This window comes from Luteimonas sp. RIT-PG2_3 (assembly GCF_054902115.1).
Genome location: NZ_JBUBPF010000007.1, coordinates 57465 through 115135 on the forward strand (window position 1 = coordinate 57465; position 57671 = coordinate 115135).

48 protein-coding genes (2 of these 48 cut by a window edge) are annotated in these 57671 nt (G+C 68.2%); 16 read left to right on the top strand and 32 right to left on the bottom strand.

Annotation, left to right across the window (positions count from 1 at the left end):
• The 16 genes from ACYX7E_RS12480 to ACYX7E_RS12555 form a co-directional block, all read right to left on the bottom strand.
• Positions 1–2878: the 5' portion of an amidohydrolase family protein gene (locus ACYX7E_RS12480; protein ID WP_462080909.1), read on the bottom strand. Its footprint begins 473 nt before the window's first position; the window shows 2878 of its 3351 coding nt (coding positions 1–2878); its start codon is at positions 2876–2878; its stop codon lies beyond the left edge, outside the window.
• 11 nt (positions 2879–2889) lie between these two features.
• Positions 2890–4617, bottom strand: coding sequence for a serine hydrolase domain-containing protein (locus tag ACYX7E_RS12485; RefSeq protein ID WP_462080910.1), 1728 nt, complete (start codon positions 4615–4617; stop codon positions 2890–2892).
• A 109-nt stretch (positions 4618–4726) separates the two neighbouring features.
• Positions 4727–7249: a TonB-dependent siderophore receptor gene (locus ACYX7E_RS12490; RefSeq protein ID WP_462080911.1), complete on the bottom strand. Its 2523-nt coding sequence runs from the start codon at positions 7247–7249 to the stop codon at positions 4727–4729.
• A gap of 183 nt (positions 7250–7432) precedes the next feature.
• Positions 7433–8515 carry a FecR family protein gene (locus tag ACYX7E_RS12495; protein WP_462080912.1) on the bottom strand — a complete coding sequence of 361 codons (1083 nt, stop codon included), beginning with the start codon at positions 8513–8515 and terminating at the stop codon, positions 7433–7435.
• Positions 8512–9150, bottom strand: coding sequence for an RNA polymerase sigma factor (locus ACYX7E_RS12500; protein WP_462080913.1), 639 nt, complete (start codon positions 9148–9150; stop codon positions 8512–8514). Before ACYX7E_RS12500 ends, ACYX7E_RS12495 begins: the two co-directional genes overlap by 4 nt.
• 236 nt (positions 9151–9386) lie before the next feature.
• Entirely contained in the window at positions 9387–10682 is a 1296-nt protein-coding gene (locus tag ACYX7E_RS12505; protein WP_462080914.1) for a glutamate-5-semialdehyde dehydrogenase, read from the bottom strand.
• 53 nt (positions 10683–10735) lie between these two features.
• Positions 10736–11881, bottom strand: a complete 1146-nt coding sequence (gene proB / locus ACYX7E_RS12510; RefSeq protein ID WP_462080915.1) for a glutamate 5-kinase — start codon at positions 11879–11881, stop codon at positions 10736–10738.
• A 4-nt stretch (positions 11882–11885) separates the two neighbouring features.
• Entirely contained in the window at positions 11886–12176 is a 291-nt protein-coding gene (locus ACYX7E_RS12515; RefSeq protein WP_462080916.1) for a YciI family protein, read from the bottom strand.
• Positions 12173–13501: an argininosuccinate lyase gene (locus ACYX7E_RS12520; protein ID WP_462080917.1), complete on the bottom strand. Its 1329-nt coding sequence runs from the start codon at positions 13499–13501 to the stop codon at positions 12173–12175. The genes ACYX7E_RS12515 and ACYX7E_RS12520 overlap by 4 nt, the downstream gene beginning before the upstream one ends.
• A 121-nt stretch (positions 13502–13622) precedes the next feature.
• On the bottom strand, positions 13623–14579 hold the full coding sequence (argC, locus tag ACYX7E_RS12525) for an N-acetyl-gamma-glutamyl-phosphate reductase (protein WP_462080918.1): 957 nt from the start codon (positions 14577–14579) through the stop codon (positions 13623–13625).
• Positions 14576–15187 (bottom strand): GNAT family N-acetyltransferase, encoded by a 612-nt coding sequence (locus tag ACYX7E_RS12530; RefSeq protein WP_462080919.1) that lies wholly within the window; start codon positions 15185–15187, stop codon positions 14576–14578. The genes argC and ACYX7E_RS12530 overlap by 4 nt, the downstream gene beginning before the upstream one ends.
• 3 nt (positions 15188–15190) lie before the next feature.
• A complete protein-coding gene (locus ACYX7E_RS12535; protein WP_462080920.1) occupies positions 15191–16522 on the bottom strand; it encodes an acetylglutamate kinase in 1332 nt (443 codons plus the stop codon).
• A gap of 109 nt (positions 16523–16631) precedes the next feature.
• Complete coding sequence (locus ACYX7E_RS12540; protein ID WP_462080921.1) at positions 16632–17726, bottom strand: acetylornithine deacetylase; 1095 nt, start codon at positions 17724–17726, stop codon at positions 16632–16634.
• 102 nt (positions 17727–17828) lie between these two features.
• Positions 17829–19028, bottom strand: a complete 1200-nt coding sequence (locus ACYX7E_RS12545; RefSeq protein ID WP_462080922.1) for an argininosuccinate synthase — start codon at positions 19026–19028, stop codon at positions 17829–17831.
• Positions 19029–19097: 69 nt separating this feature from the next.
• A complete protein-coding gene (locus ACYX7E_RS12550) occupies positions 19098–20105 on the bottom strand; it encodes an N-acetylornithine carbamoyltransferase (protein WP_462080923.1) in 1008 nt (335 codons plus the stop codon).
• 609 nt (positions 20106–20714) lie between these two features.
• The gene (locus ACYX7E_RS12555; RefSeq protein ID WP_462080924.1) at positions 20715–21194 is read right to left on the bottom strand and encodes a hypothetical protein; all 480 of its coding nucleotides are present in this window, start codon (positions 21192–21194) and stop codon (positions 20715–20717) included.
• 211 nt (positions 21195–21405) lie between these two features.
• Between ACYX7E_RS12555 and cysS the strand changes: the two genes are divergently transcribed.
• The 3 genes from cysS to ACYX7E_RS12570 all read left to right on the top strand — a co-directional run bounded on the left by cysS (position 21406) and on the right by ACYX7E_RS12570 (position 24703).
• Positions 21406–22773 carry a cysteine--tRNA ligase gene (gene cysS, locus ACYX7E_RS12560; RefSeq protein ID WP_462080925.1) on the top strand — a complete coding sequence of 456 codons (1368 nt, stop codon included), beginning with the start codon at positions 21406–21408 and terminating at the stop codon, positions 22771–22773.
• 224 nt (positions 22774–22997) lie between these two features.
• Positions 22998–23438, top strand: coding sequence for a SufE family protein (locus tag ACYX7E_RS12565; RefSeq protein WP_462080926.1), 441 nt, complete (start codon positions 22998–23000; stop codon positions 23436–23438).
• 14 nt (positions 23439–23452) lie between these two features.
• The gene (locus ACYX7E_RS12570) at positions 23453–24703 is read left to right on the top strand and encodes an MFS transporter (protein WP_462081020.1); all 1251 of its coding nucleotides are present in this window, start codon (positions 23453–23455) and stop codon (positions 24701–24703) included.
• 102 nt (positions 24704–24805) lie between these two features.
• Here the strand turns inward: ACYX7E_RS12570 and dksA are convergent, their stop codons facing one another.
• Positions 24806–25843: an RNA polymerase-binding protein DksA gene (dksA, locus tag ACYX7E_RS12575; protein ID WP_462080927.1), complete on the bottom strand. Its 1038-nt coding sequence runs from the start codon at positions 25841–25843 to the stop codon at positions 24806–24808.
• Between the two features lie 104 nt (positions 25844–25947).
• On the opposite strand from dksA, the gene yidD reads away from it, so the two are divergent.
• From yidD to ACYX7E_RS12590, 3 genes are read left to right on the top strand one after another with little or no spacing between them, the layout of a single operon-like run.
• Positions 25948–26169 carry a membrane protein insertion efficiency factor YidD gene (gene yidD / locus ACYX7E_RS12580; protein WP_462080928.1) on the top strand — a complete coding sequence of 74 codons (222 nt, stop codon included), beginning with the start codon at positions 25948–25950 and terminating at the stop codon, positions 26167–26169.
• An 11-nt stretch (positions 26170–26180) separates the two neighbouring features.
• Positions 26181–27527 (top strand): dihydroorotase, encoded by a 1347-nt coding sequence (locus tag ACYX7E_RS12585; RefSeq protein WP_462080929.1) that lies wholly within the window; start codon positions 26181–26183, stop codon positions 27525–27527.
• Between the two features lie 14 nt (positions 27528–27541).
• A complete protein-coding gene (locus ACYX7E_RS12590) occupies positions 27542–28372 on the top strand; it encodes a M23 family metallopeptidase (RefSeq protein ID WP_462081021.1) in 831 nt (276 codons plus the stop codon).
• A gap of 241 nt (positions 28373–28613) precedes the next feature.
• Here ACYX7E_RS12590 and folE2 read toward each other — a convergent pair whose 3' ends face one another.
• From folE2 to efp, 7 genes are all read right to left on the bottom strand, one after another.
• The gene (gene folE2, locus ACYX7E_RS12595) at positions 28614–29534 is read right to left on the bottom strand and encodes a GTP cyclohydrolase FolE2 (protein WP_462080930.1); all 921 of its coding nucleotides are present in this window, start codon (positions 29532–29534) and stop codon (positions 28614–28616) included.
• Positions 29535–29669: 135 nt separating this feature from the next.
• Positions 29670–30377, bottom strand: a complete 708-nt coding sequence (locus tag ACYX7E_RS12600) for a phytoene/squalene synthase family protein (RefSeq protein ID WP_462080931.1) — start codon at positions 30375–30377, stop codon at positions 29670–29672.
• Positions 30374–31114 (bottom strand): phosphoglycolate phosphatase, encoded by a 741-nt coding sequence (locus ACYX7E_RS12605; RefSeq protein ID WP_462080932.1) that lies wholly within the window; start codon positions 31112–31114, stop codon positions 30374–30376. The genes ACYX7E_RS12600 and ACYX7E_RS12605 overlap by 4 nt, the downstream gene beginning before the upstream one ends.
• A complete protein-coding gene (ubiG, locus tag ACYX7E_RS12610; protein WP_462080933.1) occupies positions 31111–31824 on the bottom strand; it encodes a bifunctional 2-polyprenyl-6-hydroxyphenol methylase/3-demethylubiquinol 3-O-methyltransferase UbiG in 714 nt (237 codons plus the stop codon). Before ubiG ends, ACYX7E_RS12605 begins: the two co-directional genes overlap by 4 nt.
• Positions 31825–31850: 26 nt before the next feature.
• A complete protein-coding gene (locus ACYX7E_RS12615) occupies positions 31851–33194 on the bottom strand; it encodes a TRZ/ATZ family hydrolase (RefSeq protein ID WP_462080934.1) in 1344 nt (447 codons plus the stop codon).
• A gap of 187 nt (positions 33195–33381) precedes the next feature.
• Positions 33382–34347, bottom strand: a complete 966-nt coding sequence (locus tag ACYX7E_RS12620; RefSeq protein ID WP_462080935.1) for a PA3715 family protein — start codon at positions 34345–34347, stop codon at positions 33382–33384.
• Positions 34348–34529: 182 nt separating this feature from the next.
• Entirely contained in the window at positions 34530–35096 is a 567-nt protein-coding gene (gene efp / locus ACYX7E_RS12625) for an elongation factor P (RefSeq protein ID WP_462080936.1), read from the bottom strand.
• A 134-nt stretch (positions 35097–35230) separates the two neighbouring features.
• Between efp and epmB the strand changes: the two genes are divergently transcribed.
• Together epmB and ACYX7E_RS12635 are read left to right on the top strand one after the other, a co-directional pair.
• The gene (gene epmB / locus ACYX7E_RS12630; RefSeq protein WP_462080937.1) at positions 35231–36313 is read left to right on the top strand and encodes an EF-P beta-lysylation protein EpmB; all 1083 of its coding nucleotides are present in this window, start codon (positions 35231–35233) and stop codon (positions 36311–36313) included.
• Positions 36314–36389: 76 nt separating this feature from the next.
• On the top strand, positions 36390–38471 hold the full coding sequence (locus ACYX7E_RS12635; RefSeq protein WP_462080938.1) for a GGDEF/EAL domain-containing response regulator: 2082 nt from the start codon (positions 36390–36392) through the stop codon (positions 38469–38471).
• 54 nt (positions 38472–38525) lie between these two features.
• Here the strand turns inward: ACYX7E_RS12635 and ACYX7E_RS12640 are convergent, their stop codons facing one another.
• From ACYX7E_RS12640 to ACYX7E_RS12670, 7 genes are all read right to left on the bottom strand, one after another.
• Positions 38526–39644, bottom strand: coding sequence for an acyltransferase family protein (locus tag ACYX7E_RS12640; RefSeq protein ID WP_462080939.1), 1119 nt, complete (start codon positions 39642–39644; stop codon positions 38526–38528).
• Between the two features lie 30 nt (positions 39645–39674).
• Entirely contained in the window at positions 39675–41525 is a 1851-nt protein-coding gene (locus tag ACYX7E_RS12645) for a serine aminopeptidase domain-containing protein (protein WP_462080940.1), read from the bottom strand.
• A 5-nt stretch (positions 41526–41530) separates the two neighbouring features.
• The gene (locus ACYX7E_RS12650; RefSeq protein WP_462080941.1) at positions 41531–44029 is read right to left on the bottom strand and encodes a glycosyl hydrolase 2 galactose-binding domain-containing protein; all 2499 of its coding nucleotides are present in this window, start codon (positions 44027–44029) and stop codon (positions 41531–41533) included.
• Positions 44029–44277: an acyl carrier protein gene (locus ACYX7E_RS12655; protein WP_462080942.1), complete on the bottom strand. Its 249-nt coding sequence runs from the start codon at positions 44275–44277 to the stop codon at positions 44029–44031. The genes ACYX7E_RS12650 and ACYX7E_RS12655 overlap by 1 nt, the downstream gene beginning before the upstream one ends.
• Before the next feature lie 64 nt (positions 44278–44341).
• Positions 44342–45409, bottom strand: a complete 1068-nt coding sequence (locus tag ACYX7E_RS12660; protein ID WP_462080943.1) for a DUF1839 family protein — start codon at positions 45407–45409, stop codon at positions 44342–44344.
• Positions 45370–46287 carry an amino acid--[acyl-carrier-protein] ligase gene (locus tag ACYX7E_RS12665; protein WP_462080944.1) on the bottom strand — a complete coding sequence of 306 codons (918 nt, stop codon included), beginning with the start codon at positions 46285–46287 and terminating at the stop codon, positions 45370–45372. The genes ACYX7E_RS12660 and ACYX7E_RS12665 overlap by 40 nt, the downstream gene beginning before the upstream one ends.
• A gap of 2 nt (positions 46288–46289) precedes the next feature.
• A complete protein-coding gene (locus ACYX7E_RS12670) occupies positions 46290–47477 on the bottom strand; it encodes an acyl-CoA dehydrogenase family protein (RefSeq protein WP_462080945.1) in 1188 nt (395 codons plus the stop codon).
• 421 nt (positions 47478–47898) lie between these two features.
• Here ACYX7E_RS12670 and ACYX7E_RS12675 point away from each other — a divergent pair, with 421 nt between their 5' ends.
• On the top strand, positions 47899–48453 hold the full coding sequence (locus ACYX7E_RS12675) for a flavin reductase family protein (protein ID WP_462080946.1): 555 nt from the start codon (positions 47899–47901) through the stop codon (positions 48451–48453).
• Positions 48454–48582: 129 nt separating this feature from the next.
• Here ACYX7E_RS12675 and htpX read toward each other — a convergent pair whose 3' ends face one another.
• Entirely contained in the window at positions 48583–49464 is an 882-nt protein-coding gene (gene htpX / locus ACYX7E_RS12680; protein ID WP_462080947.1) for a protease HtpX, read from the bottom strand.
• Positions 49465–49736: 272 nt separating this feature from the next.
• On the opposite strand from htpX, the gene gluQRS reads away from it, so the two are divergent.
• The 7 genes from gluQRS to ACYX7E_RS12715 form a co-directional block, all read left to right on the top strand.
• Positions 49737–50636: a tRNA glutamyl-Q(34) synthetase GluQRS gene (gluQRS, locus tag ACYX7E_RS12685; protein WP_462080948.1), complete on the top strand. Its 900-nt coding sequence runs from the start codon at positions 49737–49739 to the stop codon at positions 50634–50636.
• Positions 50637–50679: 43 nt separating this feature from the next.
• Positions 50680–51420, top strand: coding sequence for an acetoacetyl-CoA reductase (phbB, locus tag ACYX7E_RS12690; protein ID WP_462080949.1), 741 nt, complete (start codon positions 50680–50682; stop codon positions 51418–51420).
• Between the two features lie 239 nt (positions 51421–51659).
• The gene (phaR, locus tag ACYX7E_RS12695) at positions 51660–52166 is read left to right on the top strand and encodes a polyhydroxyalkanoate synthesis repressor PhaR (RefSeq protein WP_462080950.1); all 507 of its coding nucleotides are present in this window, start codon (positions 51660–51662) and stop codon (positions 52164–52166) included.
• Between the two features lie 157 nt (positions 52167–52323).
• A complete protein-coding gene (locus tag ACYX7E_RS12700) occupies positions 52324–52842 on the top strand; it encodes a CopL family metal-binding regulatory protein (protein ID WP_462080951.1) in 519 nt (172 codons plus the stop codon).
• A gap of 92 nt (positions 52843–52934) precedes the next feature.
• A complete protein-coding gene (locus tag ACYX7E_RS12705; RefSeq protein ID WP_462080952.1) occupies positions 52935–55631 on the top strand; it encodes a TonB-dependent receptor plug domain-containing protein in 2697 nt (898 codons plus the stop codon).
• Positions 55632–55707: 76 nt separating this feature from the next.
• Positions 55708–56391, top strand: a complete 684-nt coding sequence (locus ACYX7E_RS12710) for a PepSY domain-containing protein (protein ID WP_462080953.1) — start codon at positions 55708–55710, stop codon at positions 56389–56391.
• Positions 56388–57671: the 5' portion of a PepSY domain-containing protein gene (locus ACYX7E_RS12715; RefSeq protein WP_462080954.1), read on the top strand. The gene runs 543 nt beyond the window's last position; only the first 1284 of its 1827 coding nucleotides appear in the window; it begins with the start codon at positions 56388–56390; its stop codon lies beyond the right edge, outside the window. Before ACYX7E_RS12710 ends, ACYX7E_RS12715 begins: the two co-directional genes overlap by 4 nt.

The window sequence follows — 57671 nt, forward strand, 5'->3', positions numbered from 1 at the left end:
CCGCCATGCCGGCCGCGCCACCGATCAGCGTGGTCGGCGAGTAACCCGTGCCCAGCTGTGCGTACAGGGTCGCGACGTCCTCGTGGTAATCGAGCGCATCGGAGGCGTGCTCGTTGGTCGCAAAGCCGTCGATCGCCTGGGTCAGGGCATAGCGCGGCGAGCCCCAGTTCTCGGCCACCAGCAGCATGTCGAGCGAACGTGCGGCACGCGTCATGTGCTGTCGGTGCGCGCGGTCGCCGACCATGTAGGACTTCACGATGCCGGTCCGGTAGTGGTCGCGATAGCGGCGCAGGATGCAGGCGGCCTTGCGGTCGTCGCTCGCACCGGCGGTATCGAAGATGCCCGGCCCGGTGGTGTAGGCGCGCGGGCCTTCCATGACGCCGGCGTCGATCAGGTCCTGGTAGACGAACATATCGGCCGTGAACGACTGCGGATCCAGCGACGCGGTGATCCCGTGCGCCAGCGCCACGCGGTGTTCCCAGATGCCGTAGTCGACGATGCCGCGTCCGATGCCCCAGTAGTGCGCGTGGGTATCGACGAAGCCGGGGGTGATGGTCTTGCCCGAGACGTCGCGGATCTCAGCGCCGGCGGGAATGTCGACCGTGCCGCGCTTGCCGACGGCCGCGATCCGCGTGCCGTCGATGACGATGTCCGCGTTCTCGATGATCTCATCGCCACGCATGGTCGCCACGCGCGCGCCGCGCAACACCAGCGCATGCGTCCGGGTGGGCGCGGCACGCGGCAGCGTTGCCACGACCTGGTAAGGCGTCAGCGCGTCCTCGCGACACATCAGGCCGACGTCGGACAGCGGCGGCGTCGACGATGCCTGTGACAGCGCCTCGCGCAGCGGCTGACGATAAAAGCTCGAACCGACCGACCAGAAGATGTCGCGACCGTCGCTGGACCAGCCGACATGATCGGCTCCGATTTCGGTCAGACGTCGCAGCGAGGCGATCGGCTTCGAGCCGGCAAGCTCCAGCGTCACGCCCTCGCCCGAGCGCCCGGCCGCAGGCATTTCCATCAGGTACAGCTGGTGGTTGTGCAGCACCAGCAGATGGCGACCGTCCGGACTCGGGAACAGCTCATCGACCGTCGTACCTTCGCCGTCGTTGTCCTGCGCGCTCAGCGTGACCAGCGTCCGCGTGGTGCTGCCGTCCAACGCGATTTCCTGCAGGCCGTCGCGGGTATGGATCCAGACCAGCGGCCGGCTCGGATGGAAGACCGGGCGACCATGGTCGATCGCACCGGTGAAGCCGGGCAGTTGTGTGACCAGGATGCCGTCGCTGCCGGCATGGCCGTCCGCCAGCGGAATCCGCACCAGGTCCTGCAGGAACGGGCGCTGCGGGTCGTAGCCGCGCGGCACGATCAGTTGCAGCTGTTCGTGCATCCACGAGCGCAGCACCAGCAGCGACGCACCATCGGGCGCGTAGACCGGCTTGCGGTAATAGCCCGCGGTGCGGGTGATCTGCACTGGCGCCGCACTGCCATCGCTGCGGATGCGCCAGACCTGGCCGCCGTCGCGACGCGACCAGCTCGTATAGGCGATCCATTGCCCATCCGGCGACCATGCCGGCTGGTTCTCGGTCGCGGCATCCGCGGTCAGCGGCGTCTCGGTCAGGCGTTTGGCCACGCCGTCGGACAACGTCATCTGGTAGAGCTTGCCGAAGGCCGAGAATGCGATCCGGCTGCCATCGGGCGACAAGGCGGGCGCCTGGATCAGGCGTGCGCGTACCGCCCCCCCCTCATCGGTCAACCCTGGCCGAGGGCTGCGGTGCGCCTGCAGCGCCACGTTGGCGTGGAACGGAATCGTCTGCTGCTCCGCGTTGCGCAGATCCACGCGTCGCAGCTTTCCGCCGTGGGCGATGACGATCGACGTGGAGTCCGGTGTGAAGGCATAACGCGGCAACAGCCCCTGGAACGGGATCGGCTCCGCCGCAAGCGTGGGTTCGATCGGATAGGCGATCCGGCGGTCGCTGCCGTCGACCAGGCTGCGCAACCGCAATTCGGTGCTGCCTTCCCAGCCCGTCGCATAGGCGATATAGCGACCATCCGGCGATGGCACCGGCTGGAAGAAGCCCGACCCCTCGCGTGGGCCGTGGATCACGGTCAGCACCTGGCCGGTGCGCAGGTCGCGCCGGCGGACCTCGTAGTTGCCGTCGCCGCCGCCCGCGAAATACAGATGGCGACCATCCGCGCTCGCGCTGGCACCGATGCCGCGCAGGCCACGGTCGACGTCGGCCTTGTCCTGCCCGGCGGTCGACGAGGCGCCGGCATTGCCCGTCGTCGCCTTGGCGGGGATCTGCATGCCCGCACCGCCCGTGCGCGGATACGCCCACAGCGTGCCGGGGATCTCGCCGACCAGGCGATTGCGCTGTTCGAACCGGGTGACGACGACCTGACGGCCATCCGCCGACCAGGCCGGGCCGACCAGCACGCCATTGTCGCCACGGCTCAGGGCGCGCGCAGCGGTACCGTCGGCGGCGGCAACCCACAGGTTCTCGCTGCCATCGCGGTCGCTGATGAAGGCGATCTCGCGGCCATCGGGCGAGAACACCGGCTGGGTGTCGAACGACTCACCGCTGACCAAGGCCACCGCGGCGCCGCCATCGATGCCGACGCTGTACAGGTCTCCCAGCAGGTCGAAGACGATGCGCTTGCCGTCGGGTGCGACATCCAGCGACATCCACGTGCCCTCCTCGGCCTTGAAGGCAACCTGCACGGCGGAAGGATCCTGCGTGGCCTGCAAGGCAGGCGCGATCGCGAGGGCCAGCAGCAGCCACGCCGCATGGCCACGCCGCGTCAGCCTCTCGCGGGGGCTGCGCATCTGCGCGCTGTCGACGGTGACGGTGGTCGTGGTTGCCGGATGGACATGACGCATGCGCAGATACCTCATTTGACGCGTTCGAAACGGATGTCGCGGTCGACGAAATTGCTGACCAGCAACGCGGCCACGCGGCCCTGCGCATCGCGTTCGACGCGGAGATGGTCGAAGTAGCGCGCCCCTTGCAGGACATCGGCATACGCAGGCTTCAACGTGATCGGCGACAGCGACCACATCGACGTCAGCCTGGCAACCCCGTTGTCCAGCGACACAGTGTAGGTGATGTCGAGTTCCGGGCTGCGGTAATCGCCCAGCAACTCCTGCCATCCGCCCGGCGCCATCGCCGTTGAGGCGACACGCCGGTACTCGAACGCGCGGCCGTTGTCGCCGGCGATGCCGTCCCGGATCGAGACGACGCGACCGGCGGCATCGCGTTGCAGTCGATAGTAGCCACCCGCGGCACGCGCCTCGTCGCCCAGGTCCACGCTGCCATCCTGGCGCAGGGTGATCGCGCTGGGCGTGCCGTCGACGCGCTTCTTCAGGCCGATGCCGCCGCTCGGCATGCGTTCGAACATCAGCATCGCCGAACCCGGTCCCTGGTAGATGCCTTCCAGCGCGGCCAGCGCAGCGGCATCGCGACTGCTCGCACGACGCGGGACGACCGCCTTGCCGCCGTCGCCGGGCTGCGTCCTGCGCGGCGCGTCGGCGAGGAAGATCCGCGCGACCGCCTCGGCATCGGCGATGGTGTTGGTGTAGTGGTTCGCCAGCACCGACACGCCGAAGTCGTCATCGGGGAACAGCATCATGACGGTGTTGAAGCCGGCGTCCTGTCCGGTATGCAGGATGACGTTGCGACCATCGGCCTTGCCCTTCAACAGGCCGAAGCCGTAGTTGATCGGTGTGCCGTCGTCGAGCGCTCCCATCGCGAGGTATCTGTCGATCAGCGCGCGGTCTTTGTCGCCAGGGCGCGCCAGATAGCCGATCCAGCGCACCTGGTCCTCGACCGTGCTCATCAGGTTGGTGGCGCCGACGATCTCGGAGGCGTTCGGGTCCAGGAACCATGTCCCGCGATCATCCTTGCAGTAGGACAGGTCCCGGCAGTAGGAATTCGCGCGCCCGGGCACGATCTCGTTGAGGTCGTCGTGGAAGAAGGTCCTTGCCATGCCCAATGGCGCGAAGATGCGCTGCTGGGTGAAGCTGCGCAGGCTCATGCCGCTGACCTGCTTCACCACCTCGGCCAGCAGCGTGTAGCCGGAGTTGTTGTAGACATGCTCGCTTCCGGGTGCGAAGTTCAAGGCGCGCTGGCGTGAGAGCAGGCTGATGACTTCGCTCTGCCGACTGCCGTCCTTGCCGGCCAGCCAGAACAGCGACCACTGGTCGCGCAGGCCGCTGGTGTGGTGGATCAGCTGGCGCAGGGTGATGACCTGTCCGAAGTCGGGCACCCAGGGCAGATGGCGACGGACATCGTCGTCCAGGTCCAGCTTGCCGTCGCGTTCGAGCAGCAGGATCGAATAGGCCGTGAACTGCTTGGACAGGCTGGCGACCGCGAACTGCGTCGTGGGCGTGATCGGCGCGCCATGTTCCAGGTCGGCCAGGCCGTAGCCCTGCGCATAGGCGAGCGCGCCGTTGCGATAGACGCCCATCGCAAGCCCTGCGCCCTGCGCATCGTAGCGACTGGAGAACAGCGTATCGACCTGGGCTTGCGGGTCCTTGCGCGACTGCGCCAGTACCGGTGCACAGACAATGGCGACAACGAGGAGCAGGCAGGCAAGGCCCGCCAGGATGCGTGTGTTCATGGATGGAGGGTTCCTGCTTTCGACATGGGGTCGACGCGCCGCACCGGGCGGCATCGACCTGGCCCGCGCAGGCGGAAGGACCATTGCGGTCCTCCCGCCACCACAGGGATCAGAACTTTGCGCGCACCGACGCGGTGAAGCTGCGCGGCGCCCCATACCAGTTGGACCAGACGCTGGTGCCGAGGGTCTGGTAGTAGGTCTTGTCCAGCAGGTTGTTGATGTTCAGACCCACCGACCACGTCTTCGACAGCGGGTACTCGGCTCGCGCGCTCAGCACCGTATAGCCCCCCTGTGTAAAACGGTACGGGACCGGGTCTCCTACCGCATTGCCGTCAGGATCGAAGATGACCACGGTCCCGCTGACATAGGAGTCACTCTGCACGGTCGCACCACCGCCGATCTTCAGCCCTTCCAGCGCGCCATCAAATCCGTAGGTCGTCCACAGCTTGAACAGGTGCCGCGGTGTCTGCGGCATGTAGGCACTGCCATTCTCTTCATAGCCACCGCCGTACTCGTTCTGGTTGAACGTGTAACCGGCGAACAGCGACCAGCGATCGGTCAGCTTGCCGTTGATCTCGGCATCCAGTCCGCGGCTCTCGACAGTCCCCTGCCCCAGGTAACAACAACTCATGCCGCCGGTATTCTGCGGCGGGAAACTCGGGTCGAGGATCGCTTCGTTCTGACGCTGTATCCGGTAGATCGCCAACTGGGTCGCGGCCCGTCCGCTCATCAGTTCGCCCTTGATGCCGAACTCGAGGTTCTCGCCGGTCTTGGGCTCGACCGATTCACCCGGGAAGGGCCCCTTGCGATAGCTGGCCTGCGACTGGAAGGCTTCGCTGTAGCTGCCGTAGGCGATCCAGTTGCGCGGAAGCTCGTAGGTAAAGCCGGCATACGGGGTCAGGATGTCACGGTCTTCATAGCTCTGGTAGTAGCCACCTGTCACCGCGCCGGTGGTGGTATCGAAGTTGTCGTAGCCGTACTCGTACTGGTAGTTGCTGTAGCGTGCGCCGACCAGGATCTTCATCGGATCGCTGACCTGGAAGCTGCTGCTGACGTAGATGCCGTTCTGCTTCTGGCCCCAGGTGATCATCGAATTGGGAATCCGCGTGCGCGCCGGCTGCGGATAGGCCCAGGGATCGAAATTGAACGGATCGATGTTGGAATAGTACGTACCGGCCCAGTTGGGACCGCCGCTCTGGATGTCCTGCCAGTCGGCGCCGATCGCCAGATTATGGGTACGGCCGAACAGGTCGAAGCTTCCGCGCAGGGTCAGGTCGACCAGGCGTTGGATCGGCGTGAACTGCTCATCCGATCCGTACATGTCTTCAATATTGTCGCGCCCGAGCGCTTCATTGAAGCTCACGCTGCCATAGGTGTACTGCTTGAGGTTGCGCATTTCCTGGCGACTGCGCATGGCATTGAGGCGCAGGTTCCAGCGGTCGCCGATGTTCTGGTCGACGCTGGCGAAGATCTCGCTGGTCTTGGTGTCGAAGCCGGCCCAGATCGCCGACAGCACCGTCGAGCGCGGCAGGCCAAGATCGCGGCCATCGGCGTAGCGCGGCAGGCCGAAGCCGCCATGCGGTGCCTTGCGCTTGTCGAAGCTGCCACCGAGGCTGACGCGGGTGGTGGGCGTCACGTCGACCTCGAGCACGCCGTAGACCAGGTCACGTGAGGATTTGGCGACGTTCTGGAAACTGCCGGCGTCTTCGGTCAGGTAGACCATGCGCCCGCGCAGGCGACCGTCGAAGCCCAGCGGCGCGGAGGCGTCGAGCTCGTTGCGGACGTTGTCCCAGCTACCATACGACGCGCGCAACTCAACCTGCTTGTTGGCGGTCGGACGCTTGCGGACCAGCTGTATGGTGCCGCCAGGCTCGCCATTGCCGGAAAACAACGCATCCGCGCCGCGCAGCACCTCGACCTGCTCGTAGATCGCCAGGTCAGGGAGCTGGTTGTAGCCGAAGTTGTTGAACACGAATGGCGCGCCACCATCAACCTGGACGCTGCTGATCGCAAATCCGCGCGAATAGAACTCCTGTGTCGTAAAGCTGACATTGGCGACGGTGATGCCGGTCGTCTGCTCGAGCGCCGAGGCCACGCTGTTGAGGTTCTGCTCGTCCAGTCGCTCGCGGGTCACGATGCTGACCGACTGCGGCCGTTCGCGCAAACTGTCGCCGATGCGCGAGCTCAGGATCGGATCGTCGATGCGGACGCCGACGACCTCGACCGTGCCCAGGGTCCTGTCGGGCGACTGCGAGGATGTGCCGCCCTGCGCCTGCCGGCGCACGACGATGGTATTGGCGCCAGACACGCTGTATTCGAGCTCGGTCCCGGCCAGCAGGGCGTCCAGCGCCTGTTCCAGCGTGTACTCGCCGACGATCTCGTTGGTCTCCCGTCCCACCAGGTTGACGCCCGAGGACATGATCTGCACGCCGCCCTGCTTGGCCAGCGCATTCAACGCGGTCGCAAGACTCTGCGCCGGGATCTCGAAACGGTGCGCCGACTTCAGGTCGGCGGCATCGACCGCACCCGCAACGCCGGCACCCAGGGCAATCGCCAACAACAACGGCAGCGCGGCGATCGAGGGACGACGGGATCTGTTTCGCTTTGCAGGTGACGCGCTTGCAGTGGACATGTGGATGCTTTCCCCAGACGGTGGATGACGCAGGCAGGTGATGGTGGATCTCGACGTCATGCAGGCGACCTCGATATCCACAAGACGGACCACAGGGAAAAATCGGCCCATCGACACAGGACGGTCATGCCACTGTGGTAGTGGCCGATGCCATCGCCTGCCGTGCTGCCGTCATGCCTGGCGTCACTGCCGGCCGGGCGTGCGGCCCGACACCAGGGTCACGCTGCCGTCGTCGAGCTTCACTGCGCGGATGCCGTAGACATGCGGCAGCGATGCGATCCACTCGTCGATATGCACGCGCTCGACCGTGCCCGAATAGGTCAGGCCCTCCAGGCGCGGGTCGTCGATCGCGATGCGCACCGGGGCATGGCGATTGACCAGCGACAACACCTCGCGCAACGGCGTGTTGACGAACTCGATCCGACCGCTGCGCCATTCCGGCAACGTCGCGGCATTGCTGCCGATCGGCGGGTCGATGCGCGGCGCCAACGCGAGCTCCTTGCGATGCCCCGCTGCAAGCCGCAGCCGCATCGGGACGACCGAGCCGTTGATGCGCTGCTCCTGCTCGACCTCGACGACACCCTCGGTCACGGTGACGACCACGCGGTCGGCCAGCCGCGAGACATTGAACGCCGTGCCGATCGCGGTCACCTTGACGCCGGCCGCGCGCACGACGAAAGGCCGGTGCGCATCGTGCTGGACTTCAAAGTAGGCACCCCCGCGATGCACGTCGAGCACCCGGCGCTTCTCGTCGAAGGCCACCGCGACGGCAGCGTCCGTCCCCAGCACCAGCGACGAGCCGTCCTGCAACGCCACCGTGCGGAATTCCCCAGCTGGCACTGCATAGACCGTTTCCGTGCTACCCGCAGGTCCCTGGCCGAGGTTGGCATGCATCAGCGCAACAACGCACAGGCACGCGGCGATCGCCACGGCCTTGTACCAGCGTGCCCCGCCCGCCCGCGGACGCGACGACAGCGCAGGCACCCTGGCCTGCAGCGCGCGCTTGAAATCCTGCGGCATGCCGCGCAGGCGCTGGCGCAGGCGACTGGCTTCGTCGAAGGCCTGCGCATTGCGTTCCGAAGACGCCAGCCAGGCCAGCCACTGCTGCATCTCCTCCTCGTCCAGCGCCGGCTGATCGAGCCGCTGCAGCCAGTCGGCCGCGACGGCAAAGCGTGCCTCGTCGATCGACGCGATGCCTGCGCTGGCGTGCATGTCGGTTTCCTTGCCCATTCCCTCGCCCACTCCGTTGCCCATTCCGTTGTTCATTCGCCGTCTCCCCTGCCCGCATCCATTCCAGCGTCCACGCCGAGCACCTGCCTGCACTGCACCAGCGCATGGGTCACGTATTTGCGCACGGTCCGTTCGTCGATCCGCATCTCGCGGGAGACTTCCATCGTGCTGTACCCCTCGACGACATGGCGCACGAAGGCCTGCCGGTGTCGCTGCGGCAGGCCGTCCAGCACGCGCGCGATGCGGTCGAACTCCTCGCGCCCCATCGCCTCGCGTTCGGGCGCGTCGACCGGTGCGAATTCCTCGAACAGCTCCAGCGCGGCTTTTTCCTGCACCTTGCGATGGCGCAGGCGATCGACGGACAGATTGGCGGCGATCCGGAACAGGTAGCCCCGCAGGAAGCCGATCGCACCGGGTCGGTCCAGCTGCAGCAGCTTGACGTAGGCCTCCTGGGCGACGTCGCGCGCTTCCTGCTCCGACGACAGCCGCGACATCAGGAAATTGACCAGCGAGCGATTGTGCTGACGGAACAGCTGGTTGACCACCGCATGGTGGTCGGCGACCGGCGGAGGGTCGGACGCAGCAGGCGCCGCCGGCTCCGGCGGCACGTCGAGCCCGCGCAACCAGCCCGCCAGCCCCTTCGGCGTCGACTCGACCCCCTTTATTTTCATGGACTTATCCCTGCGCGCACGGATCCCTACCTGCTATGACGTGCGAGGGCGAGAAATCGGCCCGCCCTTGGGCACGGCAGGACGCGGGCAGACCAGGCATGACGGTCCGGGCCGGAAGGACGCCGGCTCAGGGATAGCAGGCTCGGGGACAGCAGGGGCACGGACAGGCTCACGGACGCGAGTCTGGCAGACCCGGTGGTCCCGGTGCCGGCCGGCAGCGCTCAGGCGGGTCCCCGTCAGGCCGGCGGGTGCCGGACCTGCCCATCCCCGCGCACGACGTAGCGTTCGACCGTCAGCGACTCCAGGCCCATCGGGCCATAGGCGTGCAGGCGCGTCGTCGAGATGCCGATCTCGGCGCCAAGGCCGAGCTCGCCGCCATCGCTGAAACGCGACGAGGCGTTGACCATCACCACGGCCGAGCGCAGCGACGCGATGAAGCGGTCGGCATGGGCGGCATCGCGGGTGGCGATGACCTCGGTATGGTCCGAACCGTGCCGGCGGATGTGGACGATGGCCTCGTCGATAGAATCGACGACGCGCACGGCTAGGATCAGGTCGAGGAACTCGGCGGCGTAGTCATCCTCGGTCACGGCCAGCGCATCGGGCAACAGGGCGCGCGTGCGCGCATCGCCGCGCAGTTCGACATTGCGCGCCTGCAGGGCCTTGCCGGCCGCCGGCAGGAACGCCCCGGCGACGTCGGCATGCACCAGCAGCGTCTCCAGCGCGTTGCAGACGCCCGGCCGCGTGGTCTTGCCGTCCACCAGCAGGCGCAGTGCCAGCTCAAGGTCGGCGCTGGCATCGACGAACAGATGGCACACGCCTTTGTAGTGCTTGATGACCGGTACACGCGCATGCTCGGCGACGAAACGGATCAGGCCCTCGCCGCCGCGCGGGATCGCCAGGTCGATGATGTCGGTCAGCTGCAGCAGCGCCAGCATGGTCTCGCGGCGCAGGTCCTCGACCAGGGTCAGCACGGCGTCATCGAGTCCGGCATCGCGCAGCGCCCGCTTCAGCGAGGCGGCGATCGCGGTATTGGAATGGATGGCTTCGCTGCCGCCACGCAGGATCACGCCATTGCCGGCCTTCAGGCACAACGCGGCGGCATCGGCGGTGACGTTGGGACGGGCTTCGTAGATCATCGTGATCACGCCCAGCGGCACGCGGACCTTGTCGACGCGGATGCCATTGGGACGCACGTCCTGGCGGGTGACCTGCCCGACCGGGTCCGGCAGGCCGGCGACCTGGCGCAAGGCAGCGGCGACCGCGGACACGCGCGGCGCGTCCAGCAGCAGGCGATCGAGCATCGCACCGGCGATGCCCTTGGCACGCGCGGCGTCGAGGTCGCGTGCATTGGCTGCCAGGATAACGGCGGTGTCGGCATCGAGGTTGTCGGCCATCTGCCGCAGCAGCGCATCCTTGGCCCGGCTGTCGAGCACGGCCAGTGCCTGCGCGGCGTCGCGACAACGCAGGGCGAGCTGCTTGATGTCGCTGCTGTTGCCGGTGTCGCTGCGGGTGTCTTCGATGTCGGTCATGCGGATGCTCCTTGGGCGGGCGTGGGCAAGCGTCGCGTCACGCCCTGCCGGCGTCAGGCCAGCGACATGTCGTCGCGGTGGATGATGGTTTCGCCATAGCTGTAGCCCAGTACGGCCTCGATGTCGCGCGAATGCCGGCGGGTGATGCGGCGGATATCGGCAGCGGAGTACTGGCAGACCCCGCGCGCGATGCGCTGCACGCCGCCGTCCTCGTGCAGGAACACCTCGACCATGTCGCCACGGTGGAAATCGCCGTCGACGCCGACCACGCCGCCCGGCAGCAGCGAGGCCCCCTTCTCGACCAGCGCATGCGCAGCGCCCTGGTCGACCCGGATGCCGCCGGCATGCGCGGGCGCGTTCTGCAGCCAGTGCTTGCGCACGGCGATGCGGGTCCGCAGCGCGTGCACGCGGGTGCCGAGCAGGCGGTCGCGTGCCAGCAGTTCCAGCACGTCGGCGCGACGGCCGTTGAACAGCACTGTCGCGATGCCGGCCGCCGCAGCACGTTGCGCTGCCTCCAGCTTGGTGCGCATGCCGCCGGTGCCGACGCTGCTGCCCGATCCGCCCGCACTGGCCAGCAATTCGACGCTGAACTGCGCGACCACCGGCACAGGCTGTGCATTGGGATGGTGGCGCGGGTCGGCATCGTAGAGGCCGTCGATGTCGGTGGCGATGAACAGCACGTCGGCATCGACCAGCGCGGCGACGATCGCGGCCAGGTTGTCGTTGTCGCCGAGCTTGAGTTCATCGACCGACACGGTGTCGTTCTCGTTGACGATCGGCAGCGCACGGTGCTGCAGCAGCGCGGTCAGAGTCGCGCGTGCATTGAGATAGCGGCGGCGATTGCGCAGGTCGTCGTGGGTCAGCAGCACCTGCGCCACCGGGCGCTCGAAGAAGCCCTGCCAGAAGCCGGTCAGGCGCGCCTGACCCAGTGCCGCCAGCGCCTGCCGTTCGGCCATGGGCGCACCGGGTGCCGGCTGCTCCTGCAGGATCGCGCGACCGGCCGCGACCGCGCCCGAGGACACGATGACGACCTCGCGCCCCAGTGCGTGCGCGGCGATGACAAAGCCGGCCAGTGCCTGCGCGTAACGTGGCGACAGGCCGCCGCCATCGGCCGCCAGCAGGCTGCTGCCGACCTTGAGCACCGCGCGTCGCCATGGCGTCAGGGATTGTTCGCTGAAGCTCGCGGGCTGGATCGTCATAGGGTCATTGCCCGCTGTTCGCGGCAGCACGCGTGTCGCGCGTGTTCCACTCGTGCACGACCAGGTCGGAGGCGCCCTGCAATGCCAGCGGATCCTGCGCGACGATCGCCTGGGCCTCGGCCAGGCTGGCAACATTCACCAGCAAGTAGGCGCCGCCGCTGCCATCGCTGAAGCCGCCGGTCATCTCCAGTTGCCCGTTGTCGCGCAACACATCGAGGAAGGCCAGGTGCGGCGCGACCACCGAGGCGTCGAAGCCCGGGCGCCGCATCGCCAGCACCAGATAGCATGTGGTCATGCGCCTGCACCTTCCGCGTCGGTATCGACGACCTGCAGCGCATCCCAGCGCGCCTGCAACTGCTCGAACTGCAGGTCGGCCGCACCACCCGGCGACACCCGCGCCTGCAGGCTGCCTTCCGGCGTACGGCCTTCGCCGGCCGAATCGGCGCCGGCGGCAGCCGCCTTGTAGGCCTCGCGGAACGGCACGCCGGCCAGCGCCGCCTCGACCGCGACATCGGTCGCATACATGCCCGAATCGACGGCGGCACGCAGGCGGTCCTCGCGCCAGTCCAGGTTCGACAGCAGCGCCGGCAACAGTTCCAGCGCGACCAGGCCGCGGCCGAAGCCGTGCACGATCGCGCCCTTGCTGGACTGCAGGTCGCGGTGGTACCCAGACGGCAGCGACAGCAGCTGTTCGATCTCGGTGCGCGCGGCGGCCACGCTGGCATGGGTCGCGCGCATCAGCTCGATGACATCGGGGTTGCGCTTGTTGGGCATGATCGAGCTGCCCGTGGTGTATTGCGCCGGCAGCGCGACGAAGCCGTATTCGGCGCTGGTGAACAGCGACAGGTCCCAGGCCAGGCGGCGCAGGTCCAGCGTCGCGCCCCCCAGCGCTTCCAGCGCGGCCAGCTCGAACTTGCCGCGCGACAGCTGCGCGTAGACCGGGCTGACCTGCATCCGCGCGAAGCCGAGCGCCGCGGTGGTGTGCACGCGGTCGAGCTTCAGGTTGACGCCGTAGCCGGCCGCGGTGCCCAGCGGGTTGGCATCGACGATGGCGCGGGTATCGTGGGCGCGGATCGCGTTGTCGATGAACGCTTCGGCCCAGCCCGACCACCACATGCCGCCCGAGGACACGACGGCGCGCTGGATGTGCGTGTAGCCCGGAATCGGCAGGTCGCGTTCGGCGCGGGCGCGCTGCAGCGCGACGCCGGCGATCTCGCGCGACAGCGTCGCGACCCGGGCCAGCTTCTGCTTCAGCCACAAGCGCGTCGCGACCAGGATCTGGTCGTTTCGGCTGCGTCCGGTATGGATCTTGCGGCCGGCATCGCCCAGCCGCTCGGTCAGCCGCGCCTCGATCGCGGAATGGCAGTCCTCGTAGCGCTCGTCGAGCACGAAGGCGCCGCTGCGGAAGTCGTCCGCCAGCACGCCGAGCTCGCGCGTCAGGCCATCGAGCTCGTCCTGCGACAGGATGCCGATGCGCTGCAGCCCCTGCGCATGCACGCGGCTGGCATCGATGTCGTGCAGGAAGAACTCGCGGTCCAGGATGACATCGTCACCGGCCAGGAACGCCTGGATCTTCGCATCGACCGCCACGCCGGGCTTGGCCCACAACAACTCCGCCATCATCCGTCTCCACAGTGGCGCAGGCGCTGGCCTGCGTCCGTTCGTCTGGCCGTTGCACGACGGTCCTGCCGGCGTGCGCGGGTGCTTGTCGCCGGGCGGGACGCGGCCCGCCGGCGTCGGTTCATTGCAACGCGATCGCGGTCTTCTCGTCGAAGCCGAACGCGAGATTGAGATTCTGCAGCGCCTGCGTGGCCGCGCCCTTCAGCAGGTTGTCGAGCGTGGACACCACCACCAGCCGGCGACCGTCCGCGCTCAGCGTGAAGCCGCCGATCTCGACGCCATGGCGGCCGGCAATGCGGCTGACCCACGGCGCATCGTCCTGCACCTGCACCAGCGGCTCGCCCGCATAGCGCTCGCGATAGCGTGCGCGCACCGCATCCAGCGTGACCGACTCGCGCAGGTGCAGGTTGGAGGTCACGGTCAGGCCGCGGAAATGCGGCGCGACATGCGGCATGAACTCGACCGCGTGGTCCAGTTGCCGGGTGACTTCGCGCTCGTGCATGTGCCCGGTCAGCGAATACGGCATCAGATTGTCGCGCAGCAGCTCGACGTTGTTCTTGTCCGACGGCGTGGTGCCGGCGCCGGAGTAGCCGGACACGCCAAAGCACTGCACCGGGCCTTCGACCAGGTCCAGCACCGGCGCGATCGCCAGTTGCATCGCACTGGCATAGCAGCCGGGGTTGCTGATCCGGCGTTGGCCCTGGTACCGCCCGCGCGTCAGCTCCGGCAGGCCGTAGTACCAGCGGTCGTCGAAGCGGTAGTCGGCCGACAGGTCGACGACCACCGGCGACTGCCCGCTCGCATCCAGCGCGGCGACATAGTCGATCGCCTTGCCGTTCGGCAGGGCCAGTACGATCGCATCGGCCGCCTTGGCCGCCATCGCGGCAGGGTCCAGGTTCTCGTACTGCAGCGCGCCGGCATAGGCCGGGTTGTGCGCGGCCACCGGCTGGCCGGCCAGCTCGCGCGACGACACGAAGGCCAGCCGGAACGCCGGATGGTCGGACAGCAAGCGGATCAGCTCGCTGCCGGTGTGCCCGCGTGCGCCGACGATGCCGACGGTGAAGGTCTGTTGGGTCATGCGTGTGCATCCAGTCGGGACTGCAGGTGGCGCCGCACGGCGGGCCACTCCGCATCGATGATCGAGAAAACGACGGTGTCGCGGGGACTGCCATCGGCGTGTCGCTTGCGGTTGCGCAGCACGCCGTCCTGCTTGGCGCCCAGGCGCGCGATCGCGGTGCGCGAGGCGTGGTTGAACCAGCTGGTCTCGAAACCCACGCTGATGCAGCCCAGCGTCTCGAACGCATGCGTGAGCAGCATCAGCTTGGTTTCGGTGTTGATGCCGCTGCGCTGTACGTCCTGGGCGTACCAGGTATAGCCGATGTCCAGGCGCGGCACGTCGGCTTCCAGTCCGTAGAAGCGGGTGCTGCCGACGACGCGGCCCGCGGCGCTGCGGATCGCCAGCGGCAGCGCCTGCCCCTGCGCCTGCATCGCCAGCGCGGCCTCGACGTAGGCCGGCACGCCATCGGGCGCCGGCACGTTGGTGTACCACAGCGTCGACAGCGCGCCGTCGCCGAGCGCCTCGCGCAGGCCATCGGCATGCGTGGCCTGCAGCGGCTCCAGCCAGGCGTGCGTGCCCCGCAGCGTCGGCGGACTGCGCCATGGCGGAGGCAGGAGCGACAGATTCATGGTTCAGCCGACCAGGGTGGCGGGCCGCACCGCGCAATGCGCGACCGCCCGCTGGATGTAGCCGAAGCCGCCGTCGCCGACGTCGTCGGGCCCGTACCAGAACACCTTCCACTTGTCCTGCTTGTAGCAGCCATCGGACTCGGCGTAATAGAAATGGTTGATGCCGTTGTTGTGGCGGGAACGCCAGAACAGGCTCGGGGTTTCCTCGCGCATGACGTTCCAGACCGCGCGGCCGAGGCCTTCGCCCTGGGCGTCGTCGAGCACCGCGAACTTGTCCAGGTACACCATGCCGTCCTCATCGGTCAGGATCACCGCCGTGCGGTAGTTCTCGCTGACATAGGCGCGCAGCAGCCGGGTCTTGTCGAAGTAGTCCGACGCCAGCGTGCGACCGAAACTGGATTCGATCAACTGGCGCATGCGCGGCAGGTCGAGCGCGTCCCAAGAGGTTTCGCGCAGCACGCGCTCGCCGCGCCGGACCAGGGTGCCCGAACCCTTGTGCGTGAACAGCTCCTTGGCCAGGTCCGCAGGCCGCGTGATCGACACCGACGACGCCAGCGGCAGGCCATCCAGCAGATCCTTGATCTGCTCGATCTTGACGCGCATGCCGCCGTTGATCCACGGCTGTTCCATCAGGTGGTCGTACTCGGTCGACAGGTTGATCGAGTCGATGACCTTGCCGTCCTCGTCGAGCAGCCCGCCGGTACCGGTCAGGAAGATGATCTTGTACGGCTGCAGCACGCGCACCAGCTCATTGGCGGCGAAGTCGGCATTGACGTTGAGGATCTGCCCGCCCGCGGTCTCGCCCAGGCTGGTGATGACCGGGATCGAGCTGGCCTGCAGGCTGGCCTCGATCGGCGCCAGGTTGACCCGCTGCACCTCGCCGACCAGGCCGTAGGTGTCGCGGTCGAGGTAATCGGCCTCGAACACGCCGCCGGTGATCGAGGTCGCGCGCGCACCGTTCTGCTGCAGCGCTTCCACCAGCCGCAGGTTGGAGGCCTGGAACACCTTGCGCACGATCGCCAGTGCCTCGGGCGAGGTCACGCGCAGTCCGTTGACGGTCTGCTTCTCGATGCCCGCGGCGGCCAGTTCGGCGTCCAGTTGGGGGCCGGCGCCGTGCAGCACGATCGGCGTCAGGCCGACTTCCTGCAGGAACGACAGCGACGAAGTCAGCGCCTCCAGGTCGTCGCGCAGCACCGCGCCGCCGACCTTGACCACGGCAAAGCGCTTGGCATCGAGCTGCGAGAAGCGCTTGAGGTACTGGCTGATCTCCTTCGCGCTGGCCATGCTCGACAGCAGGCGCACGATGGTCTGACGGGTTTGGGTGTTGGCTTGCATGCTCGATTCTGGCTGGATGACAAACTGCGGTGGGCGCGCCCCGGCTTGGACGGGAGCTGGGCGCGATCAGGGTGTTCGATGCGGATCAGTGCGCGGGCGGGCCGTGCGCCTAGGGCGCGTTGATGATGCGATGGACCGATTCCGCGTAGCGCTGCAACTGTGCCAGCGTCACGAACTCGTCGGCGGTGTGCGCCTGCGCGATGTCGCCGGGCCCATACACCAGCGCGGTGTAGCCGCCGGCCGAGAACAGCGAGGCTTCGGTCCAGAAGTCGACGGCGTTGCCGATCGGCAGGTCGAGTGCGTCGGCGATGTCGCGGGCTTCCAGGCGACGTTCCTCGGCATGGGCGACATCGCCGGACGGCAGGCTCGGACCACGGAAGGTCTCCTCGAAATGCGCCGCAGCCGGCGCTGCGAATCCCGCGAAGGTCTCCAGCAGGCCATCGATGTCCATCGACGGCAGCGGCCGGAAGCCGAAGCGCAGCTCGGCGGCCGGCGCGATCATGTTGGCCTTGATGCCACCCTCGATGCGGCCAATGTTGAAACGCAGCCCGGTCAGCCCGCCAAAACGGGCATGCGCCAGCGACTCGACATGGTCGAGTGCGCGACCACCCCAGCGCGTGGCCTGGTGCAACGCACTGGCCGCCGCATCCTGCTTGCCCGAGGCATGCCCGGCGGTGCCGGCGAAACGCATCAGCACCGAACTGATGCCACGATGGGCCAGTACGGCCTCGCCCATCGTCGGCTCGGCGACCAGCACGCCCTCGTAGGGAATGCCGCGCGCCAGGAACGCCGCAATGCAGCGCGGATCATTGGCTTCTTCATCGCTGGAGAACAGGAACGCGGCATCACCGTCGCCGGCATTCGCCGCCGCCAGCAGCGCTGCCGCCGCGCCCTTGATGTCGCAGACGCCGAGGCCGACGACGCGGTCGCCCTCGCGCCGCATGCGATGCGGGTCGGCGCTCCAGGCCGGCGAATCCGGCACGGTGTCCAGGTGCACGTTGAACAGGTAGCGCGGCGTACCGCGCACCGCGTACAGGCTGACCGCACCGGCGCCATGGTCGACGACCTCGACCGCAAAGCCCGGCAACTGCCCGGCGATGTAGTCGAAGATGCCGCCGGTCGTGATCGCCCGTGGCGGATTGCGGGTGTCGAATGACACCAGCTGCTCAAGGTGGTCCAGCGTTCTGTCCAGCAGTGCGGTCATGGGTGATCCGATCGGTTGACGCGACATCGAAAGCAGGACAGGGGTCCGCGGCTGCGACTCCCCTCCCCGGCTCTCTGTTCCAAGGCCCAGTCCCCAGCCTTCTCAGCGATTGACCTCGGCCCACAGCGTCGAGCTCATGCCGAACAGCTTGATGAAGCCCTCGGCTTCCTCGACGCCCCAGTCCGCCGACTGCGCGTAGGTCGCGCCCTTGGCGTGCAGCAGGTGCGGCGAGCGCACTTCCACCGCATCGACGCGACCGCCGCGGGTCTCGAGTACGACTTCGCCGTTGACCATCGCCTGCGACGAAGCCAGGAAGGCCTCGAGGTCGGTCTTCAGCGGATCGTGGAAGAAGCCCTCATAGACCAGCTCGACCCACTGCCGCGCGACGGCCGGCTTGAAGCGGTTCTGCTGCTTGGTCAGCACCGCCTCTTCCAGCGCGCGATGCGCGGCCAGCAACGCGGTCAGGCCCGGTGCCTCGAAGATGATCCGGCCCTTCAGGCCGATCGTGGTGTCGCCGGTGTACAGGCCACGGCCCACGCCGTACTGCGCGAACAGCGTGTTGAGCTTGGCCAGCAGCTTGTCGCCCGGCAGCTCGGTGCCGTCCAGCGCCACCGCGACGCCATTGACGAAACGCACGGTCGCCCGCAGCGGCTCGGTCGGCCAGGCGCTGCGCGGCGCGCACCAGCCGCGCGCGCCCTCGCCCGGGGTTTCCCAACGGTCGATCTCGCCGCCGGACATGGTCACGCCCAGCAGGTTCTCGTTGATCGTGTAGGCCTTCTGCTTGGCGCGCACGCCGAAGCCGCGTTCCTCGAGGTACTTCTGCTCGTAAGCGCGGGTCTGCGTGTGTTCCTTCTGGATTTCACGGATCGGCGCGATGATCTGGTAGTCGCCGCTGGCCTTGACCGCCAGGTCGAAGCGCACCTGGTCGTTGCCCATGCCGGTGCAGCCGTGCGCGATCGCACGCGTGCCCAGGTCGTTGGCGCGCGCCAGTGCGGCGTCGACGATCAGGTAACGGTCGGACACCAGCAGCGGGTACTGTCCCTGGTAACCCTCGCCGGCCCAGACGAACGGCTTGACGAAGCCGTCCCAGATCGCGGGGCCGCCTTCGACGGTCAGGTGGCTGGCGACGCCGAGCTCGGCCGCGCGCTTCTCGATGAAATCGCGCTCTTCGGCATCCACGCCGCCGGTATCGGCGAACACGGTATGGACGTTCCAGCCCTGTTCTTTCAGATAGGGCACGCAGAAGCTGGTGTCGAGGCCGCCGGAGAAGGCCAGCACGATGTCTTTGTTCGGGGTGTTCATTGAAATCCTTTGCTGCGCAGACAATGGGGGTAATGGCGTTGCGTGTTGCGATGCTGTGGTCGGGGCCGCTCAGCGGCTGCCGATCAGGGCGGCCATGATGGCTTTCTGCACGTGCAGGCGGTTCTCGGCTTCGTTGATGGCGATGCAGGCCGGCGAATCCATCACCGCATCGGTGGCCTTGACGTTGCGGCGCAGCGGCAGGCAGTGCGAGAACACGCCGTTGTTGGTCAGCGCCATCTTGGCTTCGTCGACGATGAAGTGCTTGTACTGGTCGCGGATCGGCTTCTCGGGCTCCCAGTTACCGAAGTAAGGCAACGCGCCCCAGCTCTTGGCATAGACGACGTCGGCGCCGGCATAGGCGCTTTCGATGTCGTGGCTGACCTGCAGCGAGCCGCCGTTCTCGGCGACGTTGGCCTCGGCCCAGCCCATGTAGCGCTCGTCGAGCACGTATTCGGGCGTCGGGCACAGCAGGGTCACGTCCATGCCCATGCGGGTCGCGATGGTCAGCGCCGAGTTGGCGACGGCAGTGTTGAGGGCCTTGGGATGGTAGGTCCAGGTCAGCACGTACTTCTTGCCGCGCAGGTCCTGGGTACCGAAATGCTCCTGCAGCGCCAGCGCATGCGCCAGCTCCTGGCAGGGATGGGTGATGGTCTCCATGTTGATGACCGGCACCGGCGAGTACTTGGCGAAGCTCTTGAGCACGATGTCCTGGCGGTCATAGGCCCAATCGACGAACTTCGGGAACGCGCGCACGCCGATCAGGTCGACGTAGCGGCCCAGCACCTTGGCCACTTCGGCGATGTGCTCCTCGGTATCACCGTCCATGACCGTGCCGAGGTTGAACTCGATCGGCCATGCGTCCTTGCCCGGCTGCAGCACGATCGCGTGCCCACCGAGCTGGAACGCGCCCAGCTCGAAGCTGGTGCGGGTGCGCATCGACGGATTGAAGAACACCAGCGCGATCGAACGTCCCTTCAGCGCATCGCCCAGCTTGTACTGCTTGAACAGTGCGGCCTGGGTCAGCAAGGCGTCGAGGTCGGTACGGCTCCAGTCCTGCGTATTGAGAAAGTGCTTCATCGGTGGCTCGTTCCTGCAAGTGGCCGGCAAGGGCCTGGTCTGCGAATCGGTGGAGGTGGTCCGGGAGGGACGACGGCGGGGGCGAACAGGGGTGACACGACATCGGTTGGCAACGACAACAGGCTTGAACGACAGCAGGCCTGAACTACGGCAGGTTTGAAATACAGCAGGTTTGAACTACAGCAGGCTTGAACGACAGCGTCATGAACCAGGGCGGGATCAACGGCAGCGGATGTCGATCACCAGTCTCAGGAAAAGCAAAACCCGGCGCTGGGCCGGGTCGTCGGAACTGCAAACACAAGAACGCTCCGGACTACCCAGCGAAGAAACGCGGTTCCGGTCGGCGAGCACGCGACGTCATGCCTGCCGCCATTCGGGCGGAAGTCAGGATGTCGGCGTTGGTGTAGATGTACGGCATGGGGCGGCATCGTCGCATGCAATGGCGTGCGCCGCAACAATCCGCTCAGGTATGGGGTTTCGGGGCGCTCGCCGGCCCCGGGCCTGTCAATGCGATGGCCGCGCCTTAGAACCTGTTCACGAGCTCGCGATGAGCAACCGAGCACCGCATGCGCGCCAGATGGCAAGCGCAGCAAGATCGTGAACAGGTTCTTACGGGATCGGCTGGCCCTGGGGCTGCACGACCGGCGTCACCGACACCCGTACGCGCAACCGGTTGCCGGGGTCGTAAGGCAGGCGAGAGCGGTACTTCACGCCGCGATGGACATAGTCGATGTCGTAGGCCACCGGACGGCGGAACTCGCGCTCGACCGGCACCATCTCGCATTCGCCGCCGGCCGATGGCGCCACCTCGTCGACCCGGTCGGCCGACTTCAGCACGTCCTTGACCGCGCCGACGACGCGCGCGATGCCGCGCCGCTCCTCGGTGCCGCCGACCGGCGTGCTGGCCGTACAGCGCTCGACCATGCTGGTCGCGCGCAGGGTCTGGTAGACCGGCTCGGCGCGCAGCACCTGGGCGAACTCGGTCCGCACGTTCTCGGCCTGGCTCGCGCTCTGCTGCGCCCACGCCGTTGGCGCCGCCAACAGGGCGGACAGCAGCAACATCGACGGCAAGGTCAGGCGTGGCATCAAGGCACCGCGGGCGCGCAGCAGGCGCGTACAAGGGCAGCAGTGTATGGCCGGCGCACCGGCCCGCGGCTGAATGAGCAGGCCTGCAGGGCGGCGTCGGCGGGCGCAGGCAGCGATGTCGAGGACTGCACGGCCTCCGGCCCGCCATCGCCCCGCGCTAACGCAAGCGCGCCGACAGGCCCTAGAATCGCGGGGTTCCCTGCCGCGACGCACGATGAGCCTGCACCTCTACAACAGCCTGACGCGCCGCGTCGAAGCCTTTGCCCCGATCGATCCGTCCAGCCCGACGATGTACGTCTGCGGCCCGACGGTCTACAACTACGTGCATATCGGCAACGCACGCGGCCCGGTCGTGTTCGGCGTGTTGGCCGACCTGCTGCGTCGCCGCCACGGCGGCCTGCGCTACGCCCGCAACATCACCGACGTCGACGACAAGATCAACGCCGCCGCCCGCGAACAGGGCGTGCCGATCGCGACGATCACCGACCGCTTCGCCGCCGCTTATCGCGCCGACATGGCCGCGCTGGGCGTCGCCCCGCCGGACATCGAGCCCGAAGCCACGCGGCATATCGACCAGATCATCGAGATGATCGGCAGGCTGATCGACAACGCGCACGCCTATGCGGCCGAAGGCCACGTGCTGTTCTCGGTCGAGCATTTCGACGGCTACGGCAAGCTGTCGCGGCGCGACCCCGAGGACATGCTGGCCGGCGCGCGGATCGAAGTGGCGCCGTACAAGCGCGGCCCCGGCGATTTCGTGCTGTGGAAGCCCTCGACCGGCGACCTGCCCGGCTGGGATTCGCCATGGGGACGCGGGCGCCCGGGCTGGCACATCGAATGCTCGGCGATGGCCGCCGCCCACCTGGGCGAAACCATCGACATCCATGCCGGCGGCGTCGACCTGCAGTTCCCGCACCACGAGAACGAGATCGCCCAGAGCGAATGCGCCCATGGCGGCAAGCCGTTCGCACGCTTCTGGCTGCACAACGGCATGCTGACCTTCGACGGCGCCAAGATGTCGAAATCGGTCGGCAACATCGAGCGCGTGCACGACCTGGTGCAGTCGCATCCGCCGGAGGCCCTGCGCTATGCGCTGCTGTCGGCGCATTACCGCCAGCCGCTGGACTGGTCGGACGCCCTGATCGAACAGAGCGTGCGCACGCTCGACCGCCTCTACGGCACGCTGCGCGACCTCGGCGATGTCGAGGCCCCGGCGATCATCCCGGCCGGCATCGAGGCCGTGCTCGACGACGACCTCAATACCCCGGCCGCGCTGGCCGAGATCGCGCGGATCGCCGGCGAGGCCCGCAAGGCGACGGCCGCCGACGACCGCCAGCGTCTCAAGAGCGCCCTGCTCGGCGCCGGACTGGCCCTGGGCCTGCTGCAGCAGGTACCACAGGACTGGTTCGCCCGTGGCGCATCCAGCGACGACGACGCACGTATCCAGGCCTTGATCGACGAGCGCGCGGCGGCCAAGCAAGCGCGCGACTTCGCGCGTTCCGATGCGATCCGCGACCAGCTCGCGGCCGAGGGCATCCTGCTCGAGGACACCGCTCAGGGCGTGCGCTGGAAGCGCGGCTGATCGCAGCGCTGCCGGCAGGCATCCCCGCGGTTTGATCGCAAGGCGTCGCGGCCGGGTCGAAAGCCGCAGCTGGAGGACATGCAGAGAAGGTCATGCGCGCAACGGAGCGTGCCCTGCCTGCACGGCGGGTCGACGCCGGATTCTGCGATAATGACGCGCCCCCTTTCCCCAGCCGTCCTGCCGCCTCGCGCGGCAGCATGCGCGCGTCGTGGACCCCCGCTGTAGTGACCGACACCCTATTCCCGCTGGAACCCACGCCCGAATCCGCGCAACAGGCCATCGGCGACGAGTTTGCATTTTTTGGCGACTGGTCCGAGCGCTACCAGTACCTGATCGACCTCGGCCGCAAGCTGCCGGCCTTCCCGGACGCCTGGAAGACCGAGGAGCACCGCCTGATGGGGTGCCAGTCGATGGTCTGGATCGTGCCCTCGGGCAATGCCGAGCGCCTCGACTTCGCCGCGACCAGCGATTCGGCGATCGTCTCGGGCCTGATCTACCTTGCCCTGCGCGTCTATTCCGGACGCAGCGCGCGCGAGATCCTCGACACCCAGGCCGACTACATCTCGGCCATCGGCCTGGCCAAGCACCTGTCGCCGACCCGCAACAACGGCCTGGCCTCGCTGCTTGAACTGATCCGCGAAACCGCGCGGCGCGCAACGACGTGAGCGACCCCGACACAGTGACGTCCGATCCGCCGCGCGACGAAGACAGCCGCGCGGCGCCGCTGCGCAATCCCGACTTCCGCACGCTGCTGACCTACCGGATCTGCACGATCCTGTCGTACCAGATGGTCGCGGTGACCGTGGGCTGGCAGATCTACGAACTGACCCGCGACCCCTGGATGCTGGGCCTGGTCGGCCTGGCGGAAGTGCTGCCGTACTTCTGCGTCGCGCCGTTCGCCGGCTACCTCGTCGACCACCTGCCCCGCCGGCGCCTGGGCGCCATCGCCTGCCTGTGCCTGGCGATCACGCCGCTGCTGTTGATCGTCATCACCCAGGGCTGGTTCCCGTCGCTGGGCGTGGCCGCGATCTACGCCGCGATCGCGCTGACCGGCGCGGTGCGCGCCTTCCTCGGTCCGGTCTACAACGCCCTGTTCGCCCGCGTGCTGCCGCGCGCGCAGTACGTGCGCGGCGCCAGCCTGGGCAGCATCGCGTTCCAGTCCGGCCTGGTCACAGGCCCGGCCATCGGCGGTTTCCTGGTCGCCTACGGCGGCAAGTCCGCGGCCTACGGCGTCGCCGCGGTGTTCGCGATCATCGCCGCCATCGCGATGACCCGGATGCGCATCAGCGAACCGGCCCAGCAACTGCAGCGCGCACCGATCTTCGCCAGCATCGCCGAAGGCGGCCGCTTCGTGTTCGGCAACCAGATCATCCTCGGCGCGCTGGCGCTGGACATGTTCGCGGTGCTGTTCGGCGGTGCGATCTCCCTGGCCCCGGCCTTCATCCACGACATCCTGCATTACGGCCCCGAAGGCCTGGGCATCCTGCGCGGCGCCCCGGCGCTGGGCGCGGTCGCGGTCGGCATCTGGCTGGCCCGGCACCCGCTCAAGCGCCACGAAGGCCGCATCCTGCTGGTCGCGGTGGCGTGCTTCGGCCTGTGCATGATCGGTTTCGGGCTGTCGCGCGTGTTCTGGCTCTCGGCCTTCTTCCTGTTGCTGTCGGGCATCTGCGACGGTGTCTCGGTGGTCATGCGCTCGACGATCATGCAGTTGTCGACACCCGACGAGATGCGCGGCCGGGTGTCCTCGATCAACGGCCTGTTCGTCGGCTCCTCGAACGAGATCGGCGCCTTCTACGCCGGCTCGATGGCGCGCCTGCTCGGCCTGGTGCCGGCGGTGGTGCTGGGCGGATTCGTGACGATGGCCGTGGTCGCGGCCACCGCCTGGCGTGCGCCCAAGTTGCGCAGGCTGAGTTTGCGGGACCTGCAATAAGACCTGCGAAGACCGGCAAGCCGCGCAAGACCGGCCTTCCTGCCGCCCACAAAAAAACCCGGCCGAAGCCGGGTTTTCGATGACGCCAGGCGCCACGCGCGATCAGTCGCCGATCTGCTTCTGCAGATGCTCCCAACGCTCCTGCTCGTCGATCGTGCGCTCTGCGGTCAGGCGGGCTTCCAGGCGATCCAGGCCGATTTCCTCGCCCGAATCCACGCTGTAGCCGTATTCGCCCGAATCCACGCGCTTGAGCGTACTGTCGATCTTGCCGATCAGCTTGCGGTAACGGTCGCGGGTCCGCAGCTCCAGGGAGTTCTCGGTCTCGCGGGTCGCACGCTCGGCTTCATCGCCAACGTCGCGGACTTCGTCCTTGAGGTTCTCGATGGTCTGCTTGGATTCCTCGACCAGGTCCGCACGCCACTTCAGCAGGCGCTGGCGGAAGTACTCGAGCTGCAACACGCTCATGTACTCCTCGTCCGCACTGGGCTTGTAGCCCTGCGGCACGACCGGGCGGCCGGTCTCGGCGTCGTTCTGGAACGGCACGACCTTGACCTTGACCTTCGGCGCCGGGGCCGGGGCCTTGGAGACGATCGCGACCGCGACCTTGCCGACCGGACGCGGCACCGTGGTCGGGCGCGGCGGCGCGACCTCGGCCGGCTTGGCCTTGGTCTTGGCCGCAGGGGCCGGCTTGCTGGCGACCGGCTTGGCCACGGGCTCGGCGGCCTTGACCGGCGCGTCGGCCTTGGCCACGGGCGCGGACTTCACGACCGGGGACGCCGCCTTCTTGGCGACCGGCTTGGACGGAGTCTTGGGCTTGCTGGCCGGGGCGGCCTTCTTCGCCGGGGCCTTCACGGCCGCAGGCTTGGCGACAGCGGGCTTGGCGACCGGCTTGGCCGGCGCCGGCTTGGCCTTGGCGACAAGCTTCTTCGCAGGCGCGGGCTTGCTGGCCGGCTTCTTGGCAACCGCCTTCTTCGCGACCGATTTGGCGGGCGCAGCCTTCTTGGCTGGCGCCGCCTTGGCGGCCGGCTTCTTGGCGACAGCCTTCTTTGCCACAGGCTTCTTGGCGACCGGCTTGGCCACCTTGGCTGCACTCTTCGGGGCCGCCTTGGCGGACTTCTTCGCGATTTTCTTAACTGCCACTAGCTGCAATCCTTCTGATTCCCTTGGAGGGGAAAGCGCGCTGTTATACCCTGCCCTGCCTACAGCGGCAACCGCGTCGGCCAAAACGCATTCATTCAGACGCCGTGATCGACCGCCTCCTCATCGTCCTGCTGCGCGGATACAAGCGCTTCATCAGCCCGCTGCTGGGTCCCCGCTGCCGGTTCGTGCCCAGTTGCTCGGAGTACGCGATGGAGGCCATCGGCCGTTTCGGCGCGCTCAAGGGCGGCTGGCTGGCCATCCGGCGCCTGGGCCGCTGCCACCCCCTGCACCCCGGCGGTCACGACCCCGTCCCGCCCCGAACCTGATTGGAACTCCCATGTCGGACACCCTGATCGTCAATGCCCGCCTGGTCAACGAAGGCCGTGAATTCGAGGCCGACCTGCGCATCTCCGCCGGCCGCATCGCCGCGATCGGCGCGCAACTGCCTGCCCGCGACGGCGATACCGTCGTCGATGCCGCCGGCCGCCGCCTGCTGCCGGGCATGATCGACGACCAGGTCCATTTCCGCGAACCGGGCATGGAATACAAGGCCGACATGGCCACCGAGTCCGCGGCCGCGGTCGCCGGCGGCCTGACCAGCTTCATGGACATGCCCAACACCAGTCCGCCGACGCTCGACCGCGACGCGCTGGAGGACAAGTATCGCCGCGCCAGCGGTCGCGCCTGGGGCAACTTCGGCTTCTACCTCGGCGCCAGCAACGACAACCTCGACGCCGTGCGCAGCCTCGACCCCAAGGCCGCGCCGGGCATCAAGGTGTTCATGGGCGCGTCCACCGGCAACATGCTGGTCGACAACCCGGAAACGCTGGACGGCATCTTCCGCGAAACCCCGGTCCCGATCATCACCCACTGCGAAGACACGCCGATGATCGACGCCCTGCTGGCGCAGTACCGCGCCAAGTACGGCGACGACATCCCGGCCGAATTCCATGGCGAGATCCGCTCGCGCGAAGCCTGCATGAAGTCGACCCAGCTGGCGCTGTCGCTGGCGCGCCGGCACGACACCCGCCTGCACGTGCTACACATCTCCACCGCGGACGAGCTGGCGCTGTTCGAACGCGGCCCGCTGGTACGCGCCGACGGCAGCCGCAAGCGCATCACCGCCGAGACCTGCATCCATTTCCTGCGTTTCGAGCGCGCCGACTACCTGCGGCTCGGCCACAAGATCAAGTGCAACCCGGCGATCAAGGAAGCCTCCGACCGCGCGGCCCTGCTGAAGGCGCTGGCCGAGGACGTCATCGACGTGCTCGCCACCGACCACGCGCCACATACGCTGGAAGAAAAATCCAATCCCTACGTGCGCGCGCCGAGCGGCCTGCCGCTGGTGCAGTACGCCTTGAACGCGGCGCTGGAATGCGTGCACGAAGGCCACTTCAGCACCGCGCACCTGGTGCAGAAGTTCGCGCACGCACCGGCACAACTGTTCGACGTCAAGGAGCGCGGCTACCTGCGCGAAGGATATTTCGCCGACCTGGTGCTGGTCGAGGACACGCCGATGACGGTCGCCCGCGAGGACGTGCTGTCCAAGTGCGGCTGGTCGCCGTTCGAAGGCACCACGTTTCGTTCGCGGATCGCCTCGACCTGGGTCAACGGCGTGCAGGCCTGGGACGGACAGCGCCTGGTCGGCCAGCCGCAGGGCCAGCGGCTGGAGTTCGCGCGTTGATCGCAGCGCTGCGCATGTCGATCGCGGCGGCAGCCCTCGGCCTCGGCCTGCTGGCCAGCGCATGGTCCGGCAACGCCAGCGCCGATGACGATCGCCGCATCGTGTTTCCCGCCAGCGTGCAGCAGGGCGCGATGGTCGTCGGCAAGGTGCCCGCCGGCAGCACGGTCCGCTACGGCGGCCGCAGCTTGCGCAGCACCGGCTACGGCACCGTGGTGTTCGGCGTCGCGCGCGACGCCAGCGGGACGGCCACGGTCGAAGTCACGCGTCCCGACGGCAGTCAGGAGACCGCCAGCGTCGCGATCTCCCCGCGCGACTGGCCGACCGAACGCGTCAACGGCGTACCGCCGAAAACCGTCAACCCGCCGGCCGACATCGCCGAGCGCATCCGTCGCGAACAGGCCCGCGTGGTCGAGGCCCGCAACCGCGACGATGCCCGCGCCGATTTCGCGCAGGCCTTCATCTGGCCGGTCCAGGGCCGCATCAGCGGACGTTTCGGCAACCAGCGCGTCTACAACGGGCAGCCGGGTTCCGCGCATTCGGGCATGGACATCGCCGCGTCCACGGGTACCCCGGTGCAGGCACCGGCCGCCGGTATCGTGACCTTCGCCGATCCCGGCCTCTACCTGACCGGCGGCACCCTGGTGCTCGACCATGGCCACGGCATCAGCTCCAACTTCCTGCACCTGTCGCGGATCGACGCCAAGGTCGGCGATCGCGTCGAACAGGGCCAGGTCATCGCCGCCGTCGGCGCGACCGGACGCGCGACGGGACCGCATCTGCATTGGGGGATGAATTGGTTCGATATCCGCATCGACCCACTTCTTGTTCTGGAACGCGGGAAGTAAAAGCACTGGTTATTCGTTGAACGGGCGCGCGGCGGCGCGTTCGTCAGACCGGCGCGGAAGGGTTCGTCTGGCGCGGTTTGACACGCGCATCGACCAGCTTCTTGTTCTGGAACGCGGGAAGTGAAAGCGTCGGTGATTCGTTGAATGGACGCGCGGCGGCGCGTTCGTCAAGACAGACAGTCGCAGACTGACCTTGCGCGGCGCGCGGCGGCACGTTCGTCCACGCGGGGGCTGAAGAGGTCTAGCCTTGCGCGCCGCTGACGCTGGCGACGGCATCGTGGGCGTGCAGGCTCTCGAAATGCGAGACCGTGGCGTCGAAACGCGCCACGCGCGCATCGGCCGACAACACCGCCGCCACACGGCGCGCCGCGTCTTCGCAGAACATCAGGTTCTCGGCATTGAGGCGGGCGAAGGCCTGCTCGTCCTCGCGCTTGACGGCGGTCTGCACCGGGGTCGCCAGCGCCTGCTCGATCGCATCGACCAGCGATTCCAGCGGCAGGCCATCGCCGGCATCGGCCAACTGCACACGGATGTCGGCGCGGCTGCGCTGCGCATGCGGGGTGGCGGCCAGGCCGCGTTCGGAGGCCAGCCACTCGCCGACACGCTCCGCGGACACCTCGCCGGTGGTCCCGAAATCCTCGTTGAAACGGCGCGCGTTCAACTGCCGCGACAACGCCGCCGAGGCCGGACAGGTGCTCGAATATTCGACCGAGAATGACAGCGTCAACGCCATGCCCTGCGGATCCACGACCGCCTCGATGGTCACCGGGTAGTCCTTCCAGCCCGAGTACGACGACGCCAGCGCCGGCCGCCGCAGCAGGTGTGCGTAGCGCAGCGTCAGGCGCGCGCGGTCGGACAATCCGGATTGCGAATCAATGCAGTCGCGCAGGACCTGCGCCAGCAACGCGGGCGACAGCGTCTTGTGTCCCAGCTCGTCCTGCAGTCGCAGGTACAGCCGCGACATGTGGATGCCGCGCGCCTCGGGCTGCAGCAGGTTGACGGCGATATCGGCCGACGCCGGCACGCGGATCGCGGTGCCATCGGCGCCGGGCAGCGACAACGGCAACGCGATGCGCTGCATGCCCACCCAGTCCAGCGAACGCGCCGCGCGCGCGGTATCGCCTGCCACGTCGGGCAGGGGTTGCAGGATCGGTGTGCTCAAGGTCGTGGGGGATCGCTAGGGGGGGAATCGTGCCATTTTAAGCGCTGGGCGGCGGAACGCGGCGAAACGCTGCGTTGTCGGCTCCGGGCCTTGAAGCCGGACGGACGCGACCGGGCCCGCCCTGCCCCATCAACGTCAGCCCTGGCGCGCCGCGCGCCAGGCGCCCATCAGGCTGCGCCAGGCCGGCACCGGCGTCCCCGGACGCCCGCGCTGCAACTGGGCCAGCCGCCCGCGCAGGATCGCCGCCTGCATGCGTCGCGGGCGGGTCCGGCCGACGCGCGGCGGCGGCAACTGCAACAGCCGCCGGGTGGTCTCTAGATCGCCGGCCAACAGGGCGCGTTCCGCCAGCAGGTCCGCGATGACGGCACGCTCGTCGACTGCGCGCTCATCAACGGCACGCTCCTCAACCGCCTGCGCGTCGACGGACGCGGCACCACCGAACAGGACCGCCTCGCAGCCCAGGATCGCGCGCGCCAGCGGCAGGACCTCGGTCGCCGCGGCCGGATCGGTCGCCATCGACTCGCGTGTCGCCGGCATGCCGTTCAGTGCCAGCGCCAGCGCGCCCCAGGGCGCGGGATGCTTCTGCAGCACTTCGCCCAGCGGATGCCGGCGGCCGCCCTTGGCCCAGCCCTGCAGTTCGTCCTGCCACCAGGCCAGCTTGGCCAGGCCGGGCGCGGCCTCCTGCCCGGTCCAGGCCGCCAGCAGCAGCTCCTGCAGCAAGGCGAACCAGGCACCGACCTGCGGCCGCTGCCCGACCGGGACGAAGACCGCGGCCACGCCCCATTCCGGCCATTGCGTGCGCCATTTGTCGACGAAGGTCTCCAGTGCGGTCGAATCGTTCATGCGTCGGCCCACCCCGGAGGGGTCGGACCCGACGCCGCCTGCAGCCGCGGCCAGATCGCCGGGTCCAGCAGGGCCGCGACCGAATCGAGCATCACGTCGCCGCCCCATTGCGCCGGGTCGTCGCCCTCGAGGCGATAGCCCCACAGCGCGACCACGGACGGCATGCCGGCGGCACGCGCGGCATCGATATCGCGCTGGTCGTCGCCGACATAGACGCAGTCTCCGGGCGCCACGCCGATCAGGTCTGCGGCGTGCAGCAACGGCAGCGGATGCGGCTTGCGCTCGGGCAGGCTGTCGCCGCCGATCAGCACCGCGCAACGTGCTTGCCAGCCCAGCTGCGGCAGAATGTCGCGCGCCAGGTACTCGGGCTTGTTGGTGACGATGCCCCAGACGATGCCCTCGGCCTCCAGCGCGGCCAACAGGGTGTCGACATCGTCGAACGGCGCGCTGTGGCGCCCCAGTTCCTCGTGGTAGATCTTCAGGAATTCGGGCACACGGGCCACGACCTCATCCTGCGACAACGCGGGAAACGCCGCACCGGTCATCGCCCGCCCGCCCTTGGACACGAACGGGCGCAATGCGGGCAAGGTCATCGGCGCGATGCCCAGCGATGCGCGCATACGGTTGACCGTGGCCAGCATGTCCGGCGCGCTGTCGAGCAGCGTGCCGTCGAGGTCGAACAGCACCGCGCGCGGGAAACGCGCGGCGGCAGGCGACGAAGCCGTCGAAGCCGTCATGCCGGCTTCTTCGCGCAGGCGATGTAGTTGATGTCGGTGCGCTGGATCACACGCGCGGCGTTGCGCCAGGGCTCGTACATCAGGCCGCTGACGTCGGCCAGTTGCAGGTCGACCTCGCGCAGCCATCCGGCCAGTTCCGCCGGCTTGATGAAACCGCTGTAGTGATGCGTGCCCCGGGGCAACAGGCGCGCCACGTACTCGGCGCCGACGATCGCCAGCGCGAAGGCCGCCGGCGTGCGATTCAGCGTCGACACGAACAACTGTCCGCCCGGCTTCAGCAGGGCTGCGCAAGCGCGCAGGATCGCCAGCGGATCGGGCACGTGCTCGAGCATCTCCATACATGTCACGACATCGAAGCCGCCCGGCTGCCCGGCCGCCAGCGCCTCGACCGACTGCACGCGGTAGTCGACCTTGACGCCCGATTCCAAGCCATGCAGGCGCGCGACCTTGACCAGCTCGGGCGCGAGGTCGATCGCGGTGACGTCGGCACCGGCCCTGGCCATCGCCTCGCTGAGCAGGCCGCCGCCGCAACCGACGTCGAGCACCTGCGCACCGCGCAGCGGCACGCGCTCGGCGACGTAGCCCAGCCGCGCCGGGTTCAGCGCATGCAGCGGCTTCTGCGGGCCATCGGCGTCCCACCAGCGATTGGCCAGCGACGCGAACTTGTCGAGTTCGGCCTGGCTGAAGTTGGCGGTCGATTCGGTGGTCATGGCGTTCTCCGGGGGCGCGGTCATCGTCATGCGCCCACCTTGATGGTGGAAATGCGTTCCCGCCATTGGCGGGCATTGGCGACCACGGCCTGCGGATCGATATCGACCAGCACGCGATCGCGCAGTTTCGGCTTGCCGGCGATCCAGACATCGCTGACCTGGTGGCGGCCGGTGGCATAGATCAGCTGCGAGACGACATGGTGCAGCGGCTGCGTCTCCAGCGCCGACAGGTCCACGCAGACCAGATCGGCCTGCTTGCCGGGCTCGATCGAGCCGACCAGATGGTCGAAGCCGATCGCCTTGGCACCGCCCAGCGTGGCCGCGCGCAAGGCGGTGAAGGCATCGAAGCCGGCCGCATCGCCGGCCACCGCCTTGGCCAGGATCGCCGCGGTGCGGGTCTCGCCGAACATGTCGAGGTCGTTGTTGCTGGCGACGCCGTCGGTGCCGATCGCGACCGTGACGCCGGCGCGTTCCAGCGCGCAGGCCGGGCAGAAGCCCGAGGCCAGTTTCAGGTTGGACTCGGGGCAATGCACCACGCTGACGCCGCGTTCGGCGCACAAGTGGATCTCGCCTTCGGTCAGCTGGGTCATGTGCACCGCGATCAGGCGGTCGTTGATCAGGCCCAGCCGATCCAGGCGCGCGATCGGGCGCTGGCCGTACTGCTGCAGCGACTGTTCGACCTCCTGCGCGGTCTCGTGCAGGTGCAGGTGCACCGGCACGTCGAGCTGGTCGGACAGCATCCGCACGCGTTCGAAATTGGCGTCGTTGACGGTGTACGGCGCATGCGGCGCGAACGCCATCGCGATCAGGGGATCGTCGCGCCACTGGTCGTGGACTTCGCCGGCCTTGTCGAAGTATTCGTCGTCGTTGCGCGCCCACGCGGTCGGGAAATCGATGACCGGCAGGCCGACGCGGGCACGGAACCCATGCCGCTTGTAGACCGCGGCCTGCACGTCGGGGAAGAAGTAGTTCTCGTTGACGCAGGTGGTGCCGCCACGCAGCATCTCGGCGATCGCCAGTGTGATGCCGTCGCCGACGAATTCAGGGCTGATCACCGCGCCTTCGATCGGCCAGATGTGCTGCTGCAGCCAGACCTTCAGCGGCAGGTCGTCGGCGACCCCGCGCAGCAGGGTCATGGGGTTGTGCGTATGCGCATTGACCATGCCGGGGATCAGCGCGGCGTCCGGACGCGAGACCGTCTCGGCCGCGCGGAAACGCGTGCGCGCTTCAGCGATCGGCAGCACCGCGACGATCGCGCCATCGCGGATCGCGACGGCATGCTGCTCCAGCACCACGCCATGGGGTTGGACCGGCACGACATGGCCGGCTTCGATCAGCAGGTCGACGGACTGCGGCACGACATCATTCATCGGGATACCACGCAGGGAAAGGAATGAGGGGGGCGGCGCATCTCAGAACTTGCTCACGGTCTGTCGCGAGCGCAGCCAGATGGCGCGTGGCGGAGCGGAGAAAGCGCAGTGTACGTGCGGGTACATGAGCATTTCGAGTACCGTACGCGCGCCAGCTGGCAAGCGCAGCAAGATCGTGAACATGTTCTCAGGGCGCCTCGGCCCAGAAGAACATCAGCTGCCACGGATCGGGCGTATACGACGCGCCGTCATAGCGCAGCATGCGCCGCTTGCGGTAGCGGCTCGTCGACTCGACGCCATCGCCGGTCTTCGCGTAACGCTCGACGTCGGCCATCAGCGCGAGATCGTTGAACCCCGCATGCTGGCTGCTTTCGACGCCGATGGAGAGCTTCGCGGTCTGGTCGGCGTAGGCCTGCGCCGACCAGGCGCAGGGGCTGCCCTCGACGATCTGCCACTGGTCGAGCCAGGTGCCCAGCACCGGCCGCAGGCGCGCGCCTTCGCGCACGAACAGGGTCAGTTCGCGATTGAACCGGCCATCGGGACAACTCGGTCCGGGCGCCCGGCTCTCGACGACCAGGCCGATCGCGCGCACGCCGGGCGCGAGGTCGTAACGGGCGGTATCGAGCCGCAACGAGCCTTCGCCGACCGCCAGCAGGGCGTCTTCGTCGAGCGGCATCACATGCGAGGCCAGCACGCCGGCGGTATCGCCATCGAGCATCGCCAGCACCCCGGTCAGCGCGCGTCCACCGCTGTCGGCCTGGGCGTCGGATTGCGGATCGGCATCGCCGCGGGCAAAGGCTGCCGCGACCAGTTCGATCGAAGGGGCATAGGGCCAGCGACGGCAGTGGGCATCGACTGGCTGGGCGGCCGCATCGGAACCGGCCAGCGCTCTAGCGGCGTCCAGCGCCGCATCGCTGCAGCGCTCGCCATCGTCGGCACGTGCGGTCAGCACCGTGCTGGACAGGGCCATGACGGCCATGCCCGCGCCGCACAGCAGCAGGCCGGACAGCAGCGACCTTGCCGGCAGCGAATTCGCCGGCAGCGGGCGCGCCGCCCGCGAACGCGGCCACCATGCCGCCCACACCGCGACAGCCGGACGCGAGTGTCCGGTGGGCAGCACGACACGGGGGAGCACGGCACCACGATCGATCATCGCGGCATTGTCTCATTCCAGGCTGTCAACGTCCCGCGCAGCACGGGCGTCACATCGGCACAGAGCACGCTGACAGCGCACATGCGCACGTCAGGTTCCGCCAGGCCAGACCCAGCCAGGCCAGGCGCAACACCGCGCCGGCCGGCCTGCACGCCCGGCCATGCCGGGCGCAGGGGATCAGCTCACTTGACGCGGCTGACGTAGTCGCCCGAACGGGTATCGACCTTGATGATCTCTTCCTGGCTGACGAACAGCGGCACGCGCACCACCGCGCCGGTCTCCAGTGTGGCCGGCTTGCCGCCGCCACCCGAGGTGTCGCCACGGACGCCGGGGTCGGTCTCGGTGATCTTGAGTTCGACGAAGTTCGGCGGCGTGACCATGATCGGCGTGCCGTTCCACAGGGTGACCACGCATTCCTCTTCACCCTTGAGCCACTTCTCGGCGCCGCCCATGCCGGTCTTGTCGGCCTGGAACTGCTCGAAGCTCTCGGGATTCATGAAGTGCCAGTACTCGCCATCGCTGTACAGGTACTGCATGTCGGTATCAACGACGTCGGCCGCTTCGACCGAATCGGTTGACTTCATCGTCACTTCCTGCACGCGGCCGGACTTGATCAGGCGGTACTTCACGCGGGTGAAGGCCTGGCCCTTGCCGGGCTTGACGTACTCGGTATCGGTGATGATGGCCGGTTCGTTGTGGACCAGGATCTTCTGGCCATTCTTGACGTCGTTCATGCCCAAACTGGCCATCGGTTCTCCTGATTTGCCGCCTCCCGGGGCGGCTAGAATAGTGGGCCGGAGTCGATCACAGGATCGCTCCAAGCGAGGGTCGGGCACGGCCAGACCCCAGTTAGACTGGCACCGACCGTACTTCCAGACCGCACATGATACCTGCAGCCCAGCATCCCCGACAGCCGCAAGCCCAGGCCTCCGACGCACACGCGCCGGTACCGCTGTGGCGTGCGCCGCCGGCCACGCAGGCGCCGGCCTCACCGCGACGCTGGCAACAGGCCTGGCGCGAGGCCATCCGCGACCCGCGCGAGCTGCTGCGGCTGCTGGGGCTGGAGGCCGAGGCACTGCGGATCTCCGACGCCGCCGCCGCCGCGTTCCCGATGCGGGTGCCGCGAGCGTTTGCCGCGCGCATGCGGCATGGGGATCCGGCCGACCCGCTGCTGCGCCAGGTGCTGCCGCTGGACGATGAATTGCGCGAGGTCGAAGGCTTCGGGCTCGACGCGGTCGGCGATGCCGCCGCCAAGGCCGGCCATGGCGTGATCCACAAGTACCAAGGACGCGCGCTGCTGGTCGCCACCGGCAGCTGCGCGGTGAACTGCCGCTACTGCTTCCGCCGGCATTTCCCGTACGCCGAGGAAACCGCCGCCGCCGCGGGTTGGCAGGCGGCCGTGCAGGTCATCGCCGACGATCCCTCGCTGCACGAAGTGATCCTGTCCGGCGGCGATCCGCTGTCGCTGGCGACGCCCAAGCTGGTCGAACTGACCGACGCCCTGCGCGCGATCCCGCACGTGCGCCGGCTGCGCATCCATACCCGCCTGCCGATCGTGCTGCCCGAGCGCGTCGACGACGAGCTGTGCCAGTGGCTGGCCAGCCTGCCGTGGCCGGTCGCGATCGTCGTGCACGCCAACCATGCCAACGAGTTCGATGCCGGCGTGGATGCGGCCATGCAGGCCCTCCGTGGCTGCCGGGCCACGGTGCTCAACCAGGCGGTACTGCTGCGCGGCGTCAACGACGACCTCGACCGCCTGCGCGCGCTCAGCGAGCGCAGCTTCGAGGCCGGCGTGGTCCCCTACTACCTGCACCAGCTCGACCGCGTCGCCGGCGCCGCCCATTTCGAGATCGACGACGCCGAGGCCCGCCGCCTGCATGCCGCACTGCTGGCGGCGCTGCCGGGCTACCTGGTGCCGCGGCTGGTCCGCGAGGTCGCCGGCGATACCTCCAAGCGCCCCGTGTGATGGCGTCGTGAGGGGCGTCGACATGGACGCGACGGCCGGGCCCGTGGCATAACCTGCGGGCTGTCCGGAGAACCGAATGTCGAGAAAGCCCGAAAACGCCCTGCGCCTGCTGATCGTCGACGAAAGCGTCGAGGCGGCCGAGGCCGTGATCAGCGGCCTGCGCAATGCCGGCATCGCGATCCGCCCGATGCGGCCGGATTCGGCGGCCGAGCTGGCCGAACTGCTGGGGGCGCAGAACTTCGACCTGGTGCTGGCCTCGGGCGGCACCGTCGATCCGCCGCTGGACGAGGTGTTCCAGCAGGTCGTCGCCAGCGGCAAGGACCTGCCGGTGATCATGGTCGTCGACCAGCTGGACGAAGCCGGCTACGTCCGGCTGCTCGCAGCCGGCGCACGTGCGATCGCGCTGCGCCACAACGCCCCACAACTACTGGCGACGGTGCGCGAACAATGGGCCGACCTGGAGGCCCGTCGCGGCCTGCGACGGCTGGAAGCGCGGGTGCGCGAGACCGAGCGCCGCTGCGACGCGCTGATCGAATCCTCGCGCGATCCCATCGCCTACATCCATGAAGGCATGCACATCCGCGCCAACGCAGCCTACCTGGACATGTTCGGCTTCGCCGATTTCGAAGAACTCGAAGGCATGTCGCTGCTGGACCTGGTCGGTCCCCAGCACGTCGAGGACTTCAAGCAGCTGCTGAAGGGGCTCAGCCGCGGCGATTCGCCGCCGCCGCGCTACGAGATCCAGGCCCGCGACCTCGAAGGCAATGCATTTCCGGCGACGATGGAATTCGCGCAGGCACAGTACGAAGGCGAGTCCTGCCTGCAGCTGGTGCTGCGCCGCCAGGAGTTCGATCCCGAGTTGGCCGAGGAGATCAAGGCGCTGCGCCAGCGCGACCAGGTCACCGGCCTGCTGAACCGCCCCACCTTCCTGCGCGCGCTCGAGGACGCGGTCGACGACGCCGCGCAGAACCACGGCCAGCACGGCCTGCTGATGATCGAGCCCGACCACTACCAGCGCCTGCTGCAGGACATCGGCCTGGATTCGGCCGATGCGATGATCTCGGCGATCGGCGGCTACCTGCAGTCCCTGCTCGGCGAAGGCGCGATCGCGGCCCGGTACTCCGAGCACACCCTCGCCGTGTTGCTGCATGGCAGCGATTACGCGGCCTCGGTGGCGCTGGCCGAACGCATCCGCGAAGCCTTCGCCTCGCACGTGTTCCCGATCGGCGCGCGTTCGAGCGTCATCACCATCAGCATCGGCGGCGTGCAGATCGGCGAGAAGATCGCCAGCGTCGCCCAGGTGCTGGCCAAGGCCACCCATGGGGTCGCGTCCCGGCTCGAGATGGGCGGCAACAGCAGCGAGATCTTCGACCCCAGCGCCTCCGACCGCGCCGAGGAAGAACACAACCAGGCCTGGGCCGCGCGCCTGGAACGGGCGCTGGATCACCAGGGCTTCGTACTGCATTACCAGCCGGTGATCAGCCTGCAGGGCGACAGCAGCGCCATCTACGAGAGCCTGCTGCGCCTGGACGACAGCGACGGCGAACTGGTCGCGCCCGGCAGCTTCATGCAGATCGCCGAGCAGTACGGGCTGCTGGCGCGGATCGATCGCTACGTGGTCGCCGAGGCGATCCGGGTCATCGGCGAGCGCATCGCGCGCGGACAGCCGACGACGCTGCTGGTCAAGGTCAGCCAGGGCTCGCTGGGCGACGACAGCCTGGTCGATTTCATCGGTGCGCAGTTGCGCGAGCACCAGGTCCCCGGGCAACACCTGGTGCTGCAGCTGGCAGAGGCCAAGGTCTTCACGCACCTGCAGGCGGCGCAGCGTTTCGCGATCATGATCGGCAAGCACGATTGCCGGCTGGCGCTGGAGCAGTTCGGCGTCGGCCTGGATTCGTTCCAGTTGCTGAGCCACCTGCAACCGCAGTTGCTGAAGATCGACCGCAGCCTGATCGAGGACCTGCCGCGGCAGCCGGACAACCAGCGCCGCGTGCAGGAGATCGCACGCAAGGCCCGCGAGCTGGGGATCGGCTCGATCGCCGAGTTCGTGCAGGATGCGGCCAGCATGTCGATCCTGTTCTCGGCCGACGTCGACTACGTGGAAGGGCACTTCCTGGCCAGCGCCAGCCCGCAGATGAACTACGACTTCGAGTCGTAGCGGGCGCGCACCGGCCTGGCGCGTCGGGCGGGCAGTCCGCGGCTGGCGCCGCGGCTACACGTTCGCCGGGCTGGCCACGGGCTTGGGCGCGAAGCGCGCCTTGATCGCCAGGAAATGCCGCTCGTACAGCGTGTACGACAACGCGCCGGCGATGAAGGTCGCGACCGTGGCGATCACGAAGTAGCCCAGCGACGCGAGGATGCCGCCGCCCAGGCCCAGCGCAGCCAGCAGCGGCAGGCCGACGAAGACATGCAGCGGAGCATGGAACACGTACATGCCGTAGCTGTACTGGCCACAGCGGCGCAGCCACGACAGCGACAGCAGCCGTGCCCACAGCGTGGACGCGTTCAGGGCGCCGGCCAGCAGGCAGGCGAAGCCGAGTGCGATCGTCGTGTAGCCGATCCATTGCATCCACTGACCCTGCCGCTGCAGCGCACCGAACACCGCCGTGACCAGCACCAGCGCGGCACCCGTCGCCGCCAGTCCAGCGGCATGCTTCGAGCCCAGGCCGGCCAGCGCGCGCGGATCGCGCAGCAGCGCCGCCAGCATCGCGCCGATCGCCAGCGCGTCGAAGCGGCAGATCGTGAACATGTAGGCGACGTCCTCGCCCAGTGGCGACGGCAACAGCGCGCGCGCCAGCATCCGGCTGGCGATCGCCAGCACGACCAGCACGCACCCCGACACCAGCACGCCACGACGACCCACCCAGCGCACCAGCCAAGGCCACAGCAGGTAGAACTGCTCTTCCACGCACAGCGACCAGAAATGCGGGAATGCCGCTTCCGAGCGCCCGAACGGCGCAGTGAAGTTCGCGACGTACAGCCACAGCCAGGCCTGGTGCTCGCCATAGCCCGCCGGCATCGTCCGCAACAGAGGCAGCACGACGAACGCCACCAGCAGCACGCCGTAGTACAGCGGGAAGATCCGCAGCGCGCGCCGGGCGATGAAATTGCGGTAATAGCCGGCGCTGTCGCGCGCGTCGAGCAGGAGGCCGGTGATCAGGAACCCCGACAGCACGAAGAACAGCTGCACGCCGATCCAGCCGAAATCGAAGCCCAGTTTCAGCAGCGTCGCCAGCGTCGAGGCCGGCTCGAACACGCTGAAGGCATGCGCCAGCACCAGCAGGATCGCGATGCCGCGCAGACCATCCAGGGCCGGCCAGTGCCTGTGCATCGCCCAATGCCTGTGCATCGCCGCGCCCCGTCAGCAGCCCAGCACGTGCATGATGGTGTCGATCAGCAGCGGATGCGACCACAGCGGCGTGAACGTATGGTCGGCGCCTTCGATGATCGCGATGTCGAGCCGCCCGTCCTCGAGCAGCGTGTCGACGGCCGAGCCGCCCTCCTCGCGCAGCATCGACAGGCCCGGATCGGACGCGGCGAAGATGAAATGCAGCGCGATGCCGCGCCCGGCCAGCGACAGCAGGTCGCTGCCGAGGTCATCGGGCAAAGCGACATGCAGGCGCCGCATCACGTTGGCCAGCGCGCTGCGCGCCTTCATGACCACGCGCGAGGCCACGGTCCGCGCAACCGAGAACAGGTTGACCTCGCCGCGCAGCACTTTCTTCCACGACTTCAGGCTGCGCACCGAACTGGCGTAGCGGCTGGCTTCGCCGACAATCTGCGATGGCGCCACTTCCAGGCTGGCGCCCGCGGTGTAATGGAACGCCAGCGGGTTGATTGCGATGATCGCGTTGACCGGCTGGTCGGCCAGGCCTGCCCGCAACGCGTGGTAGGCGCCCGAGCACAGGCCGGCCAGCACGACCTCGCTGGCGCCGGCCTGCCGCGACCACGCGACCGCCCGGCCGATGTCGGCGATCGCGTCGACGCCATAGACCACGTTCTCGGCGTTGCCGGGGCGCGTCTGGCTGTCGCCCAGCCCGGACTGGTCGAACCTCAGCACCAGGAACCCCAGCGCGGCCAGGCGGCGTGCCAGTGCGACGTGCAGGCGGTTCGGGCCGTGATGGGCCACCGCGCCCGCATTCAACAGCAGCACCGCACGCTGGACCGGCGTCTGCGGCCAGGTCGCGATGCCGAAGACGCAATCGTCGATCGCCACCGCTTCTTCGACCCAGGTGCCCGCCGCGTCCGTCGTGGTGGCAGGCCCGCCGATGGGACCGTTGATGGGCCCACTCATGCGCATGCGCAAGGCCTGCGGCGCATGCGGCGCCCCTGCCCCCTGATCCGCGGCCAGGCCACAGTGCTGGGCGAACTCCACCGCCGCGCCGATCATCGCGCGCGGGATCGCATTGCGATGCGGGTCGAGCATCATCTCGACATAGCCCGGTACCCGCCGCACATCGACGATGGCACCCGATGCGCGCAGCGCGCTCACCCAGGCGTCGTCGGAAGGCAGGTCGTCGCGTTCCAGCATCAGGACCGGCGGCGCGCCGCGCCCGCCCGATGCCGACCATGCCGACACCGCAGGCCGGGTCAGGTCGATCGCCGACAGCGCCGCGCGCGTCTGCGCGGTCAACGCGAAGCCCGCGATCTCGTGCACGTCGGCCAGCGCCGGCACCTCGCGCGGCGTCAGGCCGAGCGCCATCTGCAGCATCTTACCCTCGCGCAGGAAACGCTTGCCGCTCGACACACCGGCAATGGCGACCAGGCCGGCGATATCGTTGCGTGCCTGCGACGCGATCGTTGCCAGCGTCGCGCCGAGGCGGATGCCGACCAGCACCAGCCGCTGCGCACCGGCGCTGCGCGCGAGATCGCAGGCATCACCGATGCTGGCGATCCACGCGTCCACGCGCTCTGGGGCGAAGTCGTCACCGGCACTGTCGCCGGTGCCGTCCAGGTCGACCCGCAGCGCCAACATGCCGGCGCGCGCGGCGTCCTCGGCCAGGTGCTTGAGCGCACGGCGACTGCAGACCGCCTCGTAGCCGAATGCCGGCACGATGACCAGGCCGATCCGGCACTGCGCCGTGTCCGGTCGATGCAGCCACGCGAACCGTGGCGCGTGCGCGGGACCGAAGTAGCCGGCCTGCGCGCCGCCATGGCGAGCGCGCGCGACGGTGGCGGGCAGCGGTTCAACAGGAAAGGCGTCTGCGGTCATATCGATCACGGAATCGTGAAACGCGCGTGGGTGCTGGCATTGAGCGCGCTGACGGTTCCGCGCGCAGTGCCAGGCCTTCGTTCCGGGACGGCGCGCAGCAGAACCGACCTGCACTGACCCGGCATCACATGGAAGCCATTGTCGTCTGCCTGGAAGCCGGGAATCTCGATGGTCACAGACTGCGCGAAACGCCGCGAAGACAGCGTCAGCACGCACATGTCCTGTCCGATCGCCTCCACCCCCTCTCCAGGGACGTCGTCGACGCTGGCCTCGAGACCGACGTCATGCTCGATCCCCGGCGGATAACCCACCGGGAACCAGCTGTATTCCGCCAGCACCGCCTCGCCATCGAGCAGCGACGCATGCACCAGCTGCGCCTGCGGCGGGCCGAAACGATACGAGAACGCGAGGTCCAGGAAGCCTTCGAACAGCGAGGTCGCCGGCCGCTCGATCGCAGCATGCGCCGGCACCGTCACATCGATCGCGCCCTCGCCGACCACGACCTCGCCATCCCGGTACAGCACCAGGCGCAGGCGCGCGTCGAGCGGCGTTGGCCGGTCGTTGACGACATGCACGGCCAGGCCGTTGCCGCCCTCGTCGGTGATCGTCAGCGCGACCGGCGACAGCACCCGACGCAAGGCATGCAGGCAGGGCTTGGCGACGCCATGCGCGTCGACCAGTCCCCAGCCGGCGCCGGGCCACAGGTCGCGCAGGAACCAGACCAGTGCGCCGCGGGTCGGCGAGCGTCCCCGGCGCCATTCCGCGAACGCACGCGCCATGACCTCGCCGGTCGTCGCGCGGCCGAGGGCCAGATAGCGCGCGTGGTCGCTGGCGCGCAGCGCGGCTGGATCGACGCCATGGAGTTCGCGCATGTAGTGGTCGCGGACATCGTCGAAGTCCCAGCCGGCACCCAGGTCGCGCGGCGAGCGCGCCTTCCATTGCGGCTGGTGCACGCGCAGTCCGGGGCCGCCCGGCAATCCATCCGGCTCGGGAATATTCGCGAACGCCAGGCATTCGGAGGCGAAGCGGACTTCGGCACGGCGCGCGTCGTCGAGCGGACGCCGGTACGCGCCGACGCCGTAATAGGACGAGGTCCCGACATCGGCGACATGCGGAAAATCGCCGCCATGCGCACTCGACGGCAGGTAGGCGATGCCGCGCGCCGCGACCTGTCTCGCCAGCACCTCGTGAAACAGCGGCGGCGCCCAGCGCTCGCGACCGGCGCCGCTCATCGCGGCCTGCTGCTCGACCTCGCTGTTGCCGCAGACCAGCGCCAGCGAGGGCCTGGCCTGCCACCGCGACAACTGCTGTTCGACTTCGGCGACGACACCGGCCTGGAAGGCCGCGTCCTCGGGATAGTCCATGTTCGCGAACATCAGTTCCTGCCACAGCAGCATGCCGTGGCGATCCATGGCGTCATGGAAAGCGTCGCTCTCGTAGACCATGGTGCCGCCGACACGCAGCATGTTCATGCCCGCACCGCGCGCCTGCGCGATCGCGGCGTCGCAGGCCTCGGGCGTGGCGTCGAGCGAGACCACGTCCAGCGGCGTCCAGCAGGCGCCGCGACAGAACACCGGCACGCCATTGACGCTGACCTGGAAATCGCCGCCCTCGCGGTCGATCCCGATGGTCCTGAAACCGGTGTTCCCCAACGCGATGTCGACGTCGTTGCCGTCCACGGTCGCGACGATGCCCAACGCGTACAGCGCCGGTTCGCCGTGGGTATGCGGCCACCACAGGTCCGGGGCCTGCACCGTCGCCCGCCCCTGCCAGACGCCTTTCTGCTTCGACAGGCGGGCATGCTCGCGGCGCTCTCCGCGCACGACCACCAGCGTCGCGGCGTCGACGTCCTGCCCCAGATCCAGCGACACCTCGACGACGCCGGCCCCGTCGACCACGCGGGCGTCCAGTCGCAGGTCGCGTGCTTCGAGGCGGCGCTGTTCCAGCCAGACCGGTCGCCAGGGGCCCACCGCCGGACACGGCGGCGACCATCCGGGCGTGCGCCCGAGCAGGCTGGTGCGGAACCAGCGCAACTGCGTGTGCTCGATCATCGGCACGCGCCAGCGCGGACGTGGCCGGCGCGCGGCGAGTTCCGGAGCCAGCGCACGGCAGCGGATCAGCAGTTCGTGCGTGCCGTCCAGCGTCAGTGCAATCTCGTGCGCCAGGTACATGTTGTCGCTGGCCAGCACGTGCCTGCGGTCCAGCCAGACATCGGCAAGCGTAGCAAGTCCGTCCAGGCCGAGGACGGCCGGCCCACTGATCGGGGCTCCGCCTTCGATGCGAACGCGCCACCAGAAATCCTCGCCATCGAAGGGCCGCTGCTCGTCCCAGCTCCACGCGCCGGCAGCGCGCAAGGCCGACGCCGCGGTGCCCGGCACCTGCGCCGGAATCCACGCCAGCGCATCGACATCCTCGAGCCTCGATCCTGCGGGCGCAGCCGCAACCTGCCAATCCCTGTCGAGACGGACACGCCGGTTGCAACCGATGTCGCGCAGGCGACCCATCAGCCGGCAGCGAGCAACTCTTCGATCGCGCCGTCGATCGCCGCGATGCTCTCGAACGAGCTGCGCTTGAGCATGTGGTCGGGGAACTCGATATCGAATTCGCCTTCCAGTGCCAGCATCACGTTGACGCTGGCGTGCGAGGTCATGCCGGCCTGGTACAGGTCGGACTCGTCGCCCAGCGATTCGACATCGGCATTCAGTCGACCATGCTCCTTGAGCACGGTACGGATTCGGTTTGCATGACTCATGATGATTCCGGGGTAGGGAAAATGATGGGGTGAACGCGGACGTTCGATCAGGTGCCGGTCGGGCTCAGGAATGCCACGACGACAGCGCCGCGTGCCCGTCCTGCCATGCCGCCGACCAGGCCTCGAACGAGGGCGCGAAGTCGAAGGCGCGGCGGCTGTTGACCGCCCTGGCGGCCTTGAGGATGAACGCCTTGGTGCCGGCCGATACGCTGTCGAACGCATCCGCGGCCCGCAGCGCCTGCTCTCTTTGCAACTCGCTTGCCGCAGACGCGCCGGTGTCCTGGCCTGTCTGCGCACCGTCATCGGCGACCAGCCAGCGCAGGTGGCAGGCCAGCAGTTCCGACGCCGCGCCCAGCTGGCGCAGCGTCGCGAACGCCCAGGCGTGGTAATGCGGCAAGCCGCGTTCCTGCAGGCGCGGCAGCTCCAGCGCGAAGCGTTCGGCGAACCGGTCGATCGGGTTGTCGCGCGGACGCAAGGCCAGGTGCGTGCCCAGCAACTGCCGCGACATCTCACACAGTTCCGCGGCCGGACGACGACGCACGCGATCGATGCGCAGCAGTTCGGCGTACAGCGGCAGGTGCTCAGGATCGCCTTCCTGGCCGATCCGGAACGTACGATCGAAATCCTCACCTTCCAGGCTGAAGTAACCGGCGTTGTGGAAATAGCCCAGACGGCGCTGCTCGACGTCGACATCGGCCAGCACGATCGTGGTCTTGACGTGCTGGCGCCGGTAGTCGGTGCCGGCGACATCGGGCAACCACCAGGCATCGGCCTCGGTCGCGATCAGCCGGCCCGCGCCGAGGTGCTCGATCGCGTGCTCCAGCAACGGCCGCCAGCAGGTCAACTCCTGCACGTCGACGCCGTACAGGCTGCGCAGCTCGTCATGCGAGGGCTTGAAGAAGGTCCACTGGTCGCCAAGGAAATCGATCGCCACAAGACCGGGAATCACCGCGGTCGGCTCGCAGCCCAGCGCGTTGAGCACTTCGATCCAGACATCGAAGTAGCAGTTCTTTTCCGTCCACGCCATCTCCTCGGCATGCAGGGCATGCCGGGGGTAACGGGCGGCGTCGAGGTCGAGCGCGCGGACGCGCATCAGTCCGGCCAGAGGATCTGGCGGACCGGTGCCGGCCACGCCGCGGGATCGAAGCCATGGGTCTGCAGCAAGGCCATCGCGACGCGCTCCAGGCCGAAGCCCAGGCACGCGGTATTGGCGACCTCGCCATCCGCGGTGCGGATGTCGAACAGTTCGGCGAACTTGTCCTGGTGCCAGTTGAACGAGCAGATCGCGGTCGGCTTGTCCTCGGAGATCACCGGCACCAGCACCTCGAACTTCAGCTGCTGCTCCTTCTGGCTGACCGCAAGCAGCTTGCCGCCCTTGCCGAAGAACGGATCGGCGGCGATGTCCGACTGCACCGGCAACTGCAGCGACGTCAGCAGCGCCATGCCGCGCGCAAGCCAGGCGTTTCGCCATTCCACGACCTGCTCCGGGCTGCCGGCGCGGATGTACTCGCGCATGCGGAACGCCTGCAGGCGGGTCGGTTCCGGCGACGGCTCGTGCCGGAACACCCAGCCCAGCGACGTCACCAGGCGGCCATCGGGCGGCAGCGTCCCGGTGAAGGTCGGGTACACCGGATAGCAGACCGCCGGCGTCAGCATGACGTCGGTCATCCCCAGGTGGCTGCCCCACTCCTCGCCGGCATGGATGCAGTCGCAGAGCTGGCGCGCCGCGAGTTCCTTGCCGAAGAAGCTGTACACCGCACCGGCCAGCTGCGGGAAGCTGTCCATGTAGTTGGTCTTTTCGATCAGCGCGCGCGGCACCGTCGGCGGGAACGTCAGCGAGGTCGCCTCGTCGGGCCCGGCGATGCGCGCGACGGCCGCGTCGAACGAGGACACGATGTCCTCGAACACATGGTTGCGGGCAAACACGCCCTGCACGCCTGACGGAATGATCAGGCCATGCTGCACCAGCCCCTCGTGAAACCTGAGTGGATCGTATTCGGTCGCGGGCATGATCAGTCGTCCTTGAAGACAAGCAGCATCGACGCGCTCTTGCTGGCGATGCGATCGTTGGAAATCATCAGCGCACCCGACAGCACGTCGCGGTAGTGGCGACCGACACTGAACGGGGTATCGTTCTTGTACGCAAGGATGCCGATGATCTGCAGCGCCTCGTGGACGATGCGCGGCGCCATCTCCGAACTGCTGATCTTGAGTTGGTTCATCCGCAGCGCCCAGCCGATCGAGGTCAGCGTGTCGCGCGCACTGTCCTCGCCCTCGGCGACCAGTTCATCGAACTCGGCCGCGCAGCTTTCCCAGTTGTTGCGCATCGACTGCAGCTCGACGTGCACGCGCGCCAGGCGGCTGGCATTGGGCGGCACCGTGCCCGGCTGCTTGCGTGCGCCGGCACGGACGAAGCGCGCGGCGCGGTCGACCGCATCGGCGGCGATCCCCCACCACAGCGCCGACCACAGGATGTGCGAGTACGGCACCATCGTCAGCGCCGAGGCATCGGCGAACGCACCGGGCACGATCTGGTCCGCACCGCCCTGGCCGGTGAACTTGGCACCCGGGCTGCAGGTTCCGCGCATGCCCATCGTGTCCCAGACGCCAACGTCGGCAAAGCGGTAGTCGCCCTTCTCGAACAGCACCAGCACCTGGTCGCTGGGCGCGGCCTTGGCCTCGCGCCGGCAGGTCACCAGTTGCGCGTCGGCATGCTCGCCATAGGACATCGTGGTGGCGTCCTTGGCCAGCGACATGCGGTCGCCGTCGACCTCGACGGCGCAGATGCTGGTCCGGGTATCGCCGAACGTGCCGTTCTCGGACGTGATCGAGGCCACCAGTTGCTGGCGCGCGACCAGGTTGTCGCGCATGAACTGCTGGAAGTAAGCCGAACCGGCGCCGTGGCGGGCGATGCAGGCCACCTGGATATGGTGCATCGCCAGCACCATCGCCGACGAGCCGCAGCCGTGCGCGAGCGCCGCGCATTGCGCGCCCAGTTCGAGCATGCCGGCACCGGCACCCCCGAAGGCCTTGGGCACCGCGGCAGACAGCAGGCCTTCAGCCTGGAGGGCCGCAAGCGACTCGCGCGGGAACCGCGCCTTGGCATCCACGTCGACGGCATGCCGCGCCGCAACCTCCGTCGCAATCGCCTGCGTCCGGACTACCAGTGGGGATTTTCTCACGCCTGAACGAAGGGTCATGCTGTCTCAACAAAGGACGAGGCGTGAGCTACAACGGCGGATGCTACAGCAACAGGCCAAGGCCGGAGAAACTCGCGCGGGCCGCCGCCAAGCGCTCGCCCCCGCCGGTCTGGTGGCCAGTCCGAGGGACACTCCCGCGAGCGGTCTGGCGGACGCTGACGGCGACAGCGGGCCAGCCCAAAGAAACGCCTCGAACCCTCCCCCGGCCCGGTCGTCCGGGCGGCCAAAACAGCCCGACCTGGCGGGCAGCCGGCCGTGTCGGAAGACATGGTCCGCCACCGGCACGGCGGACGTCACGAAGATCCCACGGACATGCCCCTGGGACACGCTTGCCCGCCCGGGCGCTTGCCGGTGACGGCGACGCGCGTACCATGACGCCGGCCGGCATCCCGCCCGGCCCCTGCCTTGGACACAACACCGGATGCCAGACAGCAACGACGCGCCCACCGTGGACCCGCGGGAATTCCGCAATGTCATGGGGCGGTTCGCGACCGGCGTGGCGATCCTGAGCTTTGTCAGGGACGGCCACCCGGCCGGCATCACCGTCAACTCGTTCCTGTCGATCTCGCTGGACCCGCCCCTGGTGCTGGTGTCGCTGGCCAAGGGTTCGAGCTTCACCACCTGCGTCCGGCAGGGCGACCGCTATGGCGTCAGCTTCCTGTCCGAGGGGCAGGAGCAGCTCAGCGCGCATTTCGCCGGCCGCCCGGTCGAAGGCATGGCGGTCGAGTACACGCACCAGCGCGACACCCCGCTGATCGACGGCAGCCTGGCGCACGTCGTCGCGCGCGTGGTCGACATCCACCCCGCCGGCGACCACAGCCTGTTCATCGCCCAGGTCGAATACCTGTGGCAGGGCGCCGAAGCCAAGCCGTTGATCTTCTACAGCGGCAAGTACAAGCAGATCCACGCCCACGAGCCCGACGTCTATTGGGGTGCGGTCGAAGGCGCGGTCGAAGGCTTCGAGCGCTTCGAATAGCGGTATCGATTGCGCGCAAACGCTTCAGTCACTCACCAGTCGCGGCTTATGCCGCGCGCGCCCTGGCTCCACATGCGCGGCGGGAGCGCGAACTTCCGCTCTCCCGCATTCGTCATTGATTGCTCGACCTCAGAGGCGGACGCGGCCCGCCGAATCCTGCGGCGCATTCCGCAGCGCGGCGATGCGCGCTTCCAGCGGCGGATGGCTGGTCAGCAGGTGGCCGACCGCACCGCTGATGCCGAAGGCCGCGACCTGCTTGGGCAGGGTGTTCTGGCCATAGGTCAGCGACAGCTTCTCGAGCGCCGCAATCATCTTGTCGCGGCCGGCCAGCGACGCGCCGCCGGCATCGGCGCGGAACTCGCGGTAACGCGAGAACCACATCGCGATCATCGACGCGAACAGGCCGAACACCATGTCGAGCACGAAGACCGTGGCCATGTAGCCCAGCCCGCCGCCGTTGTCGCGACCGCCACTGAGCGCGTTGTCGACGACCCGGCCGACGACCCGCGCCAGCACGATGACGAAGGTGTTCAGCACGCCCTGCAACAGGGCCATCGTCACCATGTCGCCATTGGCGACATGGGCGACTTCGTGCGCCAGCACCGCCTCGGCCTCGTCACGGGTCATCGCCCTCAGCAGGCCGGTCGACACCGCGACCAGCGCGTTGTTGCGGTTGGCGCCGGTCGCGAAGGCGTTGATCTCGGGCGCGTCGTAGACCGCGACCTCGGGCATGCCGATGCCGGCCTGCTCGGCCTGGCGCCTGACGGTCTGCACCAGCCAGCGTTCGGCGTCGTTACGCGGCTCGGTGATGACCTGGGCGCCACTGAAACGCTTGGCCGTCCACTTCGACAGCATCAGCGAGACGAACGAGCCGCCGAAACCGAACAGCGCCGCGAAGATCAGCAAGCCGGCCTGCGACGACGCGTTGACGCCGAACACGGCCATGACGATGCTGACCAGCGCCAGCACCGCCAGGTTGGTCATCAGGAACAGGGTGATGCGCTTGAACATGGAACACGATCCTCGGGTCTGACATCAGGCGATGCCTTGGCTCCTAACGCGATAGGGTTGGCTGTGGTCAAATTCAAGCGCCGACGCCGCGCGCGCCGATCTCCGGTCAGCCCGGGTTGAACGTTGGCTGGGTTTGACCTTGCCCGGGTTCAACGCTGCCCTGGTTTAAAGTTGTCCCCGCTTTAATTTGCCCGGGGTTCCCGCCCGTTGCGGTCGACACGCTGGCCGATCGCCCTCCAGGTCCCGCCCTCGTCCCAAGGATCGCCTGCTGCATGACCTACCGCGGTCGCTTCGCCCCCTCGCCCACCGGCGCATTGCACCTGGGCTCGCTGGTCGCCGCCTTCGGCAGCTGGCTGCTCGCGCGCCAGGCCGGTGGCGAGTGGCGGGTGCGGATCGAGGATGTCGACCCGCCGCGCGAAGTCGCCGGCGCCGCCGAGGCGCAACTGCACACGCTGGCGGCGCTCGGCCTGCACGCGGATGGACCGGTCCTGCGCCAGAGCACACGAGGCGACGCATACCAGGCGTCCCTGCAGGGGCTGCTCGACCGGGGCGACGCCTTCGTCTGCCATTGCAGCCGCAGCGACCTGGCCGCCAGCCATGGCATCCACCTGCGCTGCCGTTCCGGCGCCCGGCGTGCCGACCCGGCGATCCGGTTGCGGGTCGCCGCCGGTGAGGTCGTCGACTTCGACGATGGCCTGCAGGGACCGCAGCACCAGGATGTCGCCCGCGAGGTCGGCGATGTCGTGCTGCGTCGCGCCGATGGCTACTGGGCCTACCAGCTGGCGGTGGTCGTCGACGATGCCGCGCAGGGCATCACCGATGTCGTGCGCGGCGCCGACCTGCTCGATTCCACCGCGCGGCAGATCCTGCTGCAGCGTCGGCTTGGCCTGCCGACGCCGCGCTACCTGCACCTGCCGCAGGTCGTCGATGACGCCGGCCACAAGCTGTCCAAGTCGCTGGCCGCACAAGCGATCGACGACGATGCACCGATGCCCGCCCTGCGTTCGGCCTGGGCACTGCTGGGCCAACCCGGCGTGCTGCTCGACGACGCCCGCGACCGCGACGCACTGCTCGCGCAGGCGGTGTCGGGCTTCGCGCTTGACAGGGTGCCGAAGGGACCGGTAGAGGTATTCGCCGCAATGCACAACGTCGCTGTCAAGCAGCGCGTCTAGACTGGGACCAACGCCGCGTTTCGACGGCATCAAGGAGCAAGACATGACAGCACGAGTGGCCCTGGTCACCGGTGGAACCGGCGGCATCGGCACCGCCATCTGCAGGCGACTGGCCGATGCCGGGCACAAGGTCGCGACCAACTACCGCAACGAGGACAAGGCACGCGCGTGGCAGGCCCAGCAGAAGGCCGAAGGCTACGAGTTCGCGCTGGCCAAGGGCGACATCTCCACGCCCGAGGAAGCCGAGGCGATGGTGCGCGACGTCGAGGCACAGCTCGGCCCGATCGAGATCCTGATCAACAACGCCGGCATCACCCGCGACGGTACCTTCCACAAGATGGCCGCCGGGCAGTGGCACGACGTCATCAACACCAATCTCAACTCGGTGTTCAACGTCACCCGCCCCGTTATCGAAGGCATGCGCGACCGCAAGTGGGGCCGGATCATCCAGATCAGCTCGATCAATGGCCTGAAGGGCCAGTATGGCCAGGCCAATTACGCGGCGGCGAAAGCCGGCATGCACGGCTTCACGATTTCGCTGGCGCGCGAGAACGCCAAGCTCGGCGTCACCGTCAATACCGTGTCGCCCGGTTACGTGGCCACCGACATGGTCATGGCGGTGCCCGAGGAAGTGCGAGCCAAGATCGCCGCCGACATCCCGACCGGACGCCTGGGCAAGCCCGAGGAGATCGCCTACGCGGTGAACTTCCTGGTCGCCGAGGAAGCCTCGTGGATCACCGGCTCCAATCTCGACATCAACGGCGGCCACCACATGGGGTGGTGAGCCCGGACCGGTCAGCGTTGGATGCGGCGGGATACCTCACCGCATCCACGCGCCAGTCTTCGCGCACGCGCATCGCTGGCGCGAAACACCTTGCAGGGCGTGCGCATCGACGCGCGCATTCAGCCTGAAAGACCGCCGCAGCCAGGCGGCCGGACAGCACCGACAGGCGCATCGGCGGCGCTGGATCGGCGTGCGGGGGATGCCTTCCAGCATGGTTGCAACGGCTAGTCGGCTGCGCCATGCTGCGGGGCATCATCGATCAGAGCCTTTGCTCCATGGCAAACCGGATCATCAAGAAGTACCCCAATCGCCGTCTCTACGACACCGAGATTTCCAGCTACATCACCATCGAGGATGTCCGCCAGCTGATCGTCGACGGCGAGGACTTCGAGGTCCGCGATGCCAAGTCCGGCGAGGACCTGACCCGGTCGGTCCTGCTGCAGATCATCACCGAGCATGAGGGCGACGGCGAGCCGATGCTGTCGACCCAGCTGCTGAGCCAGATCATCCGCTTCTACGGCGATTCGATGCAGGGCTTCATGGGCAGCTACCTGGAGCGTTCGATGCAGGTCTTCCTGGACCAGCAGCAGCAGTTCCGCCAGCAGATGGGCGGCCTGCTCGGTCAGACGCCGTGGGCGATGATGAACCAGCTGACCGAACGCAACATGGACATGTGGAAAGAATTCCAGAAGAACCTGACCGGCAGCGTCGGCCAGAAGCCCGGCGACGACAAACGCGGTCGCTGATCACGGCGACCGGCCCCGGACGCGCGCCTGACGGGTCACCCGCAGGCGATGCCGGCGAGGCCAACGGACGCCCCGCGCGATCCGAATTGACAGCAGCAGGGATCAGCTGTATCTATTGGTATATACAAATCAACATCACGCTGCCTCGACGCCCGACATGCGGTTGAAGTCCCTGCCCTCCCGGATCCTGCTGTGCCTGTTGCTGTGCCTCAACGGCAGCACCGGGCTGTGGGCGTCCACGCTGATGGCACTGGCGCCCGACCACGCGCACACGATCAACCGCGCCCGCGACGGCAGCGTCGATTGCGCGGCGTCCACGACCACACATGCGGGCGATCATTGCCGCCAGGCAGACCTGACCGACAACCGCGCCGACCCACGCGACCCGCGCATGCAGGAAGGCGCGCCCGCCAGCGCCGGCAAGGCCCTTGCCGACGTTGCCGATGCGGCAACTGCAGACGATGGCCGCGATCATCACCAGGGCGGCTTTGAAGATTGCTGGTGCCCGTCGCCTGCCGCCGGCTGCAGCTGCAACTGCGTGGTGCCGACCATCGCATCCAGCCACGGCGTCCCGTTCGCCGCGCATCACCTGATGACCACGGCCGCCCCGGCGGATCCAGACCTGCCCGACCTGCCCTACCAGACCGGAAACATCTTCCGACCTCCGATCGGCTGACGCTGACCTCGAATCCCCCGCCAGGCAGTCGCGTGCGTGCGCCCTGCCCCGGTCTTCCCGTGCCAGATCATCCAGCTCCCGGAGTCCCACCCATGTCGATGCCCCTCTGCCGCCTCGCCGCGGCCATCAGCAGCCTGCTCGTCGCCAGCAGCGCGCTGGCGCAGTCCCCCACCGCCTCCAATCCCACCAATCTCGACGCCGTCACCGTGACCGGCTCGCACATCAAGGGCGCCCGTCTCAGCGGCGTCGGCCCGGTCAGCGTCGTCGACGCCGAAATGATCGCGCGCTCCGGCGCCACTTCGATCGATACCCTGCTGCAGCGCCTGCCGGCGTCGGCCGGCTTTGCCGGCAACCAGACCAATGCCTACTGGACCGGCAACGGCTACGGCACCGCCCAGGTCAATCTGCGCGGCATCGGCATCAACCGCACCCTGGTGCTGCTCAACGGTCGCCGCATCGTCAACGGCGGCACCGGCGCCAACAGCTCGGTCGACCTCAACGTGATCCCGGTGTCGGTGATCGAGCGCATCGAAGTGCTGAAGGACGGTGCGTCGGCGATCTACGGCGCCGATGCCGTCGCCGGTGTCGTCAACATCATCACCAAGAAGAACTTCGAAGGCGTCGAACTCGGCCTGCGCTATGGCCAGACGTTCGAGAACGATGGTGCCGACCAGGCGTTCGACCTGACCTGGGGCACCCACAACGACCGCGGCTCGCTGATGGCGTCGCTGAGCTATTCCGAAGGCAAGGCCGTCAACATGGCCAGCCGCCAGCCCTGCGGGCTCGGCGAAGTCAACGGCCAGCTCGAATGCGTCGGCAGCTCGGCGACGATCGGCGGCCGCGCGCTGCTGGCCGATGGTTCGATGGTCAACTTCAACCAGGATCCCAACGGCGACGGCGACTTCTTCGAGCCCTACGCCAGCAAGCACAACTATCACAGCTATTCGACGCTCAACGCGGTCAACCCGATCAAGCGCGTCAGCTTCAGTGCGTTCGGCGACCTCAAGCTGACCGACAACGTCGACCTGTTCACCGAACTGCTGATGACCAACCGGCGCTCCAACCAGCTCGCGTCGCCGGGATCGATCGGCCAGTACCGGCCGGTGCGCATCGCCGCCAACCATCCGACCAATCCGACCGGACAGGCGCTGACCCTGGTCCGCCGTCGCCTCGAGGAAGCCGGTCCGCGCCACTTCTACCAGGACGTCGACACCTATCGCGCCGTGCTCGGCCTGCAGGGCGGCCTGGGCGATACCTGGAACTGGAGCACCGCGATCAACTGGGGCCGCAGTACCGGCGTCGACGGTTCCAGCAACGTCGCCAACCTCGATCGCGTCGACCAGACCCTCAACACCGCGGTCTGCAGCAACGCGCCCGGCGCGGCGATCCCGTGCGGCGACTACCTGGGCTATGGCGACCTGAGCCAGCAGGTCATCGACTACATCATGTTCACCACCCGCGATACCGGCGGCAACGAACAGCGCAGCTTCAGCGCCAACCTCGACGGCCAGCTGTTCGAAATGCCGGCCGGCTGGGTCGGCTTCGCCACCGGCATCGAGATCCGCAACGACCGCGGTTGGCGCGACCCCGACATGCTGACCCAGTGGGGCATCGCCAACAGCAACCGCGCCCAGCGCGTGCGCGGCGAGTACGACGTGCGCGAAATGTTCGCCGAGGTCTCGGTGCCGTTGCTGGCGGACAAGCCGTTCGCCGACGCGCTGACCTTCAACGCCGCGGTGCGCTATTCCGACTACGACCTGTTCGGCGGTGACACCAACTACAAGATCGGCCTCGACTGGCAGGCCTCCGAGGCCTTCAAGATGCGCGCGATCTACTCGACCGCGTTCCGCATCCCCAACATCCCGGAACTGTTCGGCGGTATCACCGAAGGCAACCTGACCACGACCGATCCCTGCAGCGGCTGGAGCAACCAGCCGACGACGTCGCCGATCTACCAGAACTGCCAGGCCGACGGCCTGCCGGTCGGCTACACGCAGCTCGGCAACACCGTGCTGACGCGGACCGGCGGCAACATCGACCTCAAGCCCGAGGACGCCAAGACCTTCACCATCGGCGCGGTGTGGACGCCCGGCTTCGCGCCCGGCCTGACGATGACGGCCGACTACTTCGACATCCGCATCGACAACGCGATCCAGAGCGTCGCCGGCTCGACCAAGCTGGCGTACTGCTACAACACGCCGGGCCTGAGCCATCCGTTCTGCAGCGACAGCAACTTCACCCGCAACCCGATCACCGGCGAAATCGACTTCCTGTCCTCGCAGCCGGTCAACGCCGCCAGCGAGCGGATCTCGGGCATCGACCTGGGCGCGCTGTACGAGTTCACCGTGGCCAACCTCAATGCCACGCTCAGCGTCGATGTCTCCTACCTCGACCGTTACGACCTGACGCCCTACCAGGGCGCCAGCGTCATCGAGTACGCCGGCAAGATCACCGGCGGTCGCGGCAGCTACGCCAAGTGGCGGTCGTTCAGTTCGCTGGTGCTGGCGCAGGGCCCGTGGTCGGGTTCCTACAGCCTGCAGTACATCGGCGGCACCGACGACATCAATGCGCCGCGCGGCGCGATCGGCGACCACGCGGGCAGCCTGACGTACCACAACGTGCAGCTGAAGTACGCCGTCAGCAGCGCGATGGACCTGGCCCTGGGCGTCGACAACCTGTGGGACAAGCAGGCGCCCTTCATCCAGAGCTACACCGACGCCAATACCGACACCATGACCTACGACCTGCTCGGCCGGCGCTGGAACGCCAAGCTGACCTACCGCTGGTAAAGGCCCATGACGCGGCGCCGGCGGCCCCAGGTCGCCGGCGCCCGTTCCGTCGTTTCGCGCTGTCGGGGAAACTCGCATGAAACCTGCGTTCTGGGCACGCCGTGCCCACAAATGGATCGGGCTGGTGATCGGCCTGCAAGCACTGCTGTGGATGGTCAGCGGCCTGTACATGACCGTGATCTCGATCGACATCATCCACGGCGACCACCTCGCCCATGTCCACGCCAATCCGCTGCCGGCCGATGTCGCGCGGCTGGACCCGGCACGCCTGCAACCGGGCCTGCAGAGTTATCGGCTCAAGCGCCTGCTCGACCGCGAGGTCTACGAACTGCGTTCGGCCGATGGCATCGCGCTGGTCGATGCGCAGACCGGCGAACGCGTCGGCCCGCTGCAGACCGAGCAGATCCGCGCCCTGGCGCAGGCGGCCTACCAGGGCGACGCCGCGATCACCTCGATCGCGCTGCTCGACAAGGCCCCGCGCGAGGTCGCCACGCGACCGGTCCCGCTATACCGCGTGGACTTCGCCGACCGTGGCGGCACCTCGCTGTACTTCTCGCCCAACAGCGGCGAGCTGCTGGCGCGCAGGCATGAACTGTGGCGCTGGTTCGACCTGATGTGGATGTTGCACATCATGGATTACGAGACCCGCAGCGACGTCAACAACACCCTGTTCCGGGTCGCGGCCTCGATCGCCCTGCTGTTCGCGCTCAGCGGCATCTGGCTGCTGTTCTACAGCTTCGGACGGAGGAATCCGCAATGACGCCCTGGCTGCGGAAACTGCACAAATGGGTGGGCCTGCTGATCGGATTGCAGTTCGCGATCTGGATCGGCAGCGGCCTGCTGATGGGACTGTTCGACCAGGACACCGTGCGCGGGCAGCGTCATCGCGCACCGGCACCGGCCGCGCAGGCCTGGCCCGCGGATGCGTTGCCGCCGGCGCAACTGCTGGCACGCAGCGGCGACGAAGTCTCCGAACTCGACACGCTGTGGATCCTCGACCAGCCGGTCTATCGCCTGCTCAACGGCGCCGACCGCTGGCTGCTCGATGCGCGCAGCGGCGAAACCTTCGCGATCACCTCGGAACTGGCCACCGCGATCGCCGCGGCCGACTACACCGGACCAGGGCATCCGCTGGCACCACGCTGGCTGTCGCAGGCCAACCTCGAGGCGCGCGCGCATGCCGGCGCGATGTGGGCGGTGGATTTCGATGACGGCGAAGGCACCACGCGCTACGTCTCGGCCCAGGACGGACGCGTGCTCGAACGTCGCAACACGCTGTGGCGGGTATTCGACATCGCCTGGATGCTGCACATCATGGATTACACCGGACGCAAGGATTTCAACAATCCGCTGGTGATCATGATGGCGGCCGGCGGCCTGTGGATGGCATTGACCGGGGTCTGGCTGCTGTTCGCCAGTTTCCACGGCAGCGAGTTCATCCCGGCTCGCTGGCGCAAGCGCCACGCGCTGACGCTGTACGACCGCAGCGGAACCCTGCTCGGCAACTTCCCCACCGCCGCCGGCGATGACGTCTTCCGCAGCCTTGGGCAGCACGACGTGCAACTGCCGTCCAACTGCGGCGGCGGCCAGAGCTGTGGGCTGTGCGCGGTGCGCGTGCGCGGCAAGCCGCCAGCAGCCACTGCATCCGATCGCGCGCAGTTGTCCGACGTGCAACTGCGCCAGGGCTATCGCCTGGCCTGCAACCTGCCGGTCACCACGGACATGTCGGTCGAAGCCGAAGGTGGCGCGCAGCTATGGCAGGTGCGCAAGGCCAGCGTGGTGTCGACACGCGCGGTGTCGCCGTTCCTGCGCGAGATCGTGCTGCGACCACAGGCCGGCGACGAGGTCGACTTCCGCCCCGGCGCCTACCTGCAACTGCAGATCCCCGCCTATCACCGCGCCAGCAATGAGCTGCAGCGCCCCGAAGGCGGATCGCAGGCCTGGGACGCCCTGCCGATGCCGACGCATATCAGCAGCAAGGAGCCGGTGCGCCGTTCCTATTCGCTGTCACTGCCGACCACGCAGGCCGACGGCTGCCTG

Excerpts from the sequence above, each read along its gene's own strand:
- ACYX7E_RS12600 (WP_462080931.1), bottom strand. The coding sequence starts at position 30,377 with ATGAACGATTCGACCGCACTGGAGACCTTCGTCGACAAATGGCGCACG.
- ubiG (WP_462080933.1), bottom strand. The coding sequence starts at position 31,824 with ATGACCACCGAATCGACCGCCAACTTCAGCCAGGCCGAACTCGACAAG.
- ACYX7E_RS12620 (WP_462080935.1), bottom strand. The coding sequence starts at position 34,347 with ATGATCGATCGTGGTGCCGTGCTCCCCCGTGTCGTGCTGCCCACCGGA.
- gluQRS (WP_462080948.1), top strand. The coding sequence starts at position 49,737 with ATGACCTACCGCGGTCGCTTCGCCCCCTCGCCCACCGGCGCATTGCAC.
- ACYX7E_RS12700 (WP_462080951.1), top strand. The coding sequence starts at position 52,324 with ATGCGGTTGAAGTCCCTGCCCTCCCGGATCCTGCTGTGCCTGTTGCTG.
- ACYX7E_RS12530 (WP_462080919.1), bottom strand. The coding sequence starts at position 15,187 with ATGAATCTGTCGCTCCTGCCTCCGCCATGGCGCAGTCCGCCGACGCTG.
- ACYX7E_RS12535 (WP_462080920.1), bottom strand. The coding sequence starts at position 16,522 with ATGCAAGCCAACACCCAAACCCGTCAGACCATCGTGCGCCTGCTGTCG.
- ACYX7E_RS12520 (WP_462080917.1), bottom strand. The coding sequence starts at position 13,501 with ATGGCGGAGTTGTTGTGGGCCAAGCCCGGCGTGGCGGTCGATGCGAAG.
- ACYX7E_RS12540 (WP_462080921.1), bottom strand. The coding sequence starts at position 17,726 with ATGACCGCACTGCTGGACAGAACGCTGGACCACCTTGAGCAGCTGGTG.
- ACYX7E_RS12650 (WP_462080941.1), bottom strand. The coding sequence starts at position 44,029 with ATGGGTCGCCTGCGCGACATCGGTTGCAACCGGCGTGTCCGTCTCGAC.
- ACYX7E_RS12515 (WP_462080916.1), bottom strand. The coding sequence starts at position 12,176 with ATGACCACATGCTATCTGGTGCTGGCGATGCGGCGCCCGGGCTTCGAC.
- ACYX7E_RS12635 (WP_462080938.1), top strand. The coding sequence starts at position 36,390 with ATGTCGAGAAAGCCCGAAAACGCCCTGCGCCTGCTGATCGTCGACGAA.
- ACYX7E_RS12670 (WP_462080945.1), bottom strand. The coding sequence starts at position 47,477 with ATGACCCTTCGTTCAGGCGTGAGAAAATCCCCACTGGTAGTCCGGACG.
- ACYX7E_RS12665 (WP_462080944.1), bottom strand. The coding sequence starts at position 46,287 with ATGCCCGCGACCGAATACGATCCACTCAGGTTTCACGAGGGGCTGGTG.
- ACYX7E_RS12710 (WP_462080953.1), top strand. The coding sequence starts at position 55,708 with ATGAAACCTGCGTTCTGGGCACGCCGTGCCCACAAATGGATCGGGCTG.
- ACYX7E_RS12675 (WP_462080946.1), top strand. The coding sequence starts at position 47,899 with ATGCCAGACAGCAACGACGCGCCCACCGTGGACCCGCGGGAATTCCGC.
- proB (WP_462080915.1), bottom strand. The coding sequence starts at position 11,881 with ATGACGATCCAGCCCGCGAGCTTCAGCGAACAATCCCTGACGCCATGG.
- ACYX7E_RS12585 (WP_462080929.1), top strand. The coding sequence starts at position 26,181 with ATGTCGGACACCCTGATCGTCAATGCCCGCCTGGTCAACGAAGGCCGT.
- ACYX7E_RS12705 (WP_462080952.1), top strand. The coding sequence starts at position 52,935 with ATGTCGATGCCCCTCTGCCGCCTCGCCGCGGCCATCAGCAGCCTGCTC.
- epmB (WP_462080937.1), top strand. The coding sequence starts at position 35,231 with ATGATACCTGCAGCCCAGCATCCCCGACAGCCGCAAGCCCAGGCCTCC.
- efp (WP_462080936.1), bottom strand. The coding sequence starts at position 35,096 with ATGGCCAGTTTGGGCATGAACGACGTCAAGAATGGCCAGAAGATCCTG.
- argC (WP_462080918.1), bottom strand. The coding sequence starts at position 14,579 with ATGACCCAACAGACCTTCACCGTCGGCATCGTCGGCGCACGCGGGCAC.
- ACYX7E_RS12655 (WP_462080942.1), bottom strand. The coding sequence starts at position 44,277 with ATGAGTCATGCAAACCGAATCCGTACCGTGCTCAAGGAGCATGGTCGA.
- ACYX7E_RS12545 (WP_462080922.1), bottom strand. The coding sequence starts at position 19,028 with ATGAACACCCCGAACAAAGACATCGTGCTGGCCTTCTCCGGCGGCCTC.
- ACYX7E_RS12500 (WP_462080913.1), bottom strand. The coding sequence starts at position 9,150 with ATGAAAATAAAGGGGGTCGAGTCGACGCCGAAGGGGCTGGCGGGCTGG.
- ACYX7E_RS12615 (WP_462080934.1), bottom strand. The coding sequence starts at position 33,194 with ATGAATGATGTCGTGCCGCAGTCCGTCGACCTGCTGATCGAAGCCGGC.
- ACYX7E_RS12485 (WP_462080910.1), bottom strand. The coding sequence starts at position 4,617 with ATGAACACACGCATCCTGGCGGGCCTTGCCTGCCTGCTCCTCGTTGTC.
- ACYX7E_RS12590 (WP_462081021.1), top strand. The coding sequence starts at position 27,542 with ATGTCGATCGCGGCGGCAGCCCTCGGCCTCGGCCTGCTGGCCAGCGCA.
- ACYX7E_RS12640 (WP_462080939.1), bottom strand. The coding sequence starts at position 39,644 with ATGCACAGGCACTGGCCGGCCCTGGATGGTCTGCGCGGCATCGCGATC.
- phaR (WP_462080950.1), top strand. The coding sequence starts at position 51,660 with ATGCTGCGGGGCATCATCGATCAGAGCCTTTGCTCCATGGCAAACCGG.
- ACYX7E_RS12490 (WP_462080911.1), bottom strand. The coding sequence starts at position 7,249 with ATGTCCACTGCAAGCGCGTCACCTGCAAAGCGAAACAGATCCCGTCGT.
- ACYX7E_RS12550 (WP_462080923.1), bottom strand. The coding sequence starts at position 20,105 with ATGAAGCACTTTCTCAATACGCAGGACTGGAGCCGTACCGACCTCGAC.
- htpX (WP_462080947.1), bottom strand. The coding sequence starts at position 49,464 with ATGTTCAAGCGCATCACCCTGTTCCTGATGACCAACCTGGCGGTGCTG.
- ACYX7E_RS12645 (WP_462080940.1), bottom strand. The coding sequence starts at position 41,525 with ATGACCGCAGACGCCTTTCCTGTTGAACCGCTGCCCGCCACCGTCGCG.
- phbB (WP_462080949.1), top strand. The coding sequence starts at position 50,680 with ATGACAGCACGAGTGGCCCTGGTCACCGGTGGAACCGGCGGCATCGGC.
- ACYX7E_RS12605 (WP_462080932.1), bottom strand. The coding sequence starts at position 31,114 with ATGACGGCTTCGACGGCTTCGTCGCCTGCCGCCGCGCGTTTCCCGCGC.
- cysS (WP_462080925.1), top strand. The coding sequence starts at position 21,406 with ATGAGCCTGCACCTCTACAACAGCCTGACGCGCCGCGTCGAAGCCTTT.
- ACYX7E_RS12495 (WP_462080912.1), bottom strand. The coding sequence starts at position 8,515 with ATGAACAACGGAATGGGCAACGGAGTGGGCGAGGGAATGGGCAAGGAA.
- ACYX7E_RS12505 (WP_462080914.1), bottom strand. The coding sequence starts at position 10,682 with ATGACCGACATCGAAGACACCCGCAGCGACACCGGCAACAGCAGCGAC.